Source organism: Enterobacter sp. ZOR0014 (assembly GCF_000798855.1).
Taxonomy (GTDB): domain Bacteria; phylum Pseudomonadota; class Gammaproteobacteria; order Enterobacterales; family Enterobacteriaceae; genus Enterobacter; species Enterobacter kobei.
The window spans coordinates 1-42,226 of record NZ_JTLF01000326.1; the positions used below are offsets into that span (position 1 = coordinate 1).

At 58.2% G+C, this 42,226-nt stretch carries 38 protein-coding genes and 2 pseudogenes; 18 read left to right on the forward strand and 22 right to left on the reverse strand.

Going from position 1 to position 42,226, the window contains the following annotated elements; genetic code table 11:
- Positions 1-47 precede the first annotated feature (47 nt).
- Together L977_RS23325 and L977_RS18475 are read left to right on the forward strand one after the other, a co-directional pair.
- Entirely contained in the window at positions 48-344 is a 297-nt protein-coding gene (locus L977_RS23325) for a type II toxin-antitoxin system RelE family toxin (RefSeq protein WP_048339223.1), read from the forward strand.
- Positions 325-729 carry a helix-turn-helix domain-containing protein gene (locus L977_RS18475; RefSeq protein WP_047626512.1) on the forward strand — a complete coding sequence of 135 codons (405 nt, stop codon included), beginning with the start codon at positions 325-327 and terminating at the stop codon, positions 727-729. The genes L977_RS23325 and L977_RS18475 overlap by 20 nt, the downstream gene beginning before the upstream one ends.
- On the opposite strand, the gene L977_RS18480 is transcribed toward L977_RS18475, so the two are convergent.
- The 7 genes from L977_RS18480 to entC form a co-directional block, all read right to left on the reverse strand.
- Positions 726-923 (reverse strand): YbdD/YjiX family protein, encoded by a 198-nt coding sequence (locus tag L977_RS18480; RefSeq protein ID WP_014169079.1) that lies wholly within the window; start codon positions 921-923, stop codon positions 726-728. The genes L977_RS18475 and L977_RS18480 overlap by 4 nt on opposite strands.
- 59 nt (positions 924-982) lie before the next feature.
- Positions 983-3,088 carry a pyruvate/proton symporter CstA gene (gene cstA, locus L977_RS18485; RefSeq protein WP_023332362.1) on the reverse strand — a complete coding sequence of 702 codons (2,106 nt, stop codon included), beginning with the start codon at positions 3,086-3,088 and terminating at the stop codon, positions 983-985.
- A 149-nt stretch (positions 3,089-3,237) separates the two neighbouring features.
- On the reverse strand, positions 3,238-3,651 hold the full coding sequence (gene entH, locus L977_RS18490; RefSeq protein WP_023332361.1) for a proofreading thioesterase EntH: 414 nt from the start codon (positions 3,649-3,651) through the stop codon (positions 3,238-3,240).
- On the reverse strand, positions 3,652-4,407 hold the full coding sequence (entA, locus tag L977_RS18495; protein WP_047626513.1) for a 2,3-dihydro-2,3-dihydroxybenzoate dehydrogenase EntA: 756 nt from the start codon (positions 4,405-4,407) through the stop codon (positions 3,652-3,654).
- Entirely contained in the window at positions 4,407-5,261 is an 855-nt protein-coding gene (locus tag L977_RS18500) for an isochorismatase (protein ID WP_023336896.1), read from the reverse strand. The genes entA and L977_RS18500 overlap by 1 nt, the downstream gene beginning before the upstream one ends.
- 10 nt (positions 5,262-5,271) lie before the next feature.
- The gene (gene entE, locus L977_RS18505; RefSeq protein ID WP_023336895.1) at positions 5,272-6,882 is read right to left on the reverse strand and encodes a (2,3-dihydroxybenzoyl)adenylate synthase EntE; all 1,611 of its coding nucleotides are present in this window, start codon (positions 6,880-6,882) and stop codon (positions 5,272-5,274) included.
- A 9-nt stretch (positions 6,883-6,891) separates the two neighbouring features.
- Positions 6,892-8,067, reverse strand: coding sequence for an isochorismate synthase EntC (gene entC, locus L977_RS18510; RefSeq protein ID WP_047626514.1), 1,176 nt, complete (start codon positions 8,065-8,067; stop codon positions 6,892-6,894).
- A 187-nt stretch (positions 8,068-8,254) separates the two neighbouring features.
- Between entC and fepB the strand changes: the two genes are divergently transcribed.
- Positions 8,255-9,214 (forward strand): Fe2+-enterobactin ABC transporter substrate-binding protein, encoded by a 960-nt coding sequence (gene fepB / locus L977_RS18515; protein ID WP_047626516.1) that lies wholly within the window; start codon positions 8,255-8,257, stop codon positions 9,212-9,214.
- A gap of 83 nt (positions 9,215-9,297) precedes the next feature.
- Here the strand turns inward: fepB and entS are convergent, their stop codons facing one another.
- Complete coding sequence (gene entS / locus L977_RS18520) at positions 9,298-10,533, reverse strand: enterobactin transporter EntS (RefSeq protein WP_014882948.1); 1,236 nt, start codon at positions 10,531-10,533, stop codon at positions 9,298-9,300.
- Positions 10,534-10,641: 108 nt separating this feature from the next.
- Between entS and fepD the strand changes: the two genes are divergently transcribed.
- From fepD to fepC, 3 genes are read left to right on the forward strand one after another with little or no spacing between them, the layout of a single operon-like run.
- A complete protein-coding gene (fepD, locus tag L977_RS18525; RefSeq protein WP_023332355.1) occupies positions 10,642-11,646 on the forward strand; it encodes a Fe(3+)-siderophore ABC transporter permease in 1,005 nt (334 codons plus the stop codon).
- Positions 11,643-12,635: an iron-enterobactin ABC transporter permease gene (gene fepG / locus L977_RS18530; protein ID WP_047027592.1), complete on the forward strand. Its 993-nt coding sequence runs from the start codon at positions 11,643-11,645 to the stop codon at positions 12,633-12,635. The genes fepD and fepG overlap by 4 nt, the downstream gene beginning before the upstream one ends.
- Entirely contained in the window at positions 12,632-13,426 is a 795-nt protein-coding gene (gene fepC / locus L977_RS18535) for an iron-enterobactin ABC transporter ATP-binding protein (RefSeq protein WP_047027593.1), read from the forward strand. Before fepG ends, fepC begins: the two co-directional genes overlap by 4 nt.
- An 82-nt stretch (positions 13,427-13,508) precedes the next feature.
- On the opposite strand, the gene entF is transcribed toward fepC, so the two are convergent.
- From entF to fes, 3 genes are read right to left on the reverse strand one after another with little or no spacing between them, the layout of a single operon-like run.
- A complete protein-coding gene (gene entF, locus L977_RS18540) occupies positions 13,509-17,366 on the reverse strand; it encodes an enterobactin non-ribosomal peptide synthetase EntF (protein ID WP_047626518.1) in 3,858 nt (1,285 codons plus the stop codon).
- Positions 17,363-17,575 carry an MbtH family protein gene (locus tag L977_RS18545; RefSeq protein ID WP_047344421.1) on the reverse strand — a complete coding sequence of 71 codons (213 nt, stop codon included), beginning with the start codon at positions 17,573-17,575 and terminating at the stop codon, positions 17,363-17,365. Before L977_RS18545 ends, entF begins: the two co-directional genes overlap by 4 nt.
- 10 nt (positions 17,576-17,585) lie before the next feature.
- Positions 17,586-18,782, reverse strand: a complete 1,197-nt coding sequence (gene fes, locus L977_RS18550) for an enterochelin esterase (protein ID WP_047626521.1) — start codon at positions 18,780-18,782, stop codon at positions 17,586-17,588.
- A 145-nt stretch (positions 18,783-18,927) separates the two neighbouring features.
- Here fes and L977_RS18555 point away from each other — a divergent pair, with 145 nt between their 5' ends.
- Positions 18,928-21,168, forward strand: coding sequence for a TonB-dependent siderophore receptor (locus L977_RS18555; protein ID WP_047626522.1), 2,241 nt, complete (start codon positions 18,928-18,930; stop codon positions 21,166-21,168).
- Between the two features lie 59 nt (positions 21,169-21,227).
- The gene (entD, locus tag L977_RS18560) at positions 21,228-21,902 is read left to right on the forward strand and encodes an enterobactin synthase subunit EntD (protein ID WP_047626524.1); all 675 of its coding nucleotides are present in this window, start codon (positions 21,228-21,230) and stop codon (positions 21,900-21,902) included.
- On the opposite strand, the gene L977_RS18565 is transcribed toward entD, so the two are convergent.
- The 4 genes from L977_RS18565 to L977_RS18580 are packed head-to-tail and all read right to left on the reverse strand — an operon-like array spanning position 21,856 to position 25,266.
- Positions 21,856-22,695 (reverse strand): metal ABC transporter permease, encoded by an 840-nt coding sequence (locus tag L977_RS18565; RefSeq protein WP_023338157.1) that lies wholly within the window; start codon positions 22,693-22,695, stop codon positions 21,856-21,858. The two genes, entD and L977_RS18565, sit on opposite strands and share 47 nt — an antisense overlap.
- On the reverse strand, positions 22,692-23,549 hold the full coding sequence (gene sitC, locus L977_RS18570; protein WP_047626526.1) for an iron/manganese ABC transporter permease subunit SitC: 858 nt from the start codon (positions 23,547-23,549) through the stop codon (positions 22,692-22,694). Before sitC ends, L977_RS18565 begins: the two co-directional genes overlap by 4 nt.
- Complete coding sequence (gene sitB / locus L977_RS18575) at positions 23,546-24,352, reverse strand: iron/manganese ABC transporter ATP-binding protein SitB (RefSeq protein ID WP_047626527.1); 807 nt, start codon at positions 24,350-24,352, stop codon at positions 23,546-23,548. Before sitB ends, sitC begins: the two co-directional genes overlap by 4 nt.
- Positions 24,353-24,354: 2 nt before the next feature.
- Positions 24,355-25,266, reverse strand: a complete 912-nt coding sequence (locus L977_RS18580) for a metal ABC transporter substrate-binding protein (protein ID WP_047626528.1) — start codon at positions 25,264-25,266, stop codon at positions 24,355-24,357.
- A 156-nt stretch (positions 25,267-25,422) separates the two neighbouring features.
- On the opposite strand from L977_RS18580, the pseudogene L977_RS24585 reads away from it, so the two are divergent.
- Together L977_RS24585 and L977_RS24350 are read left to right on the forward strand one after the other, a co-directional pair.
- Positions 25,423-25,552 (forward strand): annotated as a pseudogene (locus tag L977_RS24585) (putative oxygenase MesX); the annotation flags it as partial.
- 18 nt (positions 25,553-25,570) lie between these two features.
- Positions 25,571-25,889 (forward strand): annotated as a pseudogene (locus L977_RS24350) (methionine synthase); the annotation flags it as partial.
- Positions 25,890-25,994: 105 nt separating this feature from the next.
- On the opposite strand, the gene L977_RS18585 reads toward L977_RS24350, so the two are convergent.
- The 6 genes from L977_RS18585 to betT form a co-directional block, all read right to left on the reverse strand.
- Entirely contained in the window at positions 25,995-26,978 is a 984-nt protein-coding gene (locus L977_RS18585) for a fimbrial protein (protein ID WP_228484879.1), read from the reverse strand.
- Between the two features lie 73 nt (positions 26,979-27,051).
- A complete protein-coding gene (locus L977_RS18590; RefSeq protein WP_047626529.1) occupies positions 27,052-29,415 on the reverse strand; it encodes a fimbria/pilus outer membrane usher protein in 2,364 nt (787 codons plus the stop codon).
- A 172-nt stretch (positions 29,416-29,587) separates the two neighbouring features.
- Complete coding sequence (locus L977_RS18595) at positions 29,588-30,268, reverse strand: fimbrial biogenesis chaperone (RefSeq protein WP_047626530.1); 681 nt, start codon at positions 30,266-30,268, stop codon at positions 29,588-29,590.
- Between the two features lie 57 nt (positions 30,269-30,325).
- Entirely contained in the window at positions 30,326-30,880 is a 555-nt protein-coding gene (locus tag L977_RS18600; RefSeq protein WP_045281639.1) for a fimbrial protein, read from the reverse strand.
- A gap of 115 nt (positions 30,881-30,995) precedes the next feature.
- Positions 30,996-31,571 (reverse strand): hypothetical protein, encoded by a 576-nt coding sequence (locus L977_RS18605; protein ID WP_230278590.1) that lies wholly within the window; start codon positions 31,569-31,571, stop codon positions 30,996-30,998.
- A gap of 1,066 nt (positions 31,572-32,637) precedes the next feature.
- On the reverse strand, positions 32,638-34,671 hold the full coding sequence (gene betT / locus L977_RS18620) for a choline BCCT transporter BetT (protein ID WP_023332337.1): 2,034 nt from the start codon (positions 34,669-34,671) through the stop codon (positions 32,638-32,640).
- 128 nt (positions 34,672-34,799) lie between these two features.
- Here betT and betI point away from each other — a divergent pair, with 128 nt between their 5' ends.
- The 8 genes from betI to L977_RS24355 all read left to right on the forward strand — a co-directional run bounded on the left by betI (position 34,800) and on the right by L977_RS24355 (position 41,816).
- The gene (gene betI / locus L977_RS18625; RefSeq protein WP_014882933.1) at positions 34,800-35,387 is read left to right on the forward strand and encodes a transcriptional regulator BetI; all 588 of its coding nucleotides are present in this window, start codon (positions 34,800-34,802) and stop codon (positions 35,385-35,387) included.
- Positions 35,388-35,400: 13 nt separating this feature from the next.
- Positions 35,401-36,873 (forward strand): betaine-aldehyde dehydrogenase, encoded by a 1,473-nt coding sequence (betB, locus tag L977_RS18630; protein WP_047626532.1) that lies wholly within the window; start codon positions 35,401-35,403, stop codon positions 36,871-36,873.
- Between the two features lie 13 nt (positions 36,874-36,886).
- Positions 36,887-38,551, forward strand: a complete 1,665-nt coding sequence (betA, locus tag L977_RS18635; protein ID WP_023332335.1) for a choline dehydrogenase — start codon at positions 36,887-36,889, stop codon at positions 38,549-38,551.
- Positions 38,552-38,701: 150 nt separating this feature from the next.
- Complete coding sequence (locus L977_RS18640) at positions 38,702-39,265, forward strand: fasciclin domain-containing protein (RefSeq protein ID WP_014882930.1); 564 nt, start codon at positions 38,702-38,704, stop codon at positions 39,263-39,265.
- 43 nt (positions 39,266-39,308) lie between these two features.
- Positions 39,309-39,863: an RNA polymerase sigma factor gene (locus tag L977_RS18645; RefSeq protein ID WP_023332333.1), complete on the forward strand. Its 555-nt coding sequence runs from the start codon at positions 39,309-39,311 to the stop codon at positions 39,861-39,863.
- Positions 39,860-40,507 (forward strand): anti-sigma factor, encoded by a 648-nt coding sequence (locus L977_RS18650; protein ID WP_047027606.1) that lies wholly within the window; start codon positions 39,860-39,862, stop codon positions 40,505-40,507. The genes L977_RS18645 and L977_RS18650 overlap by 4 nt, the downstream gene beginning before the upstream one ends.
- 274 nt (positions 40,508-40,781) lie before the next feature.
- Entirely contained in the window at positions 40,782-41,522 is a 741-nt protein-coding gene (locus L977_RS18655; RefSeq protein ID WP_047626533.1) for an SDR family oxidoreductase, read from the forward strand.
- A gap of 69 nt (positions 41,523-41,591) precedes the next feature.
- Entirely contained in the window at positions 41,592-41,816 is a 225-nt protein-coding gene (locus tag L977_RS24355) for a hypothetical protein (protein ID WP_231070121.1), read from the forward strand.
- Positions 41,817-41,849: 33 nt separating this feature from the next.
- Here L977_RS24355 and L977_RS18660 read toward each other — a convergent pair.
- A partial coding sequence (locus L977_RS18660) for a GNAT family N-acetyltransferase (RefSeq protein ID WP_047626535.1) occupies positions 41,850-42,226 on the reverse strand: 377 nt, incomplete at its 5' end.

The following is a 42,226-nucleotide window of genomic DNA, read 5'->3' on the forward strand; positions in this document are numbered from 1 at the left end:
TCTTATTATTTCCTTATATTTTGTGTGGGCGTACAGTGGAGGTACGGATGAAGATTGTCTGGTCAAAGAATGCAAAGAAAGAGTTTTCCAAAATCGATGGCCGATATCAGCGAAGAATCAAAGTTAAACTTTCTGAGCTAGACGATCGCTCAGCTCCCCGGCCCGATATCAAAAAAATATCGGCGACAGAAAATCATTTCCGGCTACGCGTTGGCGATTACCGCATTCTGATTACACTTCGGGACGATCCCGATAAACATTGTTATGTTTTGGCCGTCAAGCGCAGAACATCAACGACCTACCTTCACGAGGAGAAAGCCCCCTATGGCTGTTCAGCTAATTAAGAACGATGACGGAAAAACGCAGTACGTGGTTATTCCCTATGATGAATACTTTCGTATGTGCTTACAGATGGCAGAAATCGACGACGAAACCGACGATGATCTGGAGGATATTGAAGTCGAACACGATTGTTATGATGACGTAGGTTTACCGGGGGAAGTGTGCGACATCATGCATAGCGAGAACGTCAGCCTGCAGGCCGCGTGGCGCATCCATTGCGGGTTATCCCAGCAGGAGGTGGCGCAGAAACTCGGCATCACCCAGTCCGCCGTCTCACAGCTGGAAGCGCTGGACTCCCGCCCGCAAAAACGTACCCGCGAAAAGCTGGCGGCAATTTACGGCTGCAAGCAGGAGCAGATCAGCCTCTATTTACCAAAAGAGGGTTAACAGCACTTCGCCCCGCCCTTGCCGCCGTAGCGGGCGTCCTGGCGGTCGCGGAAAAAGGCTTCGTAGGTCATGGGCGTCTGGTCCGGGTGGTTGACGCGCATATGTTCAACGTAGTTGTCGTAGTCCGGCACACCAATCATCATTTTGGCGGCCTGGCCCAGGTACTTACCTGCTTTGGAGAGGGTATCGAACATCGTTCTGGTCTCACAGAAAATGTAGGCCGGGTAAGCGCTAGCGCCACCCGGCACACTGGTTAATGCGCCCCTTTCGCCTGGGTGACAATCTCTTCCAGGTTTTCAGGCATTGGCTCATACGGTGTCTCTTTCGCCGTTGGCTTATCCACTTTCAATGCTGCCAGCGCGGTTTTAAGAGAATACAACGCCAGCACCACGACCACCACCATAAAGAAGATGGTCAGCCCGGCATCCAGACGGTTATTAAACACCAGCTGCGACAGCTGAGACTCGGTGTACTGCGCCGGGATCTTGCCGCTGTCGATCATCGCCTGGAACTTATTGGCAATCGCCAGGAAGCCCACTTTGTTATCCGGGCTGAAGGCTTTCTGCCAGCCTGCCGTCAGGGTACAGATCAGCAACCACGCGGTCGGCACCAGCGCCACCCACGCATAGCGCTGGCGCTTCATTTTGAACAGCACCACCGCGCAGAGCATCAGCGCCATGCCTGCCAGCATCTGGTTGGCGATACCGAACAGCGGCCAGAGCGTGTTAATGCCGCCGAGCGGATCCACCACGCCCTGATGCAGGAAGTAGCCCCATGCCAGCACGCACAGTGCCGTCGCCAGCAGGTTAGCCGGGAGCGAATCGGTACGCTTCAGGTTCGGGGAGATCACCCCCAGCAGATCCTGCAGCATAAAGCGCGCCGCACGCGTACCGGCATCCACCGCCGTCAGGATAAACAGCGCCTCGAACAGAATGGCGAAGTGATACCAGAACGACACGTCCATCAGCCCACCCAGCGCACCGTGGAGAATGTAGGCCATACCCACCGCCAGCGTTGGCGCACCACCCGCACGGGAGATAATTGACTGCTCGCCCACCTCATTAGCGATATGCGTCAACGTTTCAGGGGTAATCGCAAAGCCCCAGCCGCTGACCACCTGCGCAGCAGACGCCACGACGTCAACGGTCCCGGCCGGGGCCAGTACCGCCATCGGGCTGTTCATCGCGAAGTAGACGCCCGGGTCGATAATACAGGCGGAAACCAGCGCCATAATGGCGACGAAGGATTCCATTAGCATGCCGCCGTAGCCAATCAGGCAGGCCTGATTTTCATTCGCCAGCATCTTCGGCGTGGTCCCGGAGGCAATCAGCGCGTGGAAACCAGACACCGCACCGCAGGCGATGGTGATAAACAGGAACGGGAACAGGTTGCCGGTCCAGACCGGGCCGGTACCGTCGATGAACTTAGTCAGCGCAGGCATGGTCAGGGTCGGACGCATAATCAGAATGCCGATCGCCAGCCCGACGATGGTACCGATTTTCAGGAACGTAGAGAGGTAGTCACGCGGGGCCAGCAGCAACCACACCGGCAGCACCGCCGCCACAAAGCCATACCCCACCAGCATCCAGGTCAGCTGTATACCGGTAAAGTCGAAGAACGGTGCCCAGGTCGGGCTTTCCGCCACCCAGCCGCCGGAAATAATGGCGAAGACCAGGAACACCAGGCCAATCACCGACACTTCACCAATGCGGCCCGGGCGCAGGTAGCGAATGTAGATCCCCATAAACAGCGCCAGCGGTATGGTGAACGCGACGGTATACGTCCCCCACGGACTGTGGGTCAGCGCTTTCACCACAATCATCGCCAGCACCGCGAGAATGATCACCATGATCATAAAGGTCGCCACCAGGGCAATCACCCCGGCGGTTGCCCCCATCTCCTCTTTCACCAGCTCGCCCAGCGAGCGGCCGTCGCGGCGGGTGGAGACGAACAGCACCATGAAGTCCTGCACCGCGCCCGCCAGCACCACGCCCGCGAGGATCCAGATCATCCCGGGCAGGTAGCCCATCTGGGCCGCCAGCACCGGCCCCACCAGTGGGCCCGCCCCGGCAATCGCCGCAAAATGGTGACCGAACAGCACTTTTTTGTCGGTCGGGACGTAGTCCAGACCGTCATTATGACGTACGGCAGGCGTCATACGCGTCGCATCAACGCCCAGGACGGTTTTCGCGATATAGCGGCCATAAAAACGATACGCGATCAGATAAATGCAGACGGAGGCGACAACGATCCAGAGCGCATTGATCTGTTCCCCCCGGTTGAGGGCGATATAGCCCAGGGCAAAAGCTCCCACAACGGAGAGCCCTGCCCATGTAAGGTATTTCCCTGAGTTGTTCATCGTGGTTATCCGTTGTTGTGAAACAGTGAGATGTTACATTTTGTTTCTAGAACAACGGCAAATATTTAACAACTCTGAAACGCAATAATGTGTGGTCAAACCAGAGATTTACACCACAGTGTTAAGCCGATCACTTTCAGCTAAATGACTTACCCCAACACCATCGTACTCAACCTGCAGGTACAGCATCGTCGTCCCTGCTCGTCGAAAACCACGATTTCCCAGCTCTGGTTGGTTCTCCCCAGATGCAGCGGCTGGCACACCCCACGCACCTTCCCCTGCGCCACGGCACGGTGGTGTGTGGCGTTCAGTTCGGTGCCCACGACGCTTTGCCCGTCACGGGTCATCAGAAATCCGGCCATCGACCCCAGCGTTTCCGCCAGCGCGGCTGAGGCGCCGCCGTGCAGCAGGCCAAACGGCTGATGGGTACGCCCATCCACCGGCATCTCGGCCTCGAGCGTGTCGTCGCCGAGGCGGGTATAGACGATGCCCAGATGCGCCACCAGGGTGTTCATGCTGGTCGCGTTCAGCTCGTCGAGCGATAAATGACGTTTCCAGATCATTTACGCCCCCAGCGTGGAGCCGCCGTCCACCACGATATCCTGCAGAGTGATATGGCTGGCGGCATCGGAGGCAAGGAACAGCACGGTACTGGCAATCTCCTGCGGACGGGCGATTTTGCCAAGCGGAATACCAAGCTTGAACTGCTCGCCAAAACCGCGAATGCGCTGCTGCTCCGCATCGTCGTTTGTCCAAAGGGTGCGCTGCATATCGGTGTCCGTTGACCCCGGCGACACCAGGTTACAGCGTACGCCGCTGCCCGCCAGCTCCAGGCCGACGGTCAGGGCGAGGCTTTTCAGTGCCGCTTTCGAGGCGCCGTAGGCGCTCATCCCGATACGCGGCGTATGTGCCGCGTCAGAGGCGACGGTGACGATCGCCCCGCCCTGCTGACGGCGAAACTGGCCCATCGTCTGCTGGAACAGGTTGAACGCGCCGCCAACGTTAACCGCGAAGGTCTGCTGCCAGTCCTCCTGCGAGAGCTGGTCCGTCGCCCCCATACGCAGAATACCCGCCGCGTTGACCAGCACGTCGAGCCGCTCAAGAGTGCTGAGCAAACGCCCGCACAGGTTACTCACCTGCGCGGCATTCGCTACATCCAGCGTTTCAGTCGCGAAGGGATAGTCGTCCTGCGGGAAGGCCAGATCGAACCCGGTCACCTGCGCGCCCGCGTCAACAAACGCCAGCGCGGTTGCGTAGCCTATCCCCTTCCCCGCGCCCGTCACCCAGACGGTTTTGCCGCTGAAATCGAATCCCGCCATCACTTCACCTCGCGGGAGAGCAGCGCCCACCAGGCGTCGAGGGTAGGATTTTTGGCCAGCATCACGAAGTCGATATCGCCATGCACTTTGCGCCAGCGTGCGGCCAGCGCCATCATGCGCACCGAGTCCAGACCATAGTCGATCAGGTTTTCGTCATCCATCGGCTCATCGGACTCGTCCAGCAGCGGCAGGATCAGCGCGCGCAGCGCCGTTTTCGATGCCGGAATGGACGGCAGCAGCTCGTCGGTCATCACCACGCGGCCTGAACGCCCGGCAACGTAGTTGAGGGACATCAGGTGCTCGTCGCGGGTGAAATCCGCCAGCGCGTCGGCGATAAAGAACGGCTTGATGTCGCGCATAAAGGCATCGGTCGCGGTGGTCATACAGCCGATGTGGGCGTACACGCCGGTAATCAGCAGCTGGTTGCGGCCGGTCTCTTTCAGCATCAGCTCCAGCGGCGAACGATGGAACGCGCTATAGCGCCACTTCACCAGCACGGTGTCCGCTTCGTCCGGCGTCAGTTCGGCCACAATACGCTGCTGCTCCGGCGAGCGGGTCAGGCCCGGCCCCCACATGTCGTTCAGCAGGGCGCGGTCCTCATCGCTCTGCTCTTTTGGCTGCGCGGTGTAGTACACCGGAATATTGTGCGCTTTGCAGTACGCGCGAAGTCTGGCGATATTCGCGACCACCTGTTGCATCATGGCGCTGTTTTCGCCCCAGAAATTCAGGAAATACTCCTGCATGTCGTGGATCAGTAGCGCGGCACGTTCTGGCTCGAACGCCCAGTTCACTTTATTGGCTGGCAGTTCTGCAGCGGTCGGCAGCGCGTAAGCGGTTAATTTTGGAATGGCCATACTCTGTTCCTCAGCCCTGTGCCCGTTCAGCCAGCCACAGGCGCAACTGTTTCTTATCGACTTTGCCGACCGGCGTCAGCGGGAGCGCATCCACGCTCTCCACGCGGTCCGGCAGTTTAAACTCGGCAACGCCCTCCTCGCGAAGGAAGCGGCGCACCTCGACCGCGCGCAGGGGCTTTTTCACCACCAGATACGCGCAGCTCTTTTCGCCCAGCAGGCTGTCCTCCATGCTCACCAGCGCGGCGTGGATCACCGACTCATGGCGCAGCAGCAGGTTTTCGATCTCTTCCGCGGCGATCTTCTCTCCGCCGCGGTTGATCTGATCTTTCTCGCGCCCCTGCACGGTGATGTAACCCTGCTCGTCGATGGCGATCAGATCGCCGGAGCAGTAAAAACCCTCTGCGTCGAAGGCGCTGGCGTTGTGTTCCGGGCTGTTAAAATAGCCGCGGAAGGTGTACGGCCCGCGCGTCATCAGACGCCCGACTTCCCCGCGCGGCAGCGGATTGCCGTGTTCATCTGCCACCCACACTTCGTCGTCCGGACACATCGGGCGGCCCTGGGTATTGATGATGCGTTCCGGCGCGTCGTCGAGCGCGGTGTAGTTCACCAGCCCTTCCGCCATGCCAAATACCTGCTGAAGCTGACAGCCGATTTCCGCCGGAATGCGCGCGGCAAGCGTGGCGGAAAGGCGCGCACCGCCCACCTGCAGGAGCTTGAGAGATTTAAGCTGTGCGTTCCCCGCGCCGTCGGCAATCGCCTGCAACCACAGGCTGACCGCCGGTGGCACCAGCGAGGTGACGTTGATCTGATGTTGCTCAATTAACGGGAAGCAGAGCGTGGCGCTCGGGTCGCTCGCTAACACCACGCAGCCACCCGCCGTGAAAACGCCTAACGATCCCGGCGAACTCATGGCGTAGTTGTGCGCCGCGGGCAGCGCGTTCAGATAACGGGTCTTCGCGGTAATGCCGCAAATCTCGTTGCTGCGGCGGATGCTGTAGTCGTAATCGTTGTGCGTGCGCGGGATCAGTTTCGGCGTGCCGGTGCTCCCCCCGGAAAGCTGAAAGAAGGCCACTTCATCGGCGGGCGTCGGGTTCGGGATGACGTTGTCCGCCGGGCGGGTAATCGCCGCGTCCAGGGCGTGTTCGCCCTTATCGCCGCGCAGGAGCACGACGCGTACCGACCGATGCGCATCCACGAAGGTGTTGAGGAAATCATCGCCCGCGAACAGCGCGTGATCGCGATCGGCAATCAGCACGGCGGGTTTGATCTGCATAGCGTAGGCGTTCAGTTCGCTGCGCTGATGGCTAAATAGCGCGTTGACCGGCGCGACGCCGATTTGCAGCAGCGCAAAGAAGGTCATGTAGAACTCGGCCACGTTGCCGAGCTGTACCAGTGCGGTCTCGCCACGGTGCAGCCCCTGCGCCTGAAGTGCGGACGCGAGGTTGTTTACCGCCTGATTAAAGTTACGATAGGTGATACGCCGATCGCCGTCGATAATCGCCACGGCATCGCTGTCCGCATGGTCCGTCAGGATGTGGGTCAGCGGCAGATCCTGCCAGTAGCCTTTTTCTCGGTAGCGACGGGCAAAATCCTCCGGCCAGCGGGTAAAGGGAATGGTCATCAGTCTTCCTTAGTGCAAACCAAATACGTTGAGCATGGTGGAAAGCTTCACACCGGTTTCACGCCATTCGCCCACCGGAGAGGAGGCAGGCACAATGCCCGCGCCGGCAAACAAGCGAACGGTATTTTTATGCAGCCGCGCGCAGCGGATGGTCACCACCCACTCGCCGTTCCCTTCGCTGTCGCACCAGCCGACGATGCCGCCGAACAGCTCGCGATCAAACGGTTCCAGCTCGGCAATCAGCGCTTTCGCCGCCTGATGCGGGAAGCCGCTCAGGGCAGGCGTCGGGTGCAGCAGGCAGGCCAGCGTCAGGGCGTTCTCGTTTTCACGCGCCTCGCCCTCCACCGGCGTTGCCAGGTGCCACAGCGTTGGCGTGGTAATGAGCTGCGGAGAAGACGGCATGCTCAGGTGATGGCTGCGCGGTTCCAGAATCGCTTTCATCGCCTGGGTGACCAGGTCGTGCTCGTGGCGATCTTTTTCGGACGCCAGCAGCTTATTGCCCGCCTCGCGATCCAGCACATCGTCCGGCTGACGACGCGCGGAGCCTGCCAGCGGCAGCGAGCTAAAGTGCGCGCCCTCTTTGCGCAGCAGCAGTTCCGGGCTGGCGCCGAGCAGCACGCCCCCGTCCTCCAGCGGTACGTGGAAGTTAAAACTGGCCGGATTCTGGGCGATAAGGCGCTCCATCAGGGCACCGCTGTCCAGCTTTTTATCAGCCGCGATATCAATCAGGCGCGACAACACCACCTTGTTCACCCGCGGGGTGGCGGTGAGCGACGCTGCACGCGCGACCATCTCTTCAAACACGGGCTGCACAGGGATCTCGGTGCGTTGTTGCACCTTCAGCGCCTGTGAACCGGAGAAATAACGTGCGGATTGCTGACGCGCAGGACGGGAAAAGGTCTGCCAGCGTTGCGGAATAAACAGCGACGACGGCTTGCGGGTATCAAAGGGAATGGCACCCACCATCACCGGATGGGCAATGCCGCTGGCTTTCGCATTCCGGAAAGCCTGGGCTAATTTTTGCTGGAAGTGACCTGCCGGATCGTCGCCGCCGACGGCGGGTTCACTGAAGCGGGCAAAACAGCCGGAGGTGGTAAAACTGCGGTAAGGCGACATAAAGAAAAAGCTGTCTGATGGCAGCGTGGTCGCGGTGTGCTGAACTTCCTCAGCCAGGGACGTGTCCATATCATCCTCCACAAACGATAAAAGAAGCAATAATGATTATCATTTATATTTTCGTCGGCTAACCTAATCCCACAGCGCCCCGCTGTCAACCGTCGGACAAATAACTTATGCGACAAACGCTTGCATCCCTTCCCGGCAACCATGAAAATGAGAAGCATTATCTTCAACAAAAACAGGATGCCGAGTTGTGAATCTTCCCGCCCTTTTCCGTAATGCCCTTTTTTTAACAGGCGTATTTGTTTTAGGCGTTACCTCATCGATTGCCGCCGACTGGCCGCGTCAGGTCACCGACAGTCGTGGCGTTCATACCCTTGAGCACAAACCGACGCGCATTGTCTCCACCAGCGTGACCCTGACCGGCTCCCTGCTGGCAATTGATGCGCCGGTTATCGCCAGCGGTGCGACCACGCCGAATAACCGCGTCGCGGATGCGCAGGGTTTCCTGCGCCAGTGGGGAGACATTGCGAAACAGCGTAAGGTTGCGCGGCTGTATATTGGTGAACCCAGCGCAGAGGCGGTAGCCGCCCAAATGCCGGATCTGATTTTGATCAGCGCCACCGGCGGGGATTCGGCGCTGGCGCTGTACGATCAGCTCTCGGCCATCGCGCCCACGCTTATCATCAACTACGACGACAAAAGCTGGCAGGAACTGCTGACGCAGCTGGGCACGATGACCGGACACGAAAAGCAGGCCGCCGAGCGCATTGCCGCATTTGATGAACAGCTCGCCCAGGTGAAGCAGCAGATGACGCTGCCGCCGCAGCCAGTAAACGCCATCGTCTATACCGCCGCCGCACACACGGCGAACCTGTGGACCACGGAATCGGCCCAGGGCAAGCTTCTGCACCAGCTGGGCTTTACGCTGGCGGACCTGCCTGCCGGGTTGCATACCTCGAAAAGCCAGGGGAAACGCCACGACATTATTCAGCTGGGCGGGGAAAACCTGGCGACGGGGCTAAACGGCGAAGGGCTGTTTGTCTTTGCCGGCGACCAGAAAGACGTGGATGCGATCTACGCCAACCCGCTGCTGGCGCATCTGCCAGCTGTGCAGAACAAGCGCGTCTGGGCGCTGGGAACGGAGACGTTCCGCCTGGATTATTACAGCGCGATGTTGGTGTTACAGCGTTTAGAGTCAATTTTCAGGTAATAACTGCGCCCGGTGGCGCTTCGCTTACCGGGCCTACGGGTGCAAAATGTAGGCCGGGTAAGGCGCAGCCGCCACCCGGCAAATCACACCGGAGCACTCTCCTGCCTGAACCGACGCAACTCCACCAAAACCGCCAATAAAATCACGCCAACAACGGCTAACACTAACCCGCTGCTGCTCGCCGAGGCCACCGGGCTCATGACGGCTCCCAGTCCGCCAAGGATCGCCGCACCGATCGCATCCCCCGTCACGTTCTGCGCGGTCCACAAACCGTTAATGCGCCCGAGCATCCCCTCCGGCGTCTGGGTCTGGATCAGGGTGTACTGTAAAAGCGAGCTGATGGCGCTCAGCCAGCCAAAAATCGTCAGACACATCACCCCGAGCGCCCACACCGGCATCAGGCTGAAGAAGCCAATGGCAACAAACGAGGCCAGCGTGGCAAGCAGCATAATCAGCCCCGGACGCGCGCTCTGCGCCAGATGACCGCTGGTCAACGCGCCGCACGCCGCGCCGAGCGGAATGGCGGCGTAGAGAATACCGATTTCCGAGGCGCTCATCTGCCACTCGCCCGCCAGCGCCGGGTACAACACGCGCACCGCACTCGCCATGGTCAGCAGGCCACCGAGCAGCGCAATGCCGCCAATCAGCGGGTTGCTGAACAGAAAACGAATGGCCGCCATCAGGGACTTCAGCGGATGCTCACGCGGCTGCGGCGGAGGTGGCAGCAACGGCAGGCGCAGCAGCGTCAACGTGGTAATGAAGGTTCCCGCCGCCGCCAGCCCGTAGTTCCACGCCACGTTGCCGGTGGCCAGCAGCAGGCCACCCACCATCGGCGAAATCACCGAGCCGAGGCGCACGGTGAGCATGGTGATCGCCCCCGCCTGCATCAGATTCTCACGCCCCACCAGCGCAGGCGTCGCCGCCAGCAGCGCCGTCACGCCTAGCGAAGCAAAAAAACCGTCCCACAGCCCCAGGGCGTAAATTGCCATCAGCGACGGCTCCGGCAGCAAAGCGTTAATACACAGCCCGATAAAGCCCACGCCACAGGTGCCGCGCGCCAGCAGGATCAGTTTTTTACGCTCGTAGCGGTCCGCCAGCACGCCGCCGACCATCAGGCCGATAAACATTGCGCTGCCGGTTAACGTAACCGATAACCCCACCAGCCAGCTGGAGTGCGTCATGGCCTGGATCTGGACCGGCACCGCCACGCCGAGAAGCCCGAGGGACAAAATGGAGATAAAGCGCGCGATAAAAACGGCGCGATACGCCGGGTGCGTTTTGAGCAGGCTGAGGTTGAGCAGCCAGGATTTTTGATTCATGACAAAGCCTTGAGTCTATTTCTACCCATTCCATGGGCGCACATGCTAACATAGCCAAATAAGATAGATAACGATAATCACTATCATTATCAAATCATGGATGTTGCTATGTCGTTTTCCTCTTCTGCGGTGCGCGCCATTGCCGTGCCCGTATTATTGCTGCTGTTGATCCTTGCGATTGCGCTCAGTCTGCTGGTTGGCGCGAAGTCCCTGCCCGCATCCGTTATTGTCGATGCGCTCTCCGGAAGCTGCCAGAGCGCCGACTGCGTTATCGTGCTAGACGCTCGTCTGCCCCGAACCCTCGCCGGACTGCTGGCCGGTGGTGCCCTCGGTCTTGCCGGGGCCCTGATGCAAACCCTCACCCGTAACCCGCTGGCGGACCCCGGCATTCTCGGCGTGAACTCTGGCGCCAGCTTTGCCATCGTGCTCGGCGCGTCGCTGTTCGGATTGACGTCACCTTCTGAGCAACTGGTGATGGCCTTTTGCGGCGCGCTGGCCGCCTCGCTGGTGGTCGCGTTTACCGGCAGCCAGGGCGGCGGACAGCTAAGCCCGGTACGCCTGACGCTGGCTGGCGTAGCGCTCGCAGCGGTGCTGGAAGGCTTATCCAACGGCATCGCCCTGCTCAACCCGGACGTCTACGACCAGCTGCGCTTCTGGCAGGCCGGCTCGCTGGATATCCGTACTCTCGACACGCTGAAAGTGGTTGCGCTCCCGGTCATTATCGCCGCCGCCGTGGCGCTGTTGTTAAGCCGGGCGCTCAACAGCCTCAGTCTTGGCAGCGACACCGCGACCTCACTCGGCAACCGCGTGGCGCGCACGCAGCTGGTTGGCCTGCTCGCCATCACCGTCCTGTGCGGCTGCGCGACCGCCGTGGTCGGCCCGATTGCCTTTATCGGCCTGATGATGCCGCACATGGCGCGCTGGCTGGTGGGGGCCGATCACCGCTGGTCATTGCCGGTCACCTTGCTTGCCACCCCGGCCCTGCTGCTGTTTGCAGATGTGCTCGGGCGTCTACTGGTGCCAGGCGAACTGCGGGTTTCGGTGGTCAGCGCCTTTATCGGCGCGCCGGTGCTGATCGTCCTGGTACGACGCAGACGCGGAGGTGGCGCATGAGGGTTCTGTCCCGTCGTTTAATAACCAGCGTATCTCTGCTGGTTATCGCCACGGTTATGCTGGCGGTCTGGAGCCTGCAAAGCGGTGCGGTCACGCTCGATTTCGTGCAGGTCTTCCACGCCCTCACGGGCAGCGCCCCGCGCAATATCACCCTGGTGGTCACCGAATGGCGACTGCCGCGGGTGGCGATGGCGATTCTGGTGGGCGCAGCGCTCGGGGTCAGCGGCGCGATTTTCCAGTCGCTGATGCGCAACCCGCTCGGCAGCCCGGACGTAATGGGCCTGAATACCGGAGCCTGGAGTGGCGTACTGGTGGCGATGGTGCTGTTCGGCCAGCACCTGACAGCCATCACCTTTACGGCGATGGCGGGCGGTATTCTGACGTCGCTGGTTATCTGGCTCCTTGCCTGGCGCAACGGCATCGATACCTTCCGCCTGATCATCATCGGTATTGGCGTGCGCGCCATGCTGATGGCCTTTAACACCTGGCTGTTACTGCAGGCCACGCTGGACACCGCGATCTCCGCCGGGCTGTGGTATGCCGGTTCACTCAACGGCCTGACGTGGGGCAAAACCTGGCCCGCCGCGCCGTTGATTTTGCTGATGTTTATCGGCGCGCTGCTGCTGGTGCGCCGCATGCGGCTGCTGGAGATGGGCGACGACAGCGCCTGCGCGCTGGGCGTGAGCGTTGAGCGCTCGCGCCTGATGCTGATGCTGGTGGCCGTAATACTGACCGCCGCCTCCACCGCCATCGCCGGGCCGATATCTTTTATTGCGCTTGTCGCCCCGCACATCGCCCGGCGTCTTAGCGGCACCGCGCGCTGGGGATTAACCCAGGCGGCGCTGTGCGGATCGCTGTTACTGCTGGCCGCCGATCTCTGCGCCCAGCGGCTGTTTATGCCTTATCAACTGCCGGTGGGCGTGGTAACCGTCAGCCTCGGCGGGATTTACCTCATCGTCTTGCTCGTTCAGGAGTCACGCAAGAAATGACAGACACAACAACCCGCTTGCGCGGCGAAAACCTTACCCTTGGCTACGGCAAAAAAATCATTGCCCGTGATTTAACCGTCGCTATTCCGGACGGCCACTTCACGGCGATTATCGGCCCGAACGGCTGCGGCAAATCAACCTTGCTGCGCACGCTGAGCCGCCTGATGACCCCGGTTCAGGGCAGCGTGTTTCTGGACGGAGAGCAGATCCAGCGCTTCGCCAGCAAAGAGGTGGCCAGGCGCATCGGGCTGCTGGCGCAAAACGCCACCACGCCGGGGGACATCACGGTGCAGGAACTGGTCTCGCGCGGGCGCTATCCGCACCAGCCGCTGTTTACCCGCTGGCGTAAAGAGGACGATGAAGCGGTAAACCGCGCGATGCAGGCGACGGGGATTACCGCTCTCGCCCAACAAAGCGTCGATACCCTTTCCGGGGGCCAGCGCCAGCGCGCGTGGATTGCGATGGTGTTAGCGCAGGAAACCTCCATTATGCTGCTGGACGAGCCAACAACGTGGCTGGATATCAGCCATCAAATTGACCTGCTGGAGCTGCTGAGCGAGCTGAACCGCACCCAAGGGTATACGCTGGCGGCGGTGCTCCATGATTTGAACCAGGCGTGCCGCTACGCGACGCATCTGATTGCCTTGCGCGACGGTGAGATTGTGGCGCAGGGCGCGCCGAAGGAGATTGTGACGCCGGATCTGATCGCGCAGATCTACGGTATGCGCTGCATGATTATTGACGATCCGGTGGCGGGGACGCCGCTGGTGGTTCCATTGGGTCGGCGGTAACTGCCGGGTGGCGGCTACGCCTTACCCGGCCTACATTCAGCTCCCGTAGGCCCGGTAAGCACAGCGCCACCGGGCATTTGCACTATCCCAACATTTCCCTCAACACCGGCCCAATCTTCTCAAACGCCTGCGGCGAAATGATATCCACGTGGGCGCAATCCTGGCTATGCACCTCAAGCTCCGCCACCCACGGTGCCCAGGCGACCTGCGGATCCATCGTGCGCGTGCGCTCGGCGACAAACAGCGTCGCTTTGCCGTCAAACCGCGCGCTGTGCGCCGTGGTGAGCAGGCGCACCGCATCGGCGTAGTTGCCCTCGATGGCGCCAAACAGTTCACTGCTGCCCTGCCCCTGCTGCGCAGCGATAAACGCCTGCCGCTCGCGCTCAATTTCCGCCAGCACTGCCGGGTCGAGGCCGTTGGCCTCTTTCTCCGCCCAGTTCTGGGTTTCCGGTGGCCAGGTATCCAGCAGGCCAAGGAACGCCACCTCTTCACCCTGCGCGCGCAAACGAGCGGCAATCCCCTGCGCCAGCGTGCCGCCGAGGGAATAGCCGAACAAATAATACGGCCCCTGCGGCTGCTGCTTACGCAGCGTATTCAGGTGATGATCAATCACCCCATCCAGATCCGCACACTGCTGCATCGGCCCTTCCGGTCGGGGAGACTGAATGCCGGTGATAGACCAGCGCGGGCTGAGGTGGCGCGCCAGCACGCTGAACTGCCAGGCAAAACCGGACGCCGGATGGAAGCAGAACAGCGTCGGGCCATGGCTTTCACGCAGCGGCAGAACGGCTTCATGCCCCAGACGCTGCGCCTGCTCGTCGTTCATTTTTAAGTCCAGCAGCGCACTGAGCTTGCTCACCGTCGAGGCGACCATAATCTGCCCCGGCGTGATCTTGCGGGCGAACGTGCGGCTGAGCTGCGCCGCCAGCCGCATCGCCAGCAGCGAGTGGCCGCCGAGGGCAAAGAAGTCGGCTTCGATATCGTTCACCTCGCAACCCAGCAGCGCGGCAAACGCCTGCGCCACGCCGATTTCGGTGTCCGTTTCCGGCGCGCGTCCGGTGGTTTTGCTGGTCAACTCCGGCAGCGGCAGCGCCTTGCGGTCGAGTTTGCCGTTCGCGCTGAGCGGCAGCGCGCTGAGTTGCAGCAGCACCACCGGCACCATATGCGGCGGAAGCTGCGCCTTAAGCGATTCCAGCAGCGCATCGCGATCCAGCGGTAAACCGGATTCGGAGACAACGTATCCCACCAGCTGGCGGGCATCACCCCCCGTTGCCGCCGCCTGGTTGAACACGCAGGCATGCGCCACGGCCTGCGCCACGTCCGGCAGCGACAGCATCGCCCGGTCGATTTCGCCCAGCTCAATACGCTGGCCGCGAATTTTTAGCTGATCATCGCTGCGGCCCAGATATTCTACCGCCCCGTTATCCAGCCAGCGGGCGACGTCACCGGTGCGATACATCCGCTCGCCCGGCGCGAACGGGTCGGCGATAAAGCGGCTGGCGGTGAGATCCGGACGCCCCAGATATCCCTGCGCCAGCTGAATGCCGGTGAGATACAGATCCCCCGCCACGCCGAACGGCACCGGGCGCATCAGTGCATCCAGAATGCGCAGCCCCGTGTTCCACACCGGGAAACCAATCGGCACGCTATTGCCTTCAACGGCCGCCAGCTCAGGGCCAAACGCCGGATACCAGCTCACGTCCACTGCCGCTTCGGTCGGGCCGTAGAGGTTGTGCAGCGGCGCACGGGTGAGCTGTTGCCACTCGCGGCACAGCCCGGTCGGCAGCGCTTCGCCGCTGCAGAACACCTGCTTAAGCGTCCTGCAGCAGTCGACGTTTTCCGGCGTCAGCGAGGCGACAAACGCCGCCAGCATCGACGGCACAAAGTGGGTCGTCGTGACGCCATACCGGGCGAAGAAGCTCTGCATCGCCTGCGGGTCCCGGTGCGCGTCCGGCTCGGCCATCACCAGCTTCGCCCCGGCGATAAACGGCCACCAGAACTCCCAGACCGAGACGTCAAAGCTGCACGGCGTTTTCTGCGCCACCACGTCATTCGCTGTCAGCGGGTAGTGGTTCTGCATCCACTTCAGGCGGTTAACGATGGCGGTATGCCCAACCATCACCCCTTTCGGACGCCCGGTTGAACCCGAGGTAAAAATGATGTACGCCGTCTGCTCCGGTTTCGCCACGCGCAGAGGCTCAGTACCCGCAGCAGGCAAAAGCATGTTGTAACTAAACGAAGCTATGGGCAGTTCGCTAAAGCGCGGAAGCTGCTCATCGGTGGTAATCAGCAGGGACGGCTTTGCGTCCTCCAGCATCATCCGCAGGCGGTCGTCCGGGTAACCGGTGTCCAGCGGTAACCACGCGGCGCCGGCTTCCACAATGCCGTGCAGGGCCAGCGTCAGGAATACCGAACGCGGGAGGGCCACCGCCACGCTGTCGCCCGGCTTCACGCCGCGCGCACGCAGCAGGTTTGCCAGCGCGACCACCTGCTCGCGCATCTGGCGGTAGTTCAGCTCGATGTGCGCATCCGCCAGCGCGGGGGCGTCCGGCGTCCTGCTCGCCTGTTCCGCCACCAGCTCCGCGAGCGTGGTGGAGGGTAGCGCCAGCCCGGTGTCATTGATGCGCGCAAGCTGCGCGTACTCTTGCTCTGACACGGTTTCCACTTCCCCACAGCGCAGGTCCGGGTTAGCGGCAAACTGCACCAGCATCGCGTTCAGGCGCGCGACGTGGCCCTTCAGCGTTGTTTCATCGTAACGCTGTTTGCTGGCGAGAATTTCAATGCTTAATCCGCCCCGCTCGTCCGGGAACAAGGCCAGCTCGAGATCGTTCACCGGTCCGGTCGCCAGCGTGTGGGTGATGGCCTCTACGCCGTCGAGTTCCAGTTGATAATCGAACATCTTAACGTTCAGCACCGGGCCAAACAGGGCTTCATCACCCGCCGCCTTACCGCTGTCGCGGAGAATTTGCTCCGCGTCGTAGCGCTGATGGCGGCGCATTTTTTTCAGCTGGCTCGCCAGACGCAGCGCCAGCCCAGGCAGGCTCTCCTGTGGATCGATATTCACCGCCAGCGGCAGGACGTTGAGCACCGGTCCGGTTGCGGTCAGCGCGACGGAGCCCATGCGGCGCATAAAGATAAACCCGGCGGCGTAGTCCAGACGCCCGGTCAAACGGCCCAGCCACAGCGCGACCAGCGCAAGCGCCAGATCGGTACGCTGAACCTGCCCTGCAGCCTGCGCAAGCTGGCTAAACGCGCTGCTGTCGGCGACGATTTTCAGGCGCAGGATGTCAGTTGTCGCGGCGCGCCCTGGCAGCGGCACGGAAGAAAGAGAGACCGGAGGAGGAAGCTTTCTGCGCTGCGCTGCCCAGAAGTCACCGTCGCGTGCATACACCTCGCTTTCACGATAGCGCTGATACTCTTCCACCACCTCGGCGAAGGGTGAAAAAGGAGAAGGTGGCGTGGGGTCGCCCTTTTTCCATGCGGCATAAATGGCGGCAATCTGGCGGGTAATCGCCGGGAAACTGAAGCCATCCACCACTAAGTGATGATAACGCTGATACCAGTACCAGCGTTCTTCCCCCACCTGAATCAGCAGATGAAACGCCAGCGGTTGACCGCTGTCGACGCGCAGGTTCTGGTTGAGATCGGCTTCCATCAGCGCCACGGCGGCATCATGAGAGTCCACGCGAACGATGGACGGTTCCGGCAGCATGACGGTTTCATCCACCCACTGCCACACCTCACCGTTATCTTCGGCAAAACGCATCCGCAGGGTATCGGCCTGCATCATGCCTTCAGCAATGGCTTTTGCCAGCAACGGCGCGTCGATATCGCCCTTTAGCTCAGTGTAGTGCGCCACGCTCCAGGCATTTGGCAGCGCGGACAACTGCTCCGCCATCCAGATACCCGGCTGGGCGGCGACAAGCGGAAGACGGCTCATGCGTTTTCCCCCGCAAAATACGACGGCTCAAGCGTCTGCCAGTGTTCCGCCAGCCACTGCTGGCACACGTCCTGAGACTGCGCTTCGCATACCACGCGCCAGCCCGCGGGCAATTCGCACTGCTGCGGCCACAGGCTGTACTGCCCCTGGTCGTTTTGCAAAATGACAAACTGTCCCTGCGGATTATCGAAAGGATTGCTGAATTCCATACAGACTCCGTTATTGAATAAGCGGCTGCCAGAGGGTCATCAGCCCCTGCGTCAGCCCACCGCGCCAGCAAAGCGCGTCGTGTCCGCCGTCAATCTGACGCCAGTAAACCTGCTGCGCGTGCAATTCGGCGTAAATCGCCTGATTCACGCGGAAGATAAGCGGTTCGTTGCGCCCGGCCTCAAGGACGATGCGCAGTCCGCGTGCGGTTTTTTCACCCGCTTTAAGCTGCCCGATGAGTAGCCCCTCCTGCTGTGCGCCGCGGTGCGGCCACCAGTAGGAACCGGACTGACTGAGCACGCAGCCAAAGCGCTGCGGCCAGTTGAGGCCCGCATAAAGGGAGGAAAGGCCGCCGAAGCTCTGACCCGCCGCCACGGTACGGTCGGCGCGGTCGCTGAAGGGGGCAATGCGTTGTATCTGTGGGAGGAGTTCTTCCTGTACCGCCAGCCAGAAATCGGGGTTGCAGGGCAGCTCGCGGCTGCGGTGTGCGGTATCAATCACATCAATTAAGACATAGACCGCCGGGGGCAGTTTGCCTTCACGGGTAAGCGCGGCCAGCGCGGGCCAGACGGGCATGCTTTCGGCCCAGAACTGGCCATCAAGCAGCACCGCCAGCGGGCGCTCGGGGTTTTCCTCCCCGGTGGTAAAAATCCAGACTCGGCGGCGGTTTTTCAGGCGTGCGCTTTCCCAATCAATGCAGACCGGCGCGTGGTGGGGCGTATCAGGACGATCCCAGCCTGGCTGAACGGGTGCGCCCGGCATTTCAAGCGCCGAAACGGCATGACCGCGACCACCGCGCCAGCTCTGCGGGTTAAGCGGGTCGGAAACCGCGTGCGGCAGCAGTTTACCCCAGCCTTCGCGCAGCGCCATACGGTCCGGACTCTCGCCTTCAAACACCGCGTCGGCAAAATCGTTTTCATTCACGGAAGGGATAAAACAGTAGCTCCCCCGCCACGCGGGACTGAACTCTCCCTCCCACTGCCAGACGTCGGTATCCGGGATGCGTTTGAGGGACTGCGGGCGGGCATTTTGATGGTGATCGGTCACGCCGGTGATATTGAGCCAGACGTGTTTAATCGGTGACGACGTCTGCGTTCCGTTCGGATCGCGCCACCAGAACGTGACGCGAAATTTACCTTTTTCAGGTTTCAAGTCAGGCCCGCTTTTCGACTGCCACCACGCTTCACTGCCCGTTGTTAACGCCGTCACCCTTATAACCTCATGTTTAACAGTCTTTTTTGTTTCAGGACAAATTTTATTGATAATATTATTGATAACTATTTGCATTTGCAATAGCGTAATGCCCGCGCTGTGGGAAGCGCGTTCATGAATAACCATAAAAGCGGGACGTACAATGAATAAGAAGATTCACTCTCTGGCCTTGCTGGTCAATTTAGGGATTTATGGCGTCGCGCTGCCCGCCATGGCAGACGACAACACCGCCTCCGCGCAGCACGAAGACACGATGGTGATCACCGCCGCCGAGCAAAATTTGCAGGCGCCGGGCGTGTCGACCATCACCGCCGATGAGATCCGTAAAAACCCGCCCGCGCGCGACGTGTCGGAAATCATCCGCACCATGCCGGGCGTGAACCTCACCGGTAACTCCACCAGCGGCCAGCGCGGAAATAACCGTCAGATTGATATCCGCGGCATGGGCCCGGAAAACACCCTGATCCTGATCGACGGTAAACCGGTTACCAGCCGTAACTCCATCCGTCTGGGCTGGCGCGGCGAGCGTGATACGCGGGGCGATACCGGCTGGGTACCGCCGGAGATGATCGAGCGCATCGAAGTGATCCGTGGTCCGGCGGCCGCCCGCTACGGCAACGGCGCGGCAGGTGGCGTGGTCAACATCATCACCAAAAAATTCGACGACCAGTGGCACGGCTCCTGGAACACCTACCTGAATGCGCCGGAACATAAAGACGAAGGTTCCACTAAGCGCACCAACTTCAGCCTGAGCGGCCCGCTGGGCGGCGATTTCAGCTTCCGCATGTTCGGTAACCTGGACAAAACCCAGGCCGACGCGTGGGACATCAACCAGGGCCATCAGTCTGACCGTACCGGCGCCTACGCCAACACCCTGCCCGCAGGTCGTGAAGGTGTAGAGAACAAAGACATCAACGGCGTCGTGCGCTGGGACTTCGCGCCCATGCAGTCTCTGGAGTTTGAAGCAGGCTATAGCCGCCAGAACAACCTTTATGCGGGCGACACGCAGAACACCAATAACGACAACGCGCTGGTGAAGAAAAACTACGGCAAAGAAACCAACCGTATTTATCGCCAGAACTTCGCGGTGACCTGGAACGGCGGCTGGGATAACGGCATTACCACCAGCAACTGGGCGCAGTACGAACACACGCGCAACTCCCGTCTGGGCGAAGGGCTGGCTGGTGGGACGGAAGGTCTGTTTAACAGCGATAAATTCACCGACACCGATCTGGCCGACGTGATGCTGCACAGCGAAATCAATCTGCCGATTGATTTCCTCGTTAACCAGAATCTGACCCTGGGCACCGAGTGGAACCAGCAGCGCATGAAGGATTCAACCTCCTTCACGCAAACCCAGCAGGGCGGCACCATTCCGGGCATGAGCAACGACCGTAGTCCGTACACCTCGGCGGAGATTTTCTCCCTGTTTGCGGAGAACAACATGGAGCTGACCGACAGCACCATGCTGACCCCTGCCCTGCGCTTCGATCACCACACCATCGTCGGCAATAACTGGAGCCCGTCACTTAACCTGTCGCAAGGTCTGGGAGATGACTTCACGCTGAAGATGGGTATTGCGCGGGCTTACAAAGCGCCAAGCCTGTATCAGACCAACCCGAACTATCTGCTCTACAGTAAAGGCCAGGGTTGCTACGCAAGCGGCGACGGCGTCGGCTGCTACATGATGGGCAACGACGATCTGAAAGCCGAAACCAGCATCAACAAAGAGATCGGTCTGGAGTGGAAACGCGACGGCTGGCTGGCGGGCGTGACCTGGTTCCGCAACGACTACCGCGACAAGATTGAAGCGGGCTATGCGCCAATTGGCCACACCTCTTCCGGTAAGGTGCAGACGGATATTTACCAGTGGGAAAACGTCCCGAAAGCGGTGGTGGAAGGGCTGGAAGGCTCCCTGAACGTGCCGGTCAGCGACACGATCAACTGGACCAATAACATCACTTACATGCTGCAGAGTAAGAACAAGGAGACCGGCGACCGTCTGTCGATCATTCCGGAGTACACGCTAAACTCGACCCTGAGCTGGCAGGTGCATCAGGATGTGTCGCTGCAGTCGACCTTCACCTGGTACGGCAAGCAGCAGCCGAAGAAGTACAACTACAAGGGTGAACCGGTGAGCGGGTCTGAGAAAGACGAAGTTAGCCCGTACAGCATCGTTGGCCTGAGCGCGACCTGGGACGTGACCAAAAACGTCAGCCTGACCGGCGGCGTGGACAACGTCTTCGACAAGCGCCAGTGGCGTGCGGGTAATGCCCAGACCACGGGGAATGCCACCACCGGCGCGTATATGTACGGTGCGGGAGCGTATACGTATAATGAGCCGGGTCGCACGTGGTATATGAGTGTGAATACGCATTTTTAAGGCACTGAAGTAAACCTTCCCTCTCCCCTCCGGGGAGAGGGTCAGGGTGAGGGGAAACCATGCACACAACCCACAGCACGTTCATTCTCGCCGATCGCACCGTTCACCGCGTCACCTTCGACCCCACCACTTTTACCGACGCCGATCTCCTCTGGCTTCCCCATCACGCAGAGCTTTCAAACGCCGGACGCAAACGCAAAGCCGAGCATCTTGCCGGGCGCATCGCCGCGGCGCATGCCTTACCGGACCACACCGTACCCGGCATCGGCCCCAGCGGGGAACCGCGCTGGCCACAGGGGTTTTCCGGCAGCATCACCCACAGCGGCACACAGGCCATGGCTGTCGTTATGCGCGAACACCCTGCGCTTATCGGCATTGATTGCGAAACGATCCTCCCCGAAAACGAAGCCCGGGAAATCAAAGACGGCATTATTGATGCGCAGGAAGAGAGTGTCCTTTCCCGCTCGGGTTACTCGTTCACCCTCGCCCTGACGCTGGTGTTTAGCGCCAAAGAGAGCCTGTTCAAAGCCCTCTTTCCGCAGGTGCAGGCCTGGATGGGTTTTGACAGCGCCCGCGTCACGCAGCTCGTCGATAAGACGCTTACGCTGGCATTGACCTGCCAGCGCGCGGGCTATCCCGAAGGCACCGCCTTTACCGTTCACTGGCAACAGCACGGCGAACAGGCGATCACCCTGCTGTCACACTCTCCTGTCGACGGGCCTTCACGCTGGTGACCACAAACGTCACGATAAACACGACCGCGAACAGCACGACGATGGTCGGGGCAGGCGCGCTGTCGAGATAAAACGACGCATAGACGCCGCTTACGGACACGAGCGCGGAAACGGCTACCGCCACCAGCAGCGCCATGTGGAAGCGCCGGGTGATCAGCACCGCCACCGCGCCGGGCGCAATGAGCAACGAAATCGACAGAATAATCCCCACCGCTTTCAGCGTCGCCACGATAGTCAGCGAAACCATGCACAGTAATCCATAGTGCAGCCAGCGAGTGCGCAACCCGCTCGCCTGCGCCTGCTGATAATCAAAGCAGAACAGCAAAAAGTCCCGCCACTTCAGGCCAATCACCAGCGCAATCAGCCCCGCCACAATCCCGCTTTGCAGAATGTCCATCCCGTTAATACCCAGCATATCGCCGAACAGAATATGGTCGAGATGCACCTCGGGTTTGACGGCGATGTAGAGGATCAACCCGGCACCGAACATGCCGGAAAAGACGATCCCCATAACCGTATCCTGCTTGATGCGGCTATTGTCTTTCAGGTATCCGGTGGCGACCGCGCAGAACAGACCGGCAATGAATGCGCCCAGCGCCAGCGGCAGCCCCATCATCCAGGCCAGCACGACGCCGGGAAACACCGCATGGCTCATGGCGTCGCCCATCAGCGCCCAGCCCTTGAGCACCAGAAAAACCGACAGCAGCGCGCAGGGCACGGCGACCAGGAGTGAAATCAGCAGCGCGTTGTTCATAAACGCAAACTGGAAGGGTTCAAGGAGCAGCGCGATCATGGGTGGACCTCCTGCGCCTGACGCGCCCGGCGGCGGCTGGCGAGCAGCCCGTGCTTCGGCGCAAAGACGAACGCCAGCAGGAACAGCAGCGTCTGGGCGACCACGATAATGCCGCCGGTCGCGCCGTCGAGATAATAGCTCGCCCATGCGCCAAGGAAGCTGGTAATGCTACCCATGGCGACGGCAATCATCAGCAGTCGCGGGAAGCGATCGGTCAGTAGCCACGCGGTCGCGCCGGGCGTGACCACCAGACAGATCACCAGAAATGCGCCGACGGTTTGCAGCGCAGCCACGGTGGAAACCGCCAGCAGGGTAAAGAACAGGATCTTCAGACGTTCAGGACGCAGACCGATGGCGCGGGCGTGGTTCTCATCAAAAAAGGTCACCATCAAATCTTTCCATTTGAACAGCAGAACAAGCATCGACACCACGCCGATAATCGCCAGCTGGACGATGTCTTCCGGGGCAATGGCGAGGATATTCCCGAGGACGATAGTCTGAATATTCACCGAGGTCGGGTTGAGTGAGACCATAAACAGCCCCAGACCGAAAAAGGAGGAGAAGATCAGCCCGATGATGGCGTCCTCTTTCAGGCGGCTGCGCTGGTTGAGAAACAGCATGCTGCCCGCCGCCAGCCCGCCCGACAGGAACGCCCCCAGCGAAAACGGCAGCCCGAGCATGTAGGCTCCCGCCACGCCCGGTACGATGGAGTGCGAGAGCGCATCGCCAATCAGCGACCAGCCTTTTAGCATCAGATAGCACGAGAGAAACGCGCACAGCCCGCCCACCATCGCCGAAACCCACATCGCGTTTAGCATGTACTCGTAGCCGAAGGGTTCCAGAAATACGCTCATTTTACCTCCTGACGGTGCGTCACGAAGGGGCGTTCATCGTCGGTAATAATGCGATCTTCAGAGCCGCTGAGCACCACGTGGCGCAGCACGCCGCTGAAGGCGCGCTCCAGATTTTCGGCGGTAAAGGTGGTTTCCGTCGGGCCGCTTGCCAGCACGGTACCTTTGACCATGACCGTGTAATCGCAAAACTCGGAGACGGAGCCTAAATTGTGGGTCGATACCAGCATGGTTTTGCCCTCATCGCGCAGTTCCCGCAGCAGGATGATAATTCTGGCTTCAGTTTTAACGTCCACGCCGGTAAACGGCTCGTCGAGCAGGATCACCTCGCCCTGCTGGGCAATCGCCCGCGCCAGAAACACGCGTTTCTTTTGCCCGCCGGAGAGCTCGCCAATCTGCCGATGGCGCAGCTCAAGCATATCCACCCGTTTCAGAGCGTCGGTGACGATCTGCCGATCCAGCGCTTTTGGCCGACGCAAAAAACCCATATGTCCGTAGCGGCCCATCATCACCACGTCTTCCACCAGCACCGGGAACGACCAGTCAACCTCTTCCGACTGCGGCACGTAGGCGACCAGGTTCTGACGGAGCGCCCGGTGAGGCGGTAATCCCAGAATAGTGATCGTGCCGCTTGCCGCCCGTACAAAGCCCATCACCGCCTTAAACAGCGTAGATTTGCCGGAACCGTTCACGCCGACCAGTGCGGCAATCGAACCGCCCGGCACGCTGAACGAGGCATCACGCAATGCGGTATGACCGTTACGGTAGGTCACGGTCAAATCGGTTACGACAATCCCCTTCTGCATGGTTACTCCTTCATGCCGTCACGGATGCCCTGCACCAGCGTGCGGGTCGTGACGTTCAACAGATCGATATAGGTCGGCACCGGGCCGTTTTCTGCGCTCAGGGAGTCGACATACAGCACGCCGCCGTAATGGGTATCGGTTTCCCGTGCCACCTGGCGCGCGGGTTTATCGGAGACGGTACTTTCGCTGAACACCGCCGGAATGCGATGTTTTTTCACCAGATCGATAACCTTGCGCACCTGCTGAGGCGTGCCCTGCTGATCGGCGTTGATCGGCCACAGGTAAAGCTCTTTCAGGCCCAGATCCCGCGCCAGATAGGAGAACGCCCCTTCACTGGTGACCATCCAGCGTTTATCTTCCGGGATCTCCGCAACCTGCTTACGCAGCGGTTCGAGGGTAGCGGTGATCTTCTGCTTATAGGCTTCAGCGTTGCGCTGATAGGTCTGCGCATTCGCCGGGTCGTACTTCACCAACGCGTCACGAATGTTATCGACGTAAATCAGGGCGTTATCCGGAGACATCCACGCGTGCGGGTTGGGTTTGCCGTTATACGGCCCTTCCCCGATCCCCATCGGCGTAATGCCTTTGGTGACAATCACTTCCGGCACGCCGTTCAGATGCTGATAAAACCGCTGGAACCACAGCTCAAGGTTCATGCCGTTGGCCAGGATCAGCTGCGCCTTCTGGGCGCGCTTGATGTCGCCGGGCGTCGGCTGATACTCATGGATTTCAGCGCCCGGTTTGGTGATGGAAGTGACTTCTGCGGCGTCCCCCGCCACGTTTTTCGCCATATCAGCGATAACGGTAAAGGTCGTGATGACCTGGAATTTTTCAGCCGCCTGCGCGCCCGTGGTGGCCGCGGTCAGTAGCAGCGAGCTGAACAACAGACGCTTCAATCCTTGCAGTAGGTACATCGCAGAACTCTCCTGAAGTGGTTAAAAATATACCGAAATTAGCCTTAGCTATATTGTATAGCACAGGCTATAATCAAATGAAAATAGTTATCATTATTGATTTTGGCGCGACGGGTGACGCTGCGCGAAACTTGTGCCGCCGCCCCGCCCTTTACGATGACAAAACCTTTTGTCTTCACCTTAAAAAGCATTCGTTTCGATGAGACTATAACCCCTTCAAAAAACGCGTATTACCACCAACTTTGCGAATTTAGCGCGCGGAGAAAGCCGTCAGCAAAACCTGCGTTAGGCGCTGAATACCAGCAGGACGCGCCAGCACTTCGCCCCCCCCTTTATTGAACACCTGAACGGCGTGGATTTTGAGAAGCGCGAAGTGGTGAAAATCCGCAATCGCTATGACGCGAGCGTGCCGGCGGTGGTAGGTGCGCTATCGCGCCTGAAGCCGGTCTTCGTTGAAGATGCGAAAGGCTGGCCTGGGAGTTTGCCCGCATCCTTAACCAGGAGGCGAAAGAGCTTGAGGCGGCGGGCGTGGACATTATCCAGTTCGACGAACCGCGTTTAACGTCTTCTTTGACGAGGTGAGCGACTGGAACGCGCGGCAAGCTGGCCACGCTGAGCGCGGGGGCAGAAATTGTGCGCAGGGAGCTGCTGGGGAAATAAGCACAACGTTCAGACAGGGGTAAAGGGGGCCAGATGGCCCCCTTTCGCTTATCGCCGCGAATAATGTGCTAGCGGTAGGTCAGGGTGAAGGACGCCGTGGCGCTCACCGAGCCTGACCGCGCATTCGCTGAAGTCATGTAATACGCGGCCTTGAAGGGAATATTCACCACCTCCCCCGGCGAGGTGGTCGTGCCGTATTTAATTAACTTGCCGAACTGTACCGGCGCATCATTATATTTCAGCTGAATGCCCAGGCCTTTTGCCGTCGAGCTACTGTTTAACCCCAGGACGCCGTTGGCAGCATCGGCAAGCGGGCTGACGTTATCCAGCGTTACATTCACCGCGGTCTGTTCACCACAAATAAGCGGGATGGAAAACGTTACCGGATTCTGGGTGCTGCCCACGCCGTTAAACTTCGGCAACAGCGCAATCCCCATATTGATATTCAAATTTTTATCCTGAATCTGACAGGATGCAGTGCTGATGTTCATCGGCGAAAAGATATATTTATAAAGCGGCAGGCGTTTAATATTATTACTGACCGGCGTGCTGTATTCCATATTTAGCGTCAGCGCCGGTATTGAGCCCGTCGCGGGGGTAGTGCTGGTTTTAATCAGCTCGAAGGTATCCGTGAACGTTGATACACCATTCTGGAGGATCCCTCGCCTCCAGCTCGCATTATTGAGATTCATCCGGGTGACAAACTCGCTGCTTTGCGTGGTGCTGGAAAAGTTCTTCCAGCGGATGCCGATGCCCGGAACCTCCGTCGCCCGCACGTTGGCCAGCGGCGAGGCGCCATAATCCGCATTCGTCCCCGAGAGCTGAATAAACCACGAGCCATCATATCCAATTTGCTGGCCCTCAGGATCGCACGTCATGGGGTTAACGGTGGTTATCGTCGCTAAAACCGTTCCAACGGGCGCATCCCGCTGAACGACAATATTCCGATCTACGTTCACCGCGACGTCGTTTGCAGAACACAGCGCAAAAGCATTCAGAGATATAGCGCTTCCCACTGCAGCCGTCGCGATTTTCATTACGGTAGACATCATATGTTCCTTCATTTAGGTGAGGCTTAGGCCTTCTCTCGCCAAAGTCATCATGCGCATCGAGGCCATGAGAAATTTAACGGCATGCCGCGGTGGTACGCTGAATTTTCCCCGGTAAGGCGTTCAAGGTTATTTTGGCGCGGCAGGTTTTCGCCCCCCACCTTACAGTGATAGTGTCCCCATCATTCAGGCCGCTCATATAAACCTCGCCATCGCTTCCCACAATGCTCATCGTGTCGCTTTCGTTAAGCTTTACCATTGCGCCAAAGGGCACCGGCGAGTTTTGATACAGGAGCGTTATCAAGGCCCTGTACCCCGTTCGCGCGTTGAATGTGGCGCGCACCACGGCACCGCGCGTCGGCACAACATTGACCACGGATTCGGCCACATCCACGTCCGGTCCCAGCGAGCCGGTGTCTATCGCAATCCGGTTTTCCTGGTAGGCGCTGGCATAGGGCACCACCGCGTAGCCGCGCCAGTCCGTTCTAACGCCGGGGTTGTTGCGTACCCTTACGCCGGGCGCGCCCTGCGCCTCCAGCAGCACAACGGTATCTCCCAGCGGCTGCGAGAAGGTCACGCCGTGTTCATGACCCACGATCCCCCCCTGCAGGCCGAAGTTCAGCTGGCTATTCTGTCGGCTATGGTTGTAACCCGCGCTCACGGTGCCGTAGCCGCCCTTATAGGTTCCACTCACGGCGCTTCTCGACTCCCCGCCCGACGAGGTATAGCCCTGCTGGACCAGGTAGCTCAGGTTGTTATCGGCAAGCGCGGTGCCGCTCAGCCCCACCTGATGCGTTTCAGGACCGTTCTTTTGCATATTCACGCTGTAGCTGGCCCAGCTTTGCGGTAGCCATTTGCTCAGCGGCACCTGCAGGCTAAAGGCCAGAATCTGGTCCTTACGGTTTTTGCCCGACGTTTCACTGTAGGTGTAGCCGAGCGAGTAGTTGATGTCGCTGATACTGGTGTTAAAGCCGGTGCTGACGTTGCGCTCATAGCCTCGCTTGCTCCAGTAGTCCTGCTGATAGGCCGAAATATAAAAGTTTCCCCAGCTCTGCAGCGACTGGCTGAGGTTGAGCTGCAGTCGGCTTCGCTTGTTGTAGCGCTGGCTGCTAAATTCATTCACTTCCTGGAAGGTATAAAACCCTTCCGTAGAGTAGCGATAGCTGGCGAGCGTCACGGTGGTAGCGGTCGTGGCCACCGTTTTCGAATACTGCACGCGATAGGACTGCCCGCGGCTGCGGCGTTTTTTCTCATCATCAAGCTGGCTGTCGGCAACAGTAACGTCAGCCGACAGCGAGCCAATGTCGCCAAAGCTGAGACCCGTACCGAGCACGCCAGACGCATAGTTGCTCGCCCCCAAAACGCCACCGTACAGCGTGAGATGATTGGAGAGGCCATAGGCCAGCGTGCCCAGCCCAAATGAGGGGGTTTCCGCGCCATGCTTCGTTGTTCGATACTCCCCTGCGCTCAGCGCATACTTCACGCGGCCTTCCCGCAGCATGACGGGAACCGCAGAGAATGGCTGCACGAAATGCTGGACGCTGCCGTCGGCTTCGGTGACGACAATGTCCAGATCGCCGCTCGCCGAGGTAGGATAGAGATCGCGAATTTCAAAGCTGCCGGGCGCCACGTAAGTTTGATAAACCGTGTAGCCGTTTTGCTTCACGGTGACCGTGGCGTTGGTGCGGGCGATCCCTCGAATGACAGGAGCGAAGCCGCGCATGCTCTCCGGCAGCATGGTGTCATCAGAAAAAATCTGCGCACCGCGAAACATCACGCTGTCAAACACGTCGCCCGGGGTACTGGTTTCCCCCACCTGGAACTGCCCCCTCAAAAACTGGACGTCGCGGCTCAGGGTCGTATTCAGCGACGAAAACGACTGTTTCCCGTTGTTCTTGGTCACGGTGCTGTAGTTGCGCAGGCGCCACGGCCCCGCGTTAATACCGCTTTGCAGGTTGGTATAAAGCTGATCCTGCGTCTCACCGTCCCGGCTCCAGCTGCGCGACCCGTTGATGCTGTAATTGACCAGCAGCGCAGAAATGCCCTGGTTCCAGAGCGACGGATCAACGGTGCCGCGCGCGCGCGCGTTGAGCGCCGATTGCGGGATAGAGATGTCCAGCCTCTGCCTGTCAAAATCCAGCCGGGCGGTAGCGTCCGGTATGAATGCGCCGGGGTCGGTAATAATCGTCTCGACCGGCAGCATGGCTAATTCAGGAAATGCTTTAACCCTGACGCCGAGCGACTCAAGCTCTCTGCGGTTAAGTTCCGGCGCCAGCCCGATGCCGTTTACAGGAACAAAAGAGATATTTTCCGTTCGGATATAATTTTCATTAAGCCAAATTTCTACCCTGTAGGTGCCGGGTAACTGCTCTCCGCGCTCGAAGCGGCCCAGATCGATGCCCTGGGAAGTCGAGTGTATTTTTTCAAGCGCATCAGCCATAAAATAGAGTTCGCCCGCGCCCGCGGGAAAAACGCCCGAAATAAAAAGCGCTATCGTCGAGAGTCGACTTACGCGGTGAGGCCACGAGCCAGAGAAAAAACCATATCGGGAATAAGAAACAATATTCACTTTGCTTACCTGCGCGAGTGACATAGCGTGTTGTTAATATTTTTTATTTCAGCATCTGGCGCTTTTCTGTCGTTACGCCACCAAAATCATTTATGGCTTTCCACGCCACCTGCTTTCCACTGCCGGCGACCGTTACGGAACTCAAGGGGGAAATCATTGGCGGCGGCGCGATCGTTTTATTGCCAACCGTTAATGAATAAAGAGAAACGTAGAACGGCGTCGGATTATTAATCACCAGGCGTTCGCCGCGCGGTTCAAACGTCAATCGCGTCCATGCCTCACCCGCATTTTCCGACGCCAGGGCCGCAGGCCGGTAGAAAAGCTTCATGCGCGTCTTAACGGCAATAAGCAGCCTGTTCTCATCTGACCGGGTCATTGAGGGAATTGATTTTACGTTAAGCCAAAATACAGACTCTCGGTTTTCAGGCAGCGACGTCTCGCCGGTATAAATGACCCGCAGCGTATTTTCATGACCACCGTCGAGGCGGAACATCGGTGGCGTGACGATAAAAGGAACCTGCTCCTTCGAGTTTTCGCTTAATTCAATCCATGACTGAATTAAATAGGGGACAGCATCCTTACTGTTACTCACAGGGAGTGAGGCTTCGTTTTCAGCTCCATTATAAATTAAGCGCGTTCCGCCAACGGTTATGCTGGCCTGGCCCGGCAGGGAGAGTAGGCAAGTGCCTAATAATACAATCGTTCGAATAAGTTGACTCATCATACTTCCCCGATATTCCAGCAGGAAAAAATGGGGCGTACCCTAGGTACGCCCGGCTTATTACTGATAGGTAATGGTAAAATCTGACGTTGCGTTTGCCGTACCCGCAACCACGGCAGCCTGCGTTGCCTTATATTTTGCCACGAAGGTCATTTTGTTGCTGTTAGCAGGATCTTCGCCTGTGCTGGTGTCAAGCGTGATGCTCTTAGACTGGGTCGCCAGCGGGATTGCGGTGATGCCATCTTCTTCATAGAACGCCACACCGACGCCTTTAGCCGTTTGACCGCTGTTCAGCGCAAGAATATTGGTGTCGCTGCTGTCCGCCGTGCCGTCAAACTTAACGGAGGCAGAGGTGACGGCCGCAGGGCAGTTATTCAACACAATGCTAAAGCGGGTTGCGGCAGCAACGGCCCCGGCCGCGTTGAACGAGCTCTTTGGAATTTTACCAAGGTTAACGGTCTGGTTCGCCGTATTGGTATCAATCGTACAGGCAGAATCCAGAATGGTGCCTGTAAAGTTGATCTGTCCATCGGCTGCACTGGCGGCAAAGGTTATTCCAGAAACGGCTGCTGCCATAACCATATTTCGAATGACACTGTTTAACTTCATTTGCATAGCTATATATCCTTAGGATTGAAGGTATCTGCGCAACGTTCACTGTTGCGCAGGAAGAGCGGAACTGGACCGCTAAATTTATGTTCGTTTAAGCCAATAAATAGACGTTATATCGTTATGAGCATCTCAGGCTTTGCGATGATAAAAGTAAAATAAGTTGTTTCATCTCCAGACCATTGCCTAACGCCAGTCGACTTCTAACATAGTAATTTTTGTTAATTTCGTATTTATTTTTAATTCGGCACTGGCTCGTCGATTTATCATAAATTTTCAGGAGAAAGTTCAAATGGTCGTCCGACAGTCGCGTCGACAGCCTCTGATACAGCACGTCTTTTAATACGCAGGGGTTTTCATTCGCCCGATGTTTAGAGGCGCGCTCGCACAGCTGCTTGAGATCCTTAAGCGTAGTAACAAGGCGGAAGAATTTTAAAAAGCCGTTCTCCGCATTGTTCTCTGGCGCAATAAAATAGGTAAGGCGCATTAATCCCCTCGCCGCAAGGCGATAATAGAGCCATCGGATATTCTCGCTACTTTCTCCTATTGTATCGATGAGAATGTAAGATTTATCCAGAATGGTCGCGCTTACTAAGAACTCCAGCCGATTGTCAAAATAAAATATTTCTCTATTGGCTGAGTTCAATGTTTTAATTGCCTGCCTCATGGCAAAGTTTCTTGAAAAAACTAATAGCACCGTCAAAACTCATTCCTTATGAAATTTATCATCGTCAATGTGAAGGAGGTTTTACAACATATATCCGTTCTAACGAACCGCAGTCGATTTTGTACGCTTTCCCATAGATTCTGGTAAAAGGATATCGTTCAAAGCCCACGGTATTAAATGCGTTCTGGATTTTCTTCATCATGGACAACAAATAGGATTTCGAGCACCGTAGTCCATAATCATCAAACACGTGTATGATGATGTCATTATCGTAGACAATTTCGTTATCCATCCCCGCCAGGAGATACTCGAACAGTCTTGCTTTCGTCATGCCGAATCTTTTAATACGTCCATTCTTGATATTGATAAGCGTTCTGGTTGAAAGCCGGTACTCAAGATGATGAAAAATCGTGTATCCATACAGAAGCTCGTCAGAGACAAAAGGCACAAAGACTCCTTAGAAGTTTATCATTCTCATTTCCATGTCGGCGTCTTCTCCATTCGAAAGGGTTTCGGTGTTCATCTGATGCACTGAAATGTTATTAAAATGAAGAAAATGTGACAATGAGACTAATTTATCAAAGCAAAACACTGTAAAAAATATTAAATGCGATATAAAAAACCACTTAATTTGATTTTTTAAGTTTAAAAACACAAATGTTTCATTTATGTTTTTCATTGCCGCACACAGAAACAAAAATTTCACATCAATATATTTATCTAAAATTAACGAACAATTAGCAATAAAACCCACAAAAAATAAACATTTATTTATAATCAATAAGTTACAATGATATCCCACCCCTGTTAAACCTAGTCTTAATAGGGTTAAATTAGGATTTTTCGTGACATCTTTTGCGATTTTCCCAAGTGAAAGCTGACAAATACTGAACATTCTTTACATTCAAAACAGTCCAGGCAATTCCAAAAATCACATTTAAATAAATAAAATCAAAAACTTGAGTTATTAACCGTTCCCAGATCAATTTTCTCGTCGCAAATTAACAATAATGGTCACGGCTTCATGCAGGCAAAAAAAAGGGCAAGGTTTGCTAACAACCTTGCCCGTAGATCATCGGAAGACGTTTGAAGGAAATCAGGTATCCGGGAACATCACGCTATTCCCCGGCGCTTCCCTGTGCAGATGGATAAAGTTCAGGTGGCGCTCGTACTGGTCCAGAATGTCCGTAATCACCTGCTCCTTGCTGTAGTCCATCAGGTCGTTCCCCTGGCTACCTTCCAGCAGGAAGGTTTCCAGCCGATAGTAGGTCGATTTCCCGCTGCGCGCCCGGTAGGTAAACCCGGGCACGGAATACTGCTGCGGCCAGATCTGGTAGACGAAGTTTTGCTCGTCGCCCATGTGCACCAGCAGATCCAGGTGCCCCAGGTTTTCGCCTTCATCCGGCGGCAGATTTTTCAGCTCCACGTAGGCACCCCGCAGGCGCAACTCCTGTGCGACTTCCTCCATCGCCGGGAAGCAGACCGTCTCCATCATCTGTTTGGTGTAGCGCGTGCCCGGGTAGTTCATCAGGCGCGACAAGCGCTTTTTCCAGCTCAGCCTGTCCTGCGCGCCCATCGGACGCGGCGCGGTATCACGGCTGGCGCTGACGCGGCGGTAGTCTTCCACTTTGAGCGATTTATACAGCCCGGCCATCACGAAGAAGATGACGAAGCTAAACGGCAGGCCCATGATCACCGTCGTGTTCTGCAGCGCCGAAATACCGTTGGTCATCAGCATGCCGAGCGTCAGAAGACCGATGGCGACCGACCAGAAGATGCGCAGCCAGTTCGGCGCGTCGCTGTTGATGTCCTTCAGCTTCGAGGTGAAGTTGCCCAGCACCAGCGCGCCGGAGTCCGCTGAGGTGACGTAGAACAGCAGCCCGGTGATGGTCGCCACGGAGGCGCTAAAGGTAAATGCCGGGTACTGCGCCAGCAGGCTGTAGAAGCCGCGCTCCGGGTGCGCCATCGCTTCCTGAGCAAAACCGGCATTGCCGTGGATGATCTCGTGCAGCGCGCTGTTGCCGAAAATCGACAGCCACAGCAGGGTAAAGGTGAACGGGATAATCAGCGTGCCCATCACGAACTGGCGAATGGTGCGCCCGCGCGAAATTCGCGCCAGGAACAGGCCGACAAACGGAGACCACGCTACCCACCACGCCCAGAAGAACAGCGTCCAGTTATTCATCCACTCCACCGGACGGTCGAAGGCGAAGCTATTGAGCGTCATCCCCATAAAGCGGTTCACGTAGTCGCCCACGTTCAGCACTAAGGCATTGAGCAGGAACGAGGTGTCCCCCATAAACAGCACGAACAGGATCAGGCCCAGCGCCAGCGCGACGTTCAGCTCGGAGAGCACGCGGATGCCCTTGTCCACGCCGGAGGTCACCGAGATGGTGGCGATAATCACGGAGAGCGCAATCAGCGCCGCTTTCGCCGCCATTGAATCCGGAATATCAAACAGCACGCTTAGCCCGTAGTTGAGCTGCACCACGCCGATACCGAGCGTGGTCGCGATGCCGAAGATGGTGCCAATCACCGCTGCGATATCAACGGTGTGACCAATCGGCCCGTTAATTTTTTTGCCAAAAATCGGGTACAGCGCAGAGCGGATAGTGAGGGGCAAATTATAACGATAGCTAAAGTATCCGAGCGCCATCCCCATCAGGGCATACATCGACCAGCCTGTCAGGCCGTAGTGGAACAGCGTCCAGACCATCGCCTGGCGCGCGGCCTCCATCGTCTGCCCTGCCCCTTCCGGCGGCTGCATATACTGCGTGACCGGTTCAGCTACGGAGAAGAACATCAGGTCGATGCCGATACCCGCAGCAAACAGCATTGCGGCCCAGCTCAGCAGGCTGAACTCGGGCTTGGACTGCTCTGGCCCAAGCTTCACCGAACCGAAGCGCGAGCAGGCGATGCAAACCACGAAGACAATATAGAGCGTCGCCGCCAGAAGATAGTACCAGCCAAAGGTCTTCGACACCCAGTTCAGCGTGTGCCCAATCCACTCGGCGGAAAAATCACGAAAGAAGATCGTCGTCAGGGAAAACAACAAAATCAGCCCGGCGGAAGTATAAAAAACGACCGGGTTGATTTTGTCTTTTTCTCTGTCTTGTGAAAGGTCTGTCATCCAGTATCCCCACTGTTTTTGTAACTATTAAAATCCAAATCCGCAACAATTAAGACACATTTTATATTGAACGTCCAATCAAAAAACGCTTTAATGTATTACCAACGCTGATGAATGGAGTGGCAACAATGCCCAAAGTGGGGATGCAGCCGATCCGGCGCAGGCAGCTTATTAACGCCACGCTGGAAGCAATAAATGAAGTGGGAATGCACGACGCAACCATCGCACAGATCGCCCGTCGGGCGGGCGTTTCCACGGGGATAATCAGTCACTATTTCAAAGACAAAAACGGTCTGCTGGAAGCGACCATGCGCGACATCACCGGGCAGTTGCGCGATGCGGTATTAAGCCGCTTGCACGCCCTGCCGGACGGCAGCGCGGAGCAGCGATTACAGGCGATTGTCGGCGGCAATTTTGATGAAACCCAGATCAGCAGCGCGGCAATGAAAGCCTGGCTGGCCTTCTGGGCGAGCAGCATGCACCAGCCGATGCTCTACCGTCTGCAGCAGGTCAGCAGCCGCCGCCTGCTGTCGAACCTGGTGTACGAGTTCCGCCGCGAACTGCCGCGCGAGCAGGCGCAGGAAGCGGGCTACGGGCTGGCGGCACTGATCGACGGGCTTTGGCTGCGTGCCGCACTGAGCGGCAAACCGCTGGATAAAACGCTGGCCCAGTCGCTCACCAGCCACTTTATCAGCCAGCATTTACCGACCGAATAACCGAGGAGAGAGTATGTCCCGAATGGCAGAACAGCAGCTTTATATCAATGGTGGTTATACACCCGCCACCAGCGGTCGCACCTTCGAGACCATCAACCCGGCCAACGGTGAAGTCCTGGCGAGCGTTCAGGCCGCCGGGCGTGAAGACGTCGACCGCGCCGTGGAAAGCGCAACACGCGGGCAAAAAATCTGGGCGGCGATGACCGCCATGGAGCGCTCACGCATCCTGCGTCGCGCCGTGGATATCCTGCGCGAGCGTAACGACGCGCTGGCGAAGCTGGAAACCCTCGATACCGGTAAAGCGTATTCCGAAACCTCGACCGTAGACATCGTCACCGGCGCGGACGTGCTGGAGTATTACGCAGGGCTGATCCCGGCGCTGGAAGGCAGCCAGATCCCGCTGCGCGACACCTCATTCGTCTACACCCGCCGCGAGCCACTGGGCGTGGTGGCGGGCATCGGCGCGTGGAACTACCCGATCCAGATCGCCCTGTGGAAATCGGCCCCGGCGCTGGCGGCGGGCAACGCGATGATCTTCAAGCCGAGCGAAGTGACGCCGCTCACCGCCCTCAAGCTTGCCGAAATCTATACCGAAGCGGGTCTGCCGGACGGCGTGTTTAACGTCCTGCCAGGCGTAGGCGCGGAGACCGGCCAGTACCTGACCGAGCATCCGGGCATCGCGAAGGTCTCCTTTACCGGCGGCGTTGCCAGCGGCAAAAAGGTGATGGCCAACTCGGCGGCCTCGTCCCTAAAAGAGGTGACGATGGAGCTGGGCGGCAAATCGCCGCTGATTGTTTTCGACGATGCGGATCTGGATCTGGCGGCAGACATCGCCATGATGGCCAACTTCTTCAGCTCCGGTCAGGTCTGCACCAACGGCACCCGCGTGTTCGTGCCCGCGAAATTTAAGGCCGCGTTTGAGCAGAAAATCGTTGAGCGCGTGAGCCGCATCCGCGCGGGCGATCTGTTCGATGTGAAAACCAACTTTGGCCCAATGGTCAGCTTCCCGCACCGCAACAGCGTGCTGCGCTACATCGCCAAAGGTAAAGAAGAAGGCGCGCGCGTGCTGTGCGGCGGCGACGTGCTGAAGGGCGAAGGGTTTGATAACGGCGCGTGGGTGGCCCCGACCGTGTTCACCGACTGCACCGACGAGATGACCATCGTGCGCGAAGAGATCTTCGGCCCGGTGATGTCCATCCTCACCTATGAAACCGATGAAGAAGCGATTCGCCGCGCCAACGATACCGACTACGGACTGGCGGCGGGTATCGTCACTGCCGATCTGAACCGCGCCCACGGCGCGATTCATCAGCTCGAAGCGGGCATCTGCTGGATCAACACCTGGGGTGAATCCGCCGCAGAGATGCCGGTGGGCGGTTACAAACACTCCGGCATTGGCCGCGAGAACGGCGTTATGACGCTGCAGAGCTACACCCAGGTGAAGTCCATCCAGGTTGAGATGGGTAAATTCCAGTCCATATTTTAACCGGGAGGTTTATTTGCAATTTGACTACATCATTATCGGCGCCGGCTCTGCCGGCAACGTACTGGCAACACGACTGACTGAAGATCCGAATACCACCGTGCTGCTGCTTGAGGCGGGCGGACCGGATTACCGCTTTGACTTCCGCACTCAAATGCCTGCCGCGCTGGCGTTCCCGCTGCAGGGCAAGCGCTACAACTGGGCGTATGAAACCGAGCCAGAGCCGTTTATGAACAACCGCCGCATGGAGTGCGGGCGCGGTAAAGGGCTGGGCGGTTCGTCGCTGATCAACGGCATGTGCTACATCCGCGGTAACGCGATGGATCTGGACCACTGGGCGAAAGAGCCGGGTCTGGAGCACTGGAGCTATCTCAACTGCCTGCCGTACTACCGCAAGGCAGAGACGCGCGACGTAGGCCCGAACGACTACCACGGCGGCGACGGTCCGGTGAGCGTTACCACCTCCAAACCGGGCGTGAACCCGCTGTTTGAGGCGATGGTGGAAGCGGGCGTGCAGGCGGGCTACCCGCGCACGGACGATCTCAACGGCTACCAGCAGGAAGGCTTCGGCCCGATGGACCGCACGGTCACGCCGAAGGGCCGACGCGCCAGCACCGCGCGCGGCTATCTGGACCAGGCAAAGCAACGCCCGAACCTGACCATCCGTACCCACGCCATGACCGACCGCATCCTCTTTGAAGGCAAGCGCGCGGTGGGCGTCGAGTGGCTGGAAGGCGAAAGCACGATTCCGTCGAAAGCGACGGCGAACAAAGAGGTGCTGCTGAGCGCAGGCGCCATTGCCTCCCCGCAGATCCTCCAGCGTTCCGGCGTGGGCAGCGCGGAGCTGCTGAAGCAGTTCGATATCCCGCTGGTGCACGACCTGCCCGGCGTGGGCGAAAACCTGCAGGATCACCTGGAGATGTACCTCCAGTACGAATGCAAAGAGCCGGTCTCCCTCTACCCTGCCCTGCAGTGGTGGAACCAGCCGAAGATTGGCGCCGAGTGGCTGTTTGGCGGCACCGGCGTGGGGGCGAGCAACCACTTCGAAGCGGGCGGGTTTATCCGCAGCCGCGAGGAGTTCGCGTGGCCGAACATTCAGTACCACTTCCTGCCGGTGGCGATTAACTACAACGGTTCGAATGCGGTAAAAGAGCACGGCTTCCAGTGCCACGTCGGCTCCATGCGCTCGCCGAGCCGCGGCCACGTGCGCATCAAGTCGCGCGATCCGCATCAGCATCCGGCGATCCTGTTCAACTACATGTCCCACGAACAGGACTGGCAGGAGTTCCGCGACGCGATCCGTATCACCCGCGAGATCATGCATCAGCCTGCGCTGGACAAGTACCGCGGTCGCGAGATCAGCCCGGGCGTCGAGTGCCAGACCGACGAACAGCTGGACGAGTTCGTGCGCAACCACGCCGAAACCGCCTTCCACCCGTGCGGTACCTGTAAGATGGGCTATGACGAGATGGCGGTTGTCGACGGCGAAGGCCGCGTTCACGGGCTGGAAGGGCTGCGCGTGGTGGATGCGTCGATCATGCCGCAGATCATCACCGGTAACCTGAACGCCACCACCATCATGATTGGCGAGAAGATTGCAGACGCCATTCGCGGGCGCGAACCGCTGGCGAAGAGCACGGCCGCGTATTATGTCGCGAACGGGGCGCCGGTTCGCCGCTGAGGGTGCCCCCTCACCCTTACCCTCTCCCCACAGGGGAGAGGGAATAAACGTCTCCTAAATTTATTTTCATTTCCCTGCATCCACTTTCCACCCTGCCTTCGTATATGGGTATGTGAGCAACCCCTTTGCTCCCCAATCCGAGGAATGATGATGAAAAAGCTAACCCGTGTTGCATTCGTAACCAGCGCTTTACTCTTCTGTGCAGGCGCATCAGCAGCCATGACGTCTGACACCGTGATGGTGGGCGGAGCGGCAATGTTCCCGAGCAAAAATATTGTTGAAAACGCCGTGAACTCGAAAGATCACACGACTCTGGTGGCCGCTGTCAAAGCTGCCGGACTGGTGGATACGCTACAGAGCAAAGGACCGTTCACCGTGTTTGCGCCGACCAATGCGGCGTTTGCGAAATTACCCGCCGGTACGGTCGATAACCTGGTCAAACCCGAAAACAAAGCACTGCTAACCAGCATCCTGACCTATCACGTGGTTGCCGGTAATTACGATATGAAAGCGCTGGAGCAGAAAATTAAACAGGGTGGTGGTCGCGCGGAGCTGAAGACCGTTAACGGTCAGCCGCTGTGGATCATGAGCAACGGCCTGCACAATATTCAGCTTAAGGATGGTCAGGGCAATGTGGCAAACATCAGCACCTACGACGTTCATCAAAAAAATGGCGTAATCGATGTCATTGATACCGTTCTGATGCCTAAGTAGTTGTCTATACTTCGGAAGTGTGCCGTTGCCTTTCGGGAAAAACATGGATAACGCGCTGGCTGAACAGCAGCAGAAATTAATGCAGGCGGTCGCGAAAGGCGATCGCCGTGCATTTGAACAACTCTACCGACTCACCTCGCCGCATCTGTTTGCCGTCGCGCTGCGCATGTTGCGTGACCGGGCATGGGCAGAAGAGATCCTTCACGACTGTTTTCTCACGGTCTGGAGTAAAGCCGAAACCTATAACGCCGCCCTCAGTTCCCCGATGACCTGGCTTACGCATATTGTTCGCAACCGCTGTATTGACTGGCTGCGTTGCGGGCAAACCCGGGCAGCCGACCGCGAGACGCCGTATACCGACGCGCTTCTGCCGAGCGAGAATGACGAGCAGAACAACTGGCACGACGATGTGCAGGCAGAACGGCTCAGGCATTGTCTCGAACATTTGAGTAGCGAGCAGCGCCAGAGCATTACGCTCGCCTACTATCAGGGGATGTCTCACAGCGATATTGCCGACTGGCTCCAGCAGCCTGTGGGCTCAGTGAAAAGCTGGATACGTCGCGCAATGGATCATCTCCGGGAGTGTGTGGGGCTATGAATAACGCAGAAAAACGCGACGACATGCTGGCAGCAGAATATGCCCTCGGCACCCTGCGGGGAGGCGCGCGGCTTCAGTTCCAGAAAAGGCTTGCCAATGAGCCCGCTCTGGCCGCCCGCGTAGCGTACTGGCAGGAAATGCTCAGCACGCTCGATAGCCATCTTGTCCCCATTCCTCCCCCTGAGTCGGTGTGGAAAAAAATTGCCCTCGAACTGCCGTCTAAACAACCGTTGCGCAACCATCGACCTTACCTCGGCTGGATGGTGGCAGCCGGTCTTGCCGCCTTTAGCGTCGTGACGTGGTATTCCACCCGCGCGCCGACGCTCGCACCGCTGATGGTGCTCAACGATGCCCAACAGCACGGGCAGTGGGTCGTGAGTGCGGACAGCCGCCGTCAGCAGCTGAGTATTGCTCCTCTCGGACCTGCCGCCGTCCCGGCGCAGCACAGCCTGCAGCTTTGGCTGATTCCGACCGGACAGAACCCTGTCTCGCTGGGATTGCTGCATAGCAGCATACCGACGAAGGTGACCCTCAGGAACACAACGCTTCCTCCTGGCGCCACGATAGCGATAAGCCTTGAACCAGAGGGCGGATCACCCACAGGCTTGCCAACAGGCCCGGTGCTTTATAGTGGCAAAATCTAATCCTTAGGCCTTGTTCGCAGGGCCTCCAGCGTCACCCCATTTCTTTTTATATTATTCTCGCTTACATATAAGAAATAAACGTTAGGCATGCAATCCGTTTAAATATTAAAAATATGATATTGACAGACTCTTCCACACTCCATTAAGTTTTAAACAGCCATCATTTTATTTCCGATACACAATATATCAAAAATCCGCGTTAATGAATTTGTCATTATTCATTAACACCTCCCTGCCTTTTATTTTTTGCATTACTCAACAGCGAGATAAGATCATGAATAACAGTGCAAACAACGTTGTCGTTATCACCGGCGCCAGCAGCGGCATCGGTCAGGCCATTGCCCTGTATTTAGCGAATAAGGCCTTTTCGCTGGTGCTGGTGGCGCGCCGCCTCGACAGGATTAATGCCCTGGTGGATCAGATTATCCAGCAGGGCGGCAAGGCGATTGCCGTGAAGGCCGATGTCACCCGTCAGGAAGAGGTTCAGGCCGCCATCGATGCCGCTGTGACGGCCTACCAGCGCGTGGACGTATTGATCAATAACGCCGGTTACATGGCGATAGCCCCCCTCAGCGAGCGCAAAACCGACGAGTGGGACAAGATGATTGATACTAACCTGAAGGGCGTGCTGTACGGCATTGCCGCGGCGTTACCGGTGTTCCAGCGTCAGGGTAGCGGACACTTTATTAACGTGGCTTCCGTTGCGGGTATCAAAGTGCTTGCCCCCGGCGGCGTCGTTTACAGCGCCACTAAATTTGCCGTTCGCGCCCTGAGCGAAGGGTTACGTCAGGAGGTGGGGAAAACTATCCGCACGACGCTTATTTCCCCCGGCGCCGTCGAAAGCGAACTGCAGTTCGGCAGTTCTGATAAAGACAGCCTGGCGTTTTTGCACGAATTCTATAAGCAGGCTATTCCGGCTGACGCCATTGCCCGAGCCGTTTTATTTGCCATTGAACAGCCTGGCGACGTTGATATTAATGAAATTGTGGTTCGTCCGACGCAGGAAGAATTTTAGCATGCCTTAAATAACGCTAAATGAGGTGTCATCATGATTAAATCATTAACGTCTATATCAGATTGAAATATGCGGACGGGTGCCGATATTTTCCTTGAACTTCTGGAAAGAGAAGACATAGAAAATATATTTGGCACTCCAGAAGAGCAGCGTGGTTGCCATTGCCGACGGCTATGCCAAAGCCTCGGCAAAACGGGCTTTATCAATTTGCATACCGCCAGCGGTCCAGGCCACGCCATGGGTGTCCAGTCCGGAGAAACCAACCTGATTGAAATTGCCATTTCCTCAGAGTAATTATCCGTTCCAGCTGTACCCTACATACAAGACTTATAACCGAAATGCCTCAAGCCGCTTGATCTGCCGCCCTTCGCCGTCAAAATTCTCCGCAGCCAGCCAGGCGCACAGCTCTGCGTTTCTTTGCGGCCATTCGCCATCAATAATGGAGAGCATATCGCTGTCGCGATTACGCCCTTTGCGCACGAGTTTCTGCCGCAGGCGACCTTCCCAGACAAAACCCAGCCGCTCCGCCGCATTGCGCGAGGCAATGTTCATTGAATCGCATTTCCATTCCAGTCGACGGTACTTATGCTCAAAGGCATTTTTCAGCAGCAGCCACACCGCCTCGGTACCCAAACGCGTGCCCTTCATTTTGCGCGACCAGGTGACATGGCCGATTTCCACCGAGCCGAGAAACCGCTCAATCG

Excerpts from the sequence above, each read along its gene's own strand:
- L977_RS18580 (WP_047626528.1), bottom strand. The coding sequence starts at position 25,266 with ATGTACCTACTGCAAGGATTGAAGCGTCTGTTGTTCAGCTCGCTGCTA.
- L977_RS18600 (WP_045281639.1), bottom strand. The coding sequence starts at position 30,880 with ATGCAAATGAAGTTAAACAGTGTCATTCGAAATATGGTTATGGCAGCA.
- fepG (WP_047027592.1), top strand. The coding sequence starts at position 11,643 with ATGAGGGTTCTGTCCCGTCGTTTAATAACCAGCGTATCTCTGCTGGTT.
- L977_RS24355 (WP_231070121.1), top strand. The coding sequence starts at position 41,592 with ATGCGGACGGGTGCCGATATTTTCCTTGAACTTCTGGAAAGAGAAGAC.
- betT (WP_023332337.1), bottom strand. The coding sequence starts at position 34,671 with ATGACAGACCTTTCACAAGACAGAGAAAAAGACAAAATCAACCCGGTC.
- L977_RS18555 (WP_047626522.1), top strand. The coding sequence starts at position 18,928 with ATGAATAAGAAGATTCACTCTCTGGCCTTGCTGGTCAATTTAGGGATT.
- betI (WP_014882933.1), top strand. The coding sequence starts at position 34,800 with ATGCCCAAAGTGGGGATGCAGCCGATCCGGCGCAGGCAGCTTATTAAC.
- L977_RS23325 (WP_048339223.1), top strand. The coding sequence starts at position 48 with ATGAAGATTGTCTGGTCAAAGAATGCAAAGAAAGAGTTTTCCAAAATC.
- sitC (WP_047626526.1), bottom strand. The coding sequence starts at position 23,549 with ATGAGCGTATTTCTGGAACCCTTCGGCTACGAGTACATGCTAAACGCG.
- L977_RS18590 (WP_047626529.1), bottom strand. The coding sequence starts at position 29,415 with ATGGCTGATGCGCTTGAAAAAATACACTCGACTTCCCAGGGCATCGAT.
- fepC (WP_047027593.1), top strand. The coding sequence starts at position 12,632 with ATGACAGACACAACAACCCGCTTGCGCGGCGAAAACCTTACCCTTGGC.
- L977_RS18640 (WP_014882930.1), top strand. The coding sequence starts at position 38,702 with ATGAAAAAGCTAACCCGTGTTGCATTCGTAACCAGCGCTTTACTCTTC.
- entC (WP_047626514.1), bottom strand. The coding sequence starts at position 8,067 with ATGGACACGTCCCTGGCTGAGGAAGTTCAGCACACCGCGACCACGCTG.
- L977_RS18500 (WP_023336896.1), bottom strand. The coding sequence starts at position 5,261 with ATGGCCATTCCAAAATTAACCGCTTACGCGCTGCCGACCGCTGCAGAA.
- L977_RS18545 (WP_047344421.1), bottom strand. The coding sequence starts at position 17,575 with ATGGAATTCAGCAATCCTTTCGATAATCCGCAGGGACAGTTTGTCATT.
- betB (WP_047626532.1), top strand. The coding sequence starts at position 35,401 with ATGTCCCGAATGGCAGAACAGCAGCTTTATATCAATGGTGGTTATACA.
- entS (WP_014882948.1), bottom strand. The coding sequence starts at position 10,533 with ATGAATCAAAAATCCTGGCTGCTCAACCTCAGCCTGCTCAAAACGCAC.
- fepD (WP_023332355.1), top strand. The coding sequence starts at position 10,642 with ATGTCGTTTTCCTCTTCTGCGGTGCGCGCCATTGCCGTGCCCGTATTA.
- entA (WP_047626513.1), bottom strand. The coding sequence starts at position 4,407 with ATGGCGGGATTCGATTTCAGCGGCAAAACCGTCTGGGTGACGGGCGCG.
- L977_RS18650 (WP_047027606.1), top strand. The coding sequence starts at position 39,860 with ATGAATAACGCAGAAAAACGCGACGACATGCTGGCAGCAGAATATGCC.
- L977_RS18480 (WP_014169079.1), bottom strand. The coding sequence starts at position 923 with ATGTTCGATACCCTCTCCAAAGCAGGTAAGTACCTGGGCCAGGCCGCC.
- entE (WP_023336895.1), bottom strand. The coding sequence starts at position 6,882 with ATGACCATTCCCTTTACCCGCTGGCCGGAGGATTTTGCCCGTCGCTAC.
- L977_RS18645 (WP_023332333.1), top strand. The coding sequence starts at position 39,309 with ATGGATAACGCGCTGGCTGAACAGCAGCAGAAATTAATGCAGGCGGTC.
- L977_RS18655 (WP_047626533.1), top strand. The coding sequence starts at position 40,782 with ATGAATAACAGTGCAAACAACGTTGTCGTTATCACCGGCGCCAGCAGC.
- L977_RS18595 (WP_047626530.1), bottom strand. The coding sequence starts at position 30,268 with ATGATGAGTCAACTTATTCGAACGATTGTATTATTAGGCACTTGCCTA.
- L977_RS18565 (WP_023338157.1), bottom strand. The coding sequence starts at position 22,695 with ATGATCGCGCTGCTCCTTGAACCCTTCCAGTTTGCGTTTATGAACAAC.
- sitB (WP_047626527.1), bottom strand. The coding sequence starts at position 24,352 with ATGCAGAAGGGGATTGTCGTAACCGATTTGACCGTGACCTACCGTAAC.
- entD (WP_047626524.1), top strand. The coding sequence starts at position 21,228 with ATGCACACAACCCACAGCACGTTCATTCTCGCCGATCGCACCGTTCAC.
- entF (WP_047626518.1), bottom strand. The coding sequence starts at position 17,366 with ATGAGCCGTCTTCCGCTTGTCGCCGCCCAGCCGGGTATCTGGATGGCG.
- entH (WP_023332361.1), bottom strand. The coding sequence starts at position 3,651 with ATGATCTGGAAACGTCATTTATCGCTCGACGAGCTGAACGCGACCAGC.
- L977_RS18585 (WP_228484879.1), bottom strand. The coding sequence starts at position 26,978 with ATGATGTCTACCGTAATGAAAATCGCGACGGCTGCAGTGGGAAGCGCT.
- cstA (WP_023332362.1), bottom strand. The coding sequence starts at position 3,088 with ATGAACAACTCAGGGAAATACCTTACATGGGCAGGGCTCTCCGTTGTG.
- L977_RS18475 (WP_047626512.1), top strand. The coding sequence starts at position 325 with ATGGCTGTTCAGCTAATTAAGAACGATGACGGAAAAACGCAGTACGTG.